The sequence below is a fragment of the Mycobacterium sp. 1245805.9 genome, assembly GCF_001672915.1.
GTDB lineage: Bacteria > Actinomycetota > Actinomycetes > Mycobacteriales > Mycobacteriaceae > Mycobacterium.
The window spans coordinates 1-48,518 of the sequence record NZ_LZKR01000025.1 but is presented as its reverse complement, the minus strand read 5'-3'; the positions used below and the strand labels follow the sequence as shown (position 1 = coordinate 48,518).

38 protein-coding genes, 1 pseudogene and 2 riboswitches are annotated in these 48,518 nt (G+C 69.3%); of the genes and pseudogenes, 28 read left to right on the top strand and 11 right to left on the bottom strand.

The genetic code is table 11. The features are described from left to right. The first annotated feature begins 16 nt into the window (after positions 1 to 16). The 10 genes from A9X00_RS03830 (at position 17) to A9X00_RS03785 (ending at position 14,098) form a co-directional block, all read left to right on the top strand. Positions 17 to 661: a bifunctional 4-hydroxy-2-oxoglutarate aldolase/2-dehydro-3-deoxy-phosphogluconate aldolase gene (locus tag A9X00_RS03830; RefSeq protein WP_067149386.1), complete on the top strand. Its 645-nt coding sequence runs from the start codon at positions 17 to 19 to the stop codon at positions 659 to 661. After that, positions 556 to 2,433 (top strand): type VII secretion-associated serine protease mycosin, encoded by a 1,878-nt coding sequence (locus A9X00_RS03825; protein ID WP_082974672.1) that lies wholly within the window; start codon positions 556 to 558, stop codon positions 2,431 to 2,433. Before A9X00_RS03830 ends, A9X00_RS03825 begins: the two co-directional genes overlap by 106 nt. A 19-nt stretch (positions 2,434 to 2,452) precedes the next feature. After that, positions 2,453 to 3,658: a type VII secretion protein EccE gene (gene eccE / locus A9X00_RS03820; RefSeq protein WP_067149384.1), complete on the top strand. Its 1,206-nt coding sequence runs from the start codon at positions 2,453 to 2,455 to the stop codon at positions 3,656 to 3,658. Further along, positions 3,655 to 5,484 carry a type VII secretion AAA-ATPase EccA gene (gene eccA / locus A9X00_RS03815; RefSeq protein ID WP_067149382.1) on the top strand — a complete coding sequence of 610 codons (1,830 nt, stop codon included), beginning with the start codon at positions 3,655 to 3,657 and terminating at the stop codon, positions 5,482 to 5,484. The genes eccE and eccA overlap by 4 nt, the downstream gene beginning before the upstream one ends. 617 nt (positions 5,485 to 6,101) lie before the next feature. After that, positions 6,102 to 7,367, top strand: a complete 1,266-nt coding sequence (locus A9X00_RS03810) for a PPE family protein (protein WP_067149380.1) — start codon at positions 6,102 to 6,104, stop codon at positions 7,365 to 7,367. Between the two features lie 71 nt (positions 7,368 to 7,438). Beyond that, positions 7,439 to 7,614: riboswitch (M-box (ykoK) riboswitch) on the top strand. Between the two features lie 395 nt (positions 7,615 to 8,009). Next, a complete protein-coding gene (locus A9X00_RS03805; protein WP_067149378.1) occupies positions 8,010 to 9,212 on the top strand; it encodes a PPE family protein in 1,203 nt (400 codons plus the stop codon). A gap of 936 nt (positions 9,213 to 10,148) precedes the next feature. Then, on the top strand, positions 10,149 to 11,462 hold the full coding sequence (locus A9X00_RS03800) for a PPE family protein (protein ID WP_067149376.1): 1,314 nt from the start codon (positions 10,149 to 10,151) through the stop codon (positions 11,460 to 11,462). A 35-nt stretch (positions 11,463 to 11,497) separates the two neighbouring features. Next, positions 11,498 to 12,904, top strand: a complete 1,407-nt coding sequence (locus A9X00_RS03795; protein ID WP_067149374.1) for a PPE family protein — start codon at positions 11,498 to 11,500, stop codon at positions 12,902 to 12,904. Between the two features lie 36 nt (positions 12,905 to 12,940). Then, on the top strand, positions 12,941 to 13,267 hold the full coding sequence (locus tag A9X00_RS03790) for a DUF732 domain-containing protein (RefSeq protein WP_067149372.1): 327 nt from the start codon (positions 12,941 to 12,943) through the stop codon (positions 13,265 to 13,267). 123 nt (positions 13,268 to 13,390) lie between these two features. Then, positions 13,391 to 14,098, top strand: a complete 708-nt coding sequence (locus A9X00_RS03785; RefSeq protein ID WP_067149370.1) for an MgtC/SapB family protein — start codon at positions 13,391 to 13,393, stop codon at positions 14,096 to 14,098. 15 nt (positions 14,099 to 14,113) lie between these two features. On the opposite strand, the gene A9X00_RS03780 is transcribed toward A9X00_RS03785, so the two are convergent. Continuing rightward, entirely contained in the window at positions 14,114 to 15,313 is a 1,200-nt protein-coding gene (locus tag A9X00_RS03780) for an NAD(P)/FAD-dependent oxidoreductase (protein ID WP_067149368.1), read from the bottom strand. Positions 15,314 to 15,376: 63 nt separating this feature from the next. Here A9X00_RS03780 and A9X00_RS03775 point away from each other — a divergent pair, with 63 nt between their 5' ends. After that, on the top strand, positions 15,377 to 16,309 hold the full coding sequence (locus A9X00_RS03775; protein WP_067149366.1) for a sterol desaturase family protein: 933 nt from the start codon (positions 15,377 to 15,379) through the stop codon (positions 16,307 to 16,309). Between the two features lie 98 nt (positions 16,310 to 16,407). Further along, entirely contained in the window at positions 16,408 to 17,082 is a 675-nt protein-coding gene (locus A9X00_RS03770; protein ID WP_067149364.1) for a hypothetical protein, read from the top strand. Here the strand turns inward: A9X00_RS03770 and A9X00_RS03765 are convergent, their stop codons facing one another. Beyond that, positions 17,083 to 17,529, bottom strand: a complete 447-nt coding sequence (locus A9X00_RS03765) for a nitroreductase family deazaflavin-dependent oxidoreductase (RefSeq protein ID WP_067149362.1) — start codon at positions 17,527 to 17,529, stop codon at positions 17,083 to 17,085. 111 nt (positions 17,530 to 17,640) lie between these two features. Here A9X00_RS03765 and A9X00_RS03760 point away from each other — a divergent pair, with 111 nt between their 5' ends. From A9X00_RS03760 to A9X00_RS03750, 3 genes are all read left to right on the top strand, one after another. After that, the gene (locus A9X00_RS03760; RefSeq protein ID WP_197515044.1) at positions 17,641 to 18,324 is read left to right on the top strand and encodes a TetR/AcrR family transcriptional regulator; all 684 of its coding nucleotides are present in this window, start codon (positions 17,641 to 17,643) and stop codon (positions 18,322 to 18,324) included. Positions 18,325 to 18,437: 113 nt separating this feature from the next. Further along, on the top strand, positions 18,438 to 18,938 hold the full coding sequence (locus A9X00_RS03755; protein ID WP_067149358.1) for a VOC family protein: 501 nt from the start codon (positions 18,438 to 18,440) through the stop codon (positions 18,936 to 18,938). Then, complete coding sequence (locus tag A9X00_RS03750; protein WP_067149356.1) at positions 18,935 to 20,407, top strand: FAD-binding protein; 1,473 nt, start codon at positions 18,935 to 18,937, stop codon at positions 20,405 to 20,407. Before A9X00_RS03755 ends, A9X00_RS03750 begins: the two co-directional genes overlap by 4 nt. A 106-nt stretch (positions 20,408 to 20,513) precedes the next feature. Here A9X00_RS03750 and A9X00_RS03745 read toward each other — a convergent pair whose 3' ends face one another. Then, positions 20,514 to 22,433, bottom strand: coding sequence for an ABC transporter ATP-binding protein/permease (locus A9X00_RS03745; protein WP_067149355.1), 1,920 nt, complete (start codon positions 22,431 to 22,433; stop codon positions 20,514 to 20,516). An 81-nt stretch (positions 22,434 to 22,514) separates the two neighbouring features. Here A9X00_RS03745 and A9X00_RS03740 point away from each other — a divergent pair, with 81 nt between their 5' ends. From A9X00_RS03740 to gcvP, 12 genes are all read left to right on the top strand, one after another. Next, the gene (locus A9X00_RS03740; RefSeq protein ID WP_067149352.1) at positions 22,515 to 24,158 is read left to right on the top strand and encodes an acetolactate synthase; all 1,644 of its coding nucleotides are present in this window, start codon (positions 22,515 to 22,517) and stop codon (positions 24,156 to 24,158) included. 102 nt (positions 24,159 to 24,260) lie between these two features. Further along, the gene (secA2, locus tag A9X00_RS03735) at positions 24,261 to 26,585 is read left to right on the top strand and encodes an accessory Sec system translocase SecA2 (RefSeq protein ID WP_067149350.1); all 2,325 of its coding nucleotides are present in this window, start codon (positions 24,261 to 24,263) and stop codon (positions 26,583 to 26,585) included. An 89-nt stretch (positions 26,586 to 26,674) separates the two neighbouring features. After that, on the top strand, positions 26,675 to 27,304 hold the full coding sequence (locus tag A9X00_RS03730; protein WP_067149348.1) for a CDP-alcohol phosphatidyltransferase family protein: 630 nt from the start codon (positions 26,675 to 26,677) through the stop codon (positions 27,302 to 27,304). Beyond that, positions 27,297 to 28,223 carry a DUF881 domain-containing protein gene (locus A9X00_RS03725; RefSeq protein ID WP_067149388.1) on the top strand — a complete coding sequence of 309 codons (927 nt, stop codon included), beginning with the start codon at positions 27,297 to 27,299 and terminating at the stop codon, positions 28,221 to 28,223. Before A9X00_RS03730 ends, A9X00_RS03725 begins: the two co-directional genes overlap by 8 nt. 25 nt (positions 28,224 to 28,248) lie before the next feature. Continuing rightward, a complete protein-coding gene (locus tag A9X00_RS03720; protein ID WP_066933079.1) occupies positions 28,249 to 28,581 on the top strand; it encodes a small basic family protein in 333 nt (110 codons plus the stop codon). Between the two features lie 114 nt (positions 28,582 to 28,695). Beyond that, positions 28,696 to 29,460, top strand: a complete 765-nt coding sequence (locus tag A9X00_RS03715) for a DUF881 domain-containing protein (protein WP_232006663.1) — start codon at positions 28,696 to 28,698, stop codon at positions 29,458 to 29,460. 37 nt (positions 29,461 to 29,497) lie between these two features. Continuing rightward, complete coding sequence (gcvH, locus tag A9X00_RS03710) at positions 29,498 to 29,896, top strand: glycine cleavage system protein GcvH (protein WP_067149344.1); 399 nt, start codon at positions 29,498 to 29,500, stop codon at positions 29,894 to 29,896. Positions 29,897 to 30,170: 274 nt separating this feature from the next. Continuing rightward, on the top strand, positions 30,171 to 30,632 hold the full coding sequence (gene garA, locus A9X00_RS03705; protein ID WP_369830708.1) for a glycogen accumulation regulator GarA: 462 nt from the start codon (positions 30,171 to 30,173) through the stop codon (positions 30,630 to 30,632). Between the two features lie 12 nt (positions 30,633 to 30,644). Next, the gene (locus A9X00_RS03700) at positions 30,645 to 31,403 is read left to right on the top strand and encodes a MerR family transcriptional regulator (protein WP_067149339.1); all 759 of its coding nucleotides are present in this window, start codon (positions 30,645 to 30,647) and stop codon (positions 31,401 to 31,403) included. 64 nt (positions 31,404 to 31,467) lie between these two features. Then, positions 31,468 to 31,962: a bifunctional nuclease family protein gene (locus A9X00_RS03695; protein WP_066933175.1), complete on the top strand. Its 495-nt coding sequence runs from the start codon at positions 31,468 to 31,470 to the stop codon at positions 31,960 to 31,962. A 259-nt stretch (positions 31,963 to 32,221) separates the two neighbouring features. Continuing rightward, entirely contained in the window at positions 32,222 to 32,851 is a 630-nt protein-coding gene (locus A9X00_RS03690) for a MerR family transcriptional regulator (RefSeq protein WP_067149337.1), read from the top strand. A gap of 115 nt (positions 32,852 to 32,966) precedes the next feature. Further along, positions 32,967 to 33,064: riboswitch (glycine riboswitch) on the top strand. A 158-nt stretch (positions 33,065 to 33,222) separates the two neighbouring features. Next, positions 33,223 to 36,048, top strand: a complete 2,826-nt coding sequence (gcvP, locus tag A9X00_RS03685) for an aminomethyl-transferring glycine dehydrogenase (RefSeq protein WP_067149335.1) — start codon at positions 33,223 to 33,225, stop codon at positions 36,046 to 36,048. On the opposite strand, the gene A9X00_RS03680 is transcribed toward gcvP, so the two are convergent. Further along, positions 36,045 to 36,905 (bottom strand): haloalkane dehalogenase, encoded by an 861-nt coding sequence (locus A9X00_RS03680; protein WP_067149333.1) that lies wholly within the window; start codon positions 36,903 to 36,905, stop codon positions 36,045 to 36,047. The two genes, gcvP and A9X00_RS03680, sit on opposite strands and share 4 nt — an antisense overlap. Positions 36,906 to 37,081: 176 nt before the next feature. Here A9X00_RS03680 and A9X00_RS03675 point away from each other — a divergent pair, with 176 nt between their 5' ends. Continuing rightward, a complete protein-coding gene (locus A9X00_RS03675; protein ID WP_067149331.1) occupies positions 37,082 to 37,891 on the top strand; it encodes an MBL fold metallo-hydrolase in 810 nt (269 codons plus the stop codon). A 13-nt stretch (positions 37,892 to 37,904) separates the two neighbouring features. Here the strand turns inward: A9X00_RS03675 and A9X00_RS03670 are convergent, their stop codons facing one another. The 7 genes and pseudogenes from A9X00_RS03670 to A9X00_RS03640 all read right to left on the bottom strand — a co-directional run. Further along, on the bottom strand, positions 37,905 to 39,995 hold the full coding sequence (locus A9X00_RS03670) for a substrate-binding domain-containing protein (RefSeq protein ID WP_067149329.1): 2,091 nt from the start codon (positions 39,993 to 39,995) through the stop codon (positions 37,905 to 37,907). Between the two features lie 100 nt (positions 39,996 to 40,095). After that, the gene (locus A9X00_RS03665; RefSeq protein ID WP_067149327.1) at positions 40,096 to 42,285 is read right to left on the bottom strand and encodes a malate synthase G; all 2,190 of its coding nucleotides are present in this window, start codon (positions 42,283 to 42,285) and stop codon (positions 40,096 to 40,098) included. A 216-nt stretch (positions 42,286 to 42,501) separates the two neighbouring features. After that, positions 42,502 to 43,551 carry a hemolysin family protein gene (locus A9X00_RS03660; RefSeq protein WP_067149325.1) on the bottom strand — a complete coding sequence of 350 codons (1,050 nt, stop codon included), beginning with the start codon at positions 43,549 to 43,551 and terminating at the stop codon, positions 42,502 to 42,504. Then, positions 43,548 to 44,918, bottom strand: a complete 1,371-nt coding sequence (locus tag A9X00_RS03655) for a hemolysin family protein (protein ID WP_067149323.1) — start codon at positions 44,916 to 44,918, stop codon at positions 43,548 to 43,550. The genes A9X00_RS03660 and A9X00_RS03655 overlap by 4 nt, the downstream gene beginning before the upstream one ends. Before the next feature lie 159 nt (positions 44,919 to 45,077). After that, positions 45,078 to 46,514 (bottom strand): GuaB1 family IMP dehydrogenase-related protein, encoded by a 1,437-nt coding sequence (locus A9X00_RS03650; RefSeq protein ID WP_067149321.1) that lies wholly within the window; start codon positions 46,512 to 46,514, stop codon positions 45,078 to 45,080. A gap of 43 nt (positions 46,515 to 46,557) precedes the next feature. Continuing rightward, positions 46,558 to 48,024, bottom strand: a complete 1,467-nt coding sequence (gene gndA / locus A9X00_RS03645; RefSeq protein ID WP_067149318.1) for an NADP-dependent phosphogluconate dehydrogenase — start codon at positions 48,022 to 48,024, stop codon at positions 46,558 to 46,560. 87 nt (positions 48,025 to 48,111) lie between these two features. Continuing rightward, positions 48,112 to 48,518: pseudogene (locus A9X00_RS03640) on the bottom strand (M56 family peptidase); the annotation flags it as partial.

Below are 48,518 nucleotides of genomic sequence, written 5' to 3'. Positions count from 1 at the left end.
GATCTAGGAGAACGTTGTGGGTATCGATTCCGTCGTCAAGGCCGGCCCGGTCATCCCGTTGCTGCAGTTCCAATCTGTCGATGAAGGCGTCAAGGTGTGCCGCGCGCTGTACGAGGGCGGTATCCGCACGTTCGAGATCACGATGCGCACGCCGGTAGCGCTGGACGTGATCCGGGCCGTTGTGAAGGACCTGGGCAGCGACGCCATCGTCGGTGCCGGTACGCTCACGCGGCCGGAGCATTTCCGGCAGGCGAAGGATGCCGGTGCGGTGTTCGCGGTGTCGCCGGGCATTACGCCCATGCTGGCCGCGGCACAGGGGAAGACTGAACTGGACTGGCTGCCCGGCATCGCCACGCCGTCCGAGCTGATCCTGGCGCTGGAGTTCGGCCTGACGACGCTCAAGTTCTTCCCGGCCGAAGCGGCTGGCGGCATCCCGATGCTCAAGTCGATCTACGGGCCGTTCGGCGATGTGCGTTTCTGCCCGACCGGCGGCATCACGCCGCAAAGCGCGCCCGACTACCTCGCGCTGCCCAACGTGGTGTGTGTGGGCGGCTCATGGATGGTGCCCAAGGACAAGGTCGCTGCCGGCGACTGGGCAGGCATCACGGCGCTCGCCGCCGCGGCCGCGCATCCCGCGCGACCGTCGCCGCACTCCTGCTGACCTCAGGTGCATTAGCCGGTCTGCCTCCCGCCTACGCGATCTCGCCTCCGACGGTCGATCCCGGGGCGGTGCCGCCGGACGGCCCGCCCGGGCCGCCGGCGCCGATGAAGCAGAACTCCTACTGCACCGAGGTCGGCGTGCTGCCCGGAACCGACTTCCGGCTGCAGCCGAAGTACATGGACATGCTGAACCTGCAGGAGGCGTGGCAATTCGGCCGCGGCGCGGGCCAGAAGGTCGCCGTCATCGACACCGGGGTGACGCCGCACCCCCGGTTTCCGCACCTGATCCCCGGCGGCGACTACATCATGTCGGGCGACGGGCTGTCGGACTGCGACGCGCACGGCACCATCGTGGCGTCGATGATCGGCGCGGCCCCGGCCAGCGGCGCGGCGACGCCGCCGGCGGCACCGCGCAAGCCGGTGACGATCCCGACCACCGAACCGCCGCCGAAAGCGCCACCGCCCCAGACGGTGACCTTGTCGCCGTTGCCGCAGACCGTGACGATGGTCCCCGCGCCGCCCCCGTCGGAATCACCGGCGCCCGGGCCGTTCGGCGCGCCGCCCGCGCCGGCCGCACCCGCCGGACCGCCGGCCGGTCCGGGCGTACCGCCCGGGGGACCCCAAGCCGGGCCCGGTCAGGCACCGTCGGCCAACCGCGGCGGGGGAACGGTGACGATTCCCAGCTATTCCGGCGGCGGGCACGTGGTCGGTGTCGACAACCCCGTCAACCCGCGTCCGCTGGACCCGCCCAAGCCGCCGCCGCCCCCACCGCCTGCGCCGTCCTCGGCACCTGACGCGTACAGCGGCATCGCCCCGGACGTCGACATCATCGCGATCCGCCAGTCCAGCCAGGCCTTCGGCCTCAAGGACGCCTACACCGGCGACGAGGACCCGCAGACGCGGGCGAAGATCGACGACGTCGAAACCATGGCGCGGGCGATCGTGCACGCCGCGAACCTGGGCGCCACGGTCATCAACATCTCCGACGTGACCTGCATGAGCTCGCGCAACATCATCGATCAGCGCTCGCTGGGCGCCGCAGTTCGCTACGCGGCGGTCGACAAGAACGTCGTCATCGTGGCGGCGGCGGGCGACACCAGCAAAAAGGACTGCAAGCAGAACCCGGCCTTCGACCCCATGCAGCCCAAGGATCCGCGGGACTGGAGCGGTGTGGGCACGGTGGTGACGCCGTCCTGGTACAGCGACTACGTGCTGACGGTGGGCGCGGTCGACAACGACGGCCGACCGCTCACCCAGGGCGGCCAGGGCCAGGGGACGACGAGCGTCGCGGGGCCGTGGGTGGGAATCGCCGCGCCCGGGACCGACGTCATCGGCCTCTCACCCCGCGACGACGGGTTGATCAACGCCATCGACGGCCCGGACAACACGCTGCTGGTTCCGGCCGGCACCAGTTTCTCGACCGCGATCGTGTCCGGGGTGGCCGCCCTCGTGCGCGCCAAATACCCGCAGCTATCGGCGTATCAGGTCATCAACAGGTTGGAGCGCACGGCCCGGGCGCCGGCGCGCGGGGTGGACAACCAGGTCGGCTACGGCGTCATCGATCCGGTGGCGGCCTTGACGTGGGATGTACCGGAAGGTCCAGCAAAGCCGCCGCAGCAACTGTCGGCACCGCTGAATATTCCTAAGGCGGCCCCGCACCGGGATATGGTGCCAGTATGGGTGGCAGCCGGAGGGTTGACCGCAGCGTTACTGATCGGCGGCGCCGTGTTCGGTATAGCAGTGTTCATGAAGCGGACACGGAAGCAGCAATGAGGTCGGAGCAGCAATAGCAATGAAGGCTCAGCGAAGTTTTGGATTGTCTTTGTCGTGGCCGCGGGTCACCGCGGTGTTTGTGGTCGACATCCTGATCCTGTTGGTGGCCAGCCACTGCCCGGCATCCTGGCAGGGCGAGCACCACATCGCGTTCTGGGTCGGGGTCGGCCTGGCGGCGGTGGTCACGCTGCTGTCCCTGGTCACCCACCACGGCCTCACGGTGACCTCCGGCCTGGCCACCTGGCTGTGGGACTGGTCCGCCGACCCGGGCACCGCGCTGACGGCGGGCTGCACGCCGGCGATCGACCACCAGCGCCGGTTCGGGCGCGACAAGGTCGGCGTGCGCCAGTACGACGGCCACCTGGTGAGCGTGATCGCGGTGGACGGCGGCGAGGACGACGCGTCCGGCCGCCACCGGCACCGCAACACGGCCGCCATCCTGCCCGTGCACGCCGTCGCCGAGGGCCTGCGCCAGTTCGACATCCACCTCGACGGCATCGACATCGTCACGATGAAGGTTCGCCGCGGCGGCCCCGAGTCCAGGGCGGCCGAGAAGTCCAAGCTGGACGACTGGGGACCCGAGGAATGGGGCGTGGTGAGCGACGAGCCCACCTCCTACGTGCGCCGCACCTGGCTGGTGCTGCGGATGAACCCGCAGCGCAACGTCGCCGCCGTGGCGGCCCGCGACTCGCTCGCGTCGACCCTGGTCGCGGCCACCGAGCGGCTCGCCCAAGACCTCGATGGGCAAAATTGCGTGGCGCGGCCGCTGACCGCCGACGAGCTCGCCGAGGTCGACAGCGCGGTGCTGGCCGATCTCGAGCCGACGTGGAGTCGCCCGGGATGGCGACACCTCAAGCACTTCAACGGGTTCGCCGCGAGCTTCTGGTTGACGCCGTCGGACATCACCACCGAGACGCTGGAAGACCTGTTGCTGCCTGACGTCGGCGCCGCGGTCGTCACGATCCGCCTGCTCACCAGCTCGGGCCGCCCGCAGCTGTCGGCCTGGGTGCGCTACCACAGCGAGCGTCGCCTCCCCAGGAGCGTGTGGTCGGGGCTCAATCGGCTCACCGGCCGCCAATTGGCGGCGGTTCGTGCCAGCCTGCCCGCCCCGGCGGCCCGCCCCCTCTTAATCGTCCCCAGCCGTCCGTTGCTCGACGACGACGATCTGGTGCTGTCGGTCGGTCAGGAGCGGGAGAGCGCAGCGAGCGTGTCTGCGGCGCAATGACGCGCTCGCAATCCACCGCCGAAGACGCCCGTAACGCAATGGTCGCCGGACTATTGGCGTCCGGTATTTCGGTCAACGGGCTGCAGCCCAGCCACAACCCGCAGGTGGCTGCGCAGATGTTCAACACGGCCACCACGCTCGACCCGGGGATGTGCGACGCCTGGCTGGCGCGGATGCTGGCCGGTGAGCAGGGCCTCGAGGTGCTCGCCGGCGCATGGGCGGCCGTGCGGACGTTCGGTTGGGAGACGCGCCGCCTCGGGGTCACCGACCTGCAGTTCCGGCCCGAGGTCTCCGACGGATTGTTCCTGCGGCTGGCCGTCACCAGCGTGGAGTCGCTGGCCTGCGCGTATGCGGCGGTGCTCGCCGAGGCGAAACGCTACGAGGAAGCCGCGAAGCTGCTCGACGGCGTCGAGCCCCGGCATCCTTTCGACGAGGAAGTCGTCAACTACGTGCGGGGCGTGCTGTACTTCCGCACCGGACGCTGGCCCGACGTGCTCGTCCAATTTCCCGAGGGCAAGACGTGGCGGCACCCCGAGCTGAAGGCCGCGGGCGCCGCGATGGCGACCACTGCGCTGGCCTCGCTGGGCGTGTTCGAGGAGGCCTTCCGGCGCGGCCAGGACGCCGTCGAGGGCGACCGGGTGCCGGGGGCTGCCAACATCGCGCTGTACACGCAGGGCATGTGCCTGCGACACGTCGGCCGCGAGGAGGAGGCCGTCGAGCTGTTGCGCCGGGTGTACTCGCGCGACCCGAAGTTCGCCCCGGCCCGAGAGGCCTTGGACAACCCCAACTATCGGCTGGTGCTGACCGATCCGGAGACGATCGAGGCGCGCACCGACCCCTGGGATCCGGACAGTGCGCCGACGCGCGCGCAGACGGAGGCCCTCCGCCACGCCCAGGAGGCCGCCAAATACCTGGCCGAAGGCGACGCCGAGCTCAACGCGATGCTGGGCATGGAACGGGCCAAGCGGGAAATCAAGCTCATCAAGTCGACCACCAAGGTCAACCTGGCCCGGGAGAAGATGGGCCTGCCGGTGCCGGTGACCTCGCGCCACACCCTCCTGCTTGGACCGCCCGGGACCGGCAAGACGTCGGTCGCGCGGGCCTTCACCAAGCAGCTGTGCGGGCTCACCGTACTGCGCAAGCCGCTGGTGGTGGAGACCAGCCGCACCAAGCTGTTGGGGCGGTACATGGCCGACGCCGAGAAGAACACCGAGGAGATGCTCGAGGGGGCGTTGGGCGGAGCGGTCTTCTTCGACGAGATGCACACGCTGCACGAGAGCGGCTACCACCAGGGTGACCCGTACGGCAACGCGATCATCAACACGCTGCTGCTGTACATGGAGAACCATCGCGACGAGCTGGTGGTGTTCGGCGCGGGCTATGCCAAGGCGATGGACAAGATGCTCGAGGTGAATCAGGGTCTGCGGCGGCGCTTTTCGACCGTGATCGAGTTCTTCAGCTACACCCCGGACGAGCTCGTTGCGCTGACCAAGCTGATGGGCCGGGAGAACGAGGACGTCATCACCGACGAGGCGGCCGAGGCGTTGTTGCCGTCGTACACCAAGTTCTACCTCGACGAGAGCTACTCCGAAGACGGGGATCTGATTCGGGGTATCGACACGCTCGGCAACGCCGGCTTCGTCCGCAACGTCGTGGAAAAGGCGCGCGATCACCGCAGTTTCCGGCTCGACGACGACGACCTCGACGCGGTGCTGACCAGCGGCGAGTTCAGCGAGGCTCAGCTGCTCCGGTTCCGGGAGTTGACGGCCGAGGATCTGCTCGAGGGCATCCGTACGGCCGTGGCCGAGAAGAAGCCGTCGTCCTAGAGCCGCGTGTGCGGTTCTGACTGGCTAACGGCCGCAATCGCTTTCGGCGGCCGCGGTGCAGATTTCGATTCCCACGGCGTCCGGGCCCGGCAGGCGAGTTCTATGAGCTTTCTATTAATTTTCGGTGGATAAGCGGTTCGCATTGCCGGGCGTTGGCGCCGGTGCCACCATGATCCTCAATGCTCATCGCCGAGCACAGTTTCCCCGCGGAAATGCGTCTTAAGAAGGGGATTTAGGTCTATCGTCGCAAGACGCCTAGAAATCAGGCGGCTTTTGCCCCACGCATGGTTTTCGCCGGGGTCTCGTCCCGATTCGGGCAACCATGGCGCACCCCGATGAGCGCCCCTGGCCAGGACGGGAGGTGGGCGCACTGGCCGATTGACAGTTAACGCATGACAACAACGACCGTTTCTTTCCGATCCGGTCGCGGTGCACTCGCCGCCGTTTGAATCGGCAATATCCGACTTCGCTCGGCGGCCCCTGCCCGTGGCTTGGTCGGACTATCCGCTTTTAAAGGAGAAGTCCGATGTATTTCTTTGTAACACAACGGAAATCACTGCGCAACGCAGCCATGATCCCCGTCAACGCTGCGACGGCCGGTTAAGGGGATGTCCGCAATGGATTTCGGAGCATTACCACCGGAAGTCAACTCGGCCCGCATGTACGCCGGGCCGGGTTCGGCACCGATGATGGCGGCCGCGACGGCCTGGGCCGCGCTGGGAGCGGAGCTGGGTTCCACGGCCGCCTCATACGACTCGGTCATCACCGGGCTGACGAGCGAGGAGTGGATGGGGCCGGCTTCCGCGTCGATGGGCGCCGCGGCGGCGCCCTATGTGCAGTGGATGACCAGCACTGGGGCGCTGGCCCAGCAGGCCTCCGCCCAGGCGGCGGCCGCGGCGGCGGCCTATGAGGCCGCGTTTGCCATGACGGTGCCGCCGGCGGAGGTGGCGGCCAACCGTGCCCTGCTCGCGGCACTGGTCGCGACCAACTTCCTGGGGCAGAACACGCCGGCGATCGCGGCCACCGAGGCGCAGTACGGCGAGATGTGGGCCCAGGACGCGGCCGCGATGTACGGCTATGCCGGGAGTTCGGCGGCGGCGTCCACGCTGACGCCGTTCGATCAACCGGCCCAGACCACCAATCCGGCCGGGCAGGCCGCCCAGGGCGCCGCGGTCACGCAGGCCACGAGCACCGCGGCGGGCACCGGCAGCCAGACGATGGACCAGCTGCTGTCCGCGATACCGACTGCGCTGCAAGGTCTTTCGTCACCGGTCTCGGCCGCCGCCAACCCCGCGGCCGCCATCCCGGGGGCGGGATTCCTCGACGCCATCCTGAATTTCCTGGATGGGGCGGACGGCAACGCAATCGGCACGTTCTTGAACTCCTCGTTCTTCAACGGATTCGTCTCGGCCGGATACGTGAGCCCCGCCGTCATCGAACCGGCGGTCACCGGTGGGATGGCCGACATCAACGCGGTCTCGGTTGCGGCGGCGCCGACGTCCACCGCGCTACCACCGATGGGCGCCGGTACCGGGAATCCCGGGTGGGTGCCCCTGCTGACGCCGGGGGCGGCCGGCGCGACGGGCGCGGACCTGAGCGGAGCCGTTTCGGTCGGCACCAACAAGGCTGCGTTGGTCGGTCGGTTGTCCGTGCCGCAGGCCTGGACGGCGGCCGCCCAGGTGGAGAACCACGCGGGCGCGACATTCGCCGGAGGCGGCTGGACCAACGCCGTCGGCCCGGGCGCCGGCGCGGTGCAGGCCGGCCCGGGGGCGATTCCCGGCATGCCGGGCATGCCCGCCGGCACGGCGGGGGGTGGCTACGGCCACGGCCCGCGCTACGGCTTCCGCGTGACCGTGATGCCGCGTCCCCCGGCCGCCGGATGACGATGGGATTGTTACGAGCCTGTGGCAGTTGGTTTGACTGATCCGCCGCCCGAGTGCCACCATGGCCTCTGCAAGCACCTCGCTAGGTGAGGCGTCTGCACGGATACAGGCCACTGACCTCGAACGTCGAAAGACGCCCAGGGTCAGGACAGCTCTTCCCGGATTAAGGGTTGAGCCCAAGTGGCTTCCGGCTCAGCTGAACCGGATACGCCGTGTGGTGCCAAAGCTCTGACGAGAGGGGTGCGGTCTCCGGGAGTTCCAGCCCGGACCCTTCTCCCCGGTGTGCGAGAGATAACGGCATCCCCGTGTGCCCAGGCTGTGAGGAGGTGAGAGCGAAATGAGTCTCGACGATAGTCCGTATTCCAAATCGACCATTTCGATTCGATCCGGCCCCGGCCCCTTTCTGACCGTCTGAACGGCTGACCCCGACAGACCTCGCACAGGCGCGCCCGCCCAGCGGACCGCGTCTGTCGAATTGCGCTGAAATCAGCCACAATTGCCGGTCGGCCCGGATCACCCTCTTTCCGTGAGGAGTAGTCCGATGTCGCTTGTCTTCGCATGCCCGGCGGATTTCGCCGTAGCCACAACACAATTCAGCACCCACGTCACACCATCACGGCCAGGCGGGGGAGGGGGGCGACGATGACCGCCGCACTCGATTTCGCGCTGCTCCCACCGGAAGTGAACTCCGGCCGGATGTACTCCGGGGCGGGCTCGGGGCCGATGCTGGCGGCCGCATCTGCCTGGCATGGCCTCGCCGCCGAATTACGTTCCACCGCAATGTCTTACGTAGCGGTGCTCACCGCACTGACCGGTGAAGAATGGCACGGTCCGGCGTCGGTGGCGATGGCTGCCGCCGCCGTGCCGTACGCGACGTGGCTGGGTACGACGGCCGAGCAGGCCGAGCAGACCGCCGCACAGGCCGAGGGCGCCGCGGCGGCCTACGAGGCCGCGTTCGGTCAGACGGTGCCGCCGCCCGTCATCGCGGCCAACCGCGCCCTGCTGACGGCGCTGATCGCCGCCAACATCCTCGGTCAGAACACGCCGGCGATCGCGGCCACCGAGGCCCAGTACGCCGAGATGTGGGCCCAAGACGCGGCCGCGATGTACGGCTACGCCGCCTCGTCGGCGGTCGCCGCCCAGCTGAGCCCGTTCACCGAGCCGCAGCAGACGACCAGCCTCAGTGGGCCGAGCGCGCAGGCGGCCGCGGTGGCCCAGGCCGTCGCCACTCCGGCCGGGACTCAGCAGGGCACGATGGCGCAGCTGATGTCCGCGCTGCCCTCCGCGCTGCAGGGGCTGGCGTCGCCGGCGTCGTCGCAGACCCCCACCTCCGAGCTCGTGGGCCTGCTGACCGGTTCCGGGTCGGGATCCGCCACGCTGGACAACCTTTGGGCGGAGTGGGGGCCCAACGCCAACATCTGGAACACCGCCTTCTCGTCCGGGTTCTATATGCCCAGCAACACGCTGGCCCCGTTCCTCGGCCTGCTGGGCCAGGGGGCGGCGGGCGACGCGGCCGAGGCGGCGGGCCAAGCGGTCGGCGACGCGATCGGTGAGGCGGCCGCGGGTCCTGCCGTCGGGGGCGTCGGCAATGCCGTCTCGGCGGGCCTCGGGCACGCGCCGATGATCGGCGCGCTGTCGGTGCCGCCGAGCTGGACCGCGCCCGCGCCGCTGGCCGGCCCGCTGGCCTCGTCGCTCGGCGGTACGCCCATGGTGGCACCCCCGGCCATGGCGGCCGGTATGCCCGGGATGCCGATCGGGGCCACGGGTGCGCAACCCTACGGGCGCGCCGTGCCGCAGTACGGCTTCCGTCCGACGTTCGTCCCGCGCCCCCCGGCCGCCGGCTAGGGCTCACCTCACGGCGGATACGCGCGCGCATTGAGCTTTCCGCAACCGTGCGGTCACGCATCCCGGGCGCCAGCCTGGCGCGATGAGCACCGCAAATCGGCCGCATGCGGCTCACAGCAAACTTCCAGCAGCAAATCAGCGTTCCGCCAGCGACGAATGCCTACGCTAGGTGAAATTCAGGGGAGCAACGGATGACGACAAACTATCCACTCGGTGACGGGCCGCCGAGGACGCCGTGACCACGGCGAACGCGCGCCGGCAACGGATGCGGGGGCCTGGGAGCAAACGGCGACCGCCGAACGCGCCGTGGGCCCCACCTGGGATTAATTGAATTTAACAAGAATCACGGCGAGCGCTCGAGCCAACCTACGCGATGCCGCTGGCGAACTCGAGAACCATCCGCGTTAAGACCGTTCGTACATGTCGGATATGTTAATGGCTTACCTGTGTTCAATAATGTTAAGCGCCTCCGTTAGCAACAATTAACGGCGGGCGCCACCGGTCGTCCGATCTATCGCGCCCGAACCGCAACAAACGTAAATCCCATTTCTGGACGATTGCTGAAAATCCGCTACTAACAACCTGGACAACGGATTTCGCATCTGGCTGTGTTAGCTGATCAGCAGCATTCTCACAGGCGTATTCGGGCGGTGACACCTGTCGTTTACTTTACTATTACATCCCGGGAACGCGCCACCAATACGTTTCGATCACGATGATCGCTACATTAGGCAGCGACGCCTGAACGCCAGGCGGGCCACCGCCTCTGACCCATTTCGATTAGGAGCGTGGAACCCTGTCGTCCTCATACACGTCCAATCAATGCATGAATTCAACAGCGGATTCCATGGATTCCATTAGAGCTGCCGCGCGGTTGCGGACGGGCCGGAAAGCCGCGCCTACCATGGCGGCCACTTAGGGGAGCGGAGCAAACAGATGTTGGATTTCGGGGCGTTACCACCGGAGATCAACTCGGGGCGGATGTATGTCGGCGCGGGGTCGGGGCCCATGCTGGCAGCCGCGGCGGCCTGGGACGAGTTGGCCACGGAACTGCAGTCGACGGCCGCCTCGTACGGCGCGACGATCGAGAGCCTTGCCACCGGTCCGTGGACGGGGCCTTCCTCGATCGCGATGGCGTCCGCGGCGGCGCCGTATGTGGCGTGGATGAGCGCGACCGGCGCGCAGGCCGAGGAGGCCGCCAGCCAGGCCAAGATCGCCGCGGGCGCATACGAAACCGCCTTCGCGGCGACGGTGCCGCCGCCGGTGATCGCGGCCAACCGCGCCCTGCTGATGACGCTGATCGCCACCAACTTCCTGGGCCAGAACACCCCGGCCATCGCGGCCACCGAGGCCCAATACGCCGAGATGTGGGCCCAGGACGCCGCCGCCATGTACGCCTACGCCGCCTCGTCGGCCACCGCGTCCCAGCTCACCCCGTTCACCGAGCCGCCGCAGACCACGAACGCCGCGGCGGCGCCGGCGCAGGCGGCCGCGGTCTCCCAGGCCAGCGGCGCGAGCGGCTTGAACATCGGCACGCAGCTGTCCCAGCTGATCAACTCCCTGCCGACCGCCCTGCAAAGCCTGGGCAGCGGCCTGCTGAATTCGCCGACGACGGGGTCGACGAACCTGTTGTCGGGGCTCGCCCTGCCGCAGCTGGTCAACCTGCCGCCCACGTCGTCCTGGCCGGCCGGGCTGGGAACCGACCTGGCGAACTGGAACACCATCTGGTCGACCCTCACCGGGCCGTATTCCCTGCAGGGATGGACAGCCATACCCGGCGGCCCGTTCCTGTCGTTCGGGCAGGCCTACGCCTGGGGTCAGAACGGGCAGGGGGCCGCCGCCTACCTGGCCGGCCCGAAAGCGATCAGCGGGGCACTGGCCCCGCTCACGCAAGGCGCCAGCGCGGTGAAGCCGATGCTGAGCTCCGCCATCGGCGCACAGGGCGCCATGGGCAAAGCGGCCCTGGTCAGCGGCTTGTCGGTGCCACAGGGCTGGACCGAGGCCGCGCCCGCCATCAAGACGCTCGCCCAGGTGCTGCCCGCCAACGCGGCGGCCGCGCCGGCAGCGCTCGCGAGCGAGGAGGGCGTCTTCAGCCAGATGGCCCTGTCCAGCCTGGCCGGCCGCGCAATCGGCGCGGCCGCCTTCCAGTCCGGCGGCACCGGCGGCGCCGCCGCGGCCTCATTGGGCGGTGTCGTCGCGGCCGACCCGGCCGCGGCCACCATCATCGTCATCCCCGCCCTCGAGGACTGACGGCCATGACAGACACCAGGCAAGGGGAATAGCCGATGTTCTACGCAGCATTTCCGCCCGAGTTCAACTCGGGGAGGATCTACGCCGGCCCCGGATCGGGCTCACTGCGTCAGGCCGCTGCCGCCTGGGAGGGGCTGGCCAGCGAACTGCAGTCCACCGTCTCCTCCTATACGTCGGTGATCGACAGCCTGACCAGCGGCGCCTGGGTGGGCCCGTCCTCGGTCAGCATGGCCGCCGCGGTGACGCCGTATCTGGCCTGGATGCAGGGCACCGCCGCGCAGGCCGCCGAGGCCGCCGCCCAGGCCACCGCGGCGGCCAGCGCGTACGATACGGCCTTCGCCGCCCACGTGCCCCCGGCCGAGATCGCGGCCAACCGCAGCCAACTGGCCCAGCTGGTGGCGACCAACATCTTCGGGCAGAACACCCCGGCGATCGCAGCGACCGAGATCCTATACGCCGAGATGTGGGCCCAGGACGCGGTGGCCATGGACAGCTACGCGAGCTCCTCGGCCGCCGCCTCCGACGTCACGCCGTTCACCGAGGCTCCCCAGATCACCAACGCCGGCGGGGTGGCCGGCCAGGCGGCGGCGCTCACCCAGGCCGCCGGCACCTCGGCCGGCAACGCGTCGTCGATCGTCTCGTCCCTGTCGTCGTCGCTGACGACCGCGGGTGGCCCACTCTCCTGGCTGCTCCAGACCGGCGCCAACCTGAGCACCTCGTACACCACGACCGTCACCGGCCTGCTGAACGGTCTCTTCGGACCGACCGGGGCCACGACAATGATGGCCCTGTACAACGCGGTGAAGGTCCCGCTGGGCTTCACCACCCAGTTCAACGACATCGGGCTGCTGATCAACTTCCCGGTCTCGCAGTGGCTCAAGTTCGCCCCCCCGGCTGCGTACGCCGCGCTGCCCAAGGACGCGCTGGGCGCCGGGCTGGGAGCGTTGGGCTTCGGCCGGGGCACGCTGTACAACGCGGTTTCGGCGGGCATGGGCAACGCCGGCACGCTGGTCGGACACTTGTCGGTGCCGCCGAGCTGGGCCACGTCCACGCCGGCCATCAGGACGGTGGCCGCCGCGCTGTCGGCCGCGGGGCCGGATGCGGTCCCGGCCGCCGCGCTCGGCGAGGGCGGTTTGCTCAGCGCGATGTCGGTGGCCGGGATGCTGGGCAGCGCGTTCGGCGCCGGGGCGCCCAGCGCGCTGAGCGGCACCGGCGTGCGCGGCCGGATCAAACCGCTCAAGGACCTCAAAGACGCCCACTCGCCGGAAAACCTCAAGCGGCTGGTCGCGCAGATATCCGAGAAACCGGAAAGCGTGCAGCACCACAACGTCGATCAAGAAGGGCTCGACGCCCTGCTCGAGCAGCTGGCCAAGAAGCCCGGCATTCACGCCGTGCACCTCAGAAAGGGCGACAAGCCACAGGTCGTACCGTCCGATGCGTAATTGGGTTAGGGCGCAACCGAATTGGGAGAGTGATCAATGAAAAGACTGCTAACGCTCGCCGGCGCCGCGACCATGATGATCGGCCTGGCCGTGCCCGCGCACGCCGATCCGCCCCCGCCGCCCCAAGGCGACGACGCGGGCTTCCTCGCGGCGCTGCACCAGGTGGGCATCAGCTACTCCAGCCCGGATGCCGCCGTCGCGTCCGGCAAAGCGGTGTGCACGTGCCTGAACAACGGCGAGACGGGCCTGGAGCTGGTGCACGACGTGAAGACGCACAACCCCGGCATGGACATGGAGAACGCATCCAATTTCGCGATGATCGCCGCGAAATTCTATTGCCCCCACCAGCTTTCCAAGGCCTAGCGCCGGGTTGCCCGCCGGTTTCCGCGGCGTGACCACAAGGCGACCTGATCGGGTGCGGTCCACTTGCTGTTCACCTAGGCGTGCTTAGCTGCCGCCGACCGTGGGGGAAGGAGGTGCGGCCGCATGCAGACGTTGAGCGTCGCCGAATTTGCCCTCCGACTCGGCGTCGGGGTGGGCTGTGGCGCCTTGATCGGGCTGGAGCGCCAGTGGCGGGCCCGGATGGCCGGGTTGCGCACCAACGCGCTGGTCGCCGGCGGCGCGACCCTGTTCGTCCTTTATGCCGTCGTCACCGAGGACAGCAGCCCCACCCGAGTCGCGTCCTACGTGGTGTCCGGGATCGGGTTCCTGGGCGGGGGAGTGATCCTGCGCGACGGGTTCAACGTCCGCGGCCTCAACACCGCCGCGACGCTGTGGTGTTCGGCCGCGGTGGGGGTGCTGGCCGCGTCCGGACACCTGGTGTTCACCGCGATCGCCACCGGCACCGTGGTCGCCATCCACCTGTTCGGGCGCCCGCTCGGGCGGCTGATCGACCGCGACGACGCCGTCGAGGAGGACGAGGGCGTGCAGCCGTACCTGGTGCAGGTGGTGTGCCGCCCGAAATCCGAGAAGTACGCCCGCGCCCACATCGTCCAGCACGCCGCGGGCAACGACGTCACGCTGCGCGGCATCCACACCGGGCACGCCGCCGACGACGAGATCACCCTTACCGCGCACCTGCTGATGGACGGCCACACACCGGCCAAGCTCGAGCGGTTGGTCGCCGAGCTCTCCCTGCAGCCGGGGGTTCGGGCGGTGCAGTGGTACGCCGGGGAAAAGGCGCAGGCGGACTGAGCCGACCGGCAGCGGTCAGGGGCGGGCCTGCAGCTCCGGCGCGGCGGCGGCCAGCAGGTCGGCGCGGCTGCGGGTCAGCGGGGGATAGATCCGCCGGGTGTTGATGGTCCGCTTGGTCGCCTTGGCCGCGGTCCCGGTCGACGCCACCGCCCGGTCCCACCCTTCGGTGTAGACCGCTCCCGCGGGTCCGAGGTCGAGAACCGTGACGTACCAAGGGATTCGAAGGGCGAGCATCGGCTCGTCGAACAGGTCGCTGATGACGTTGTAGCCGGCGTAGCGGCCCATCGGGCGCCCGTGCTGACACGACATCACCGACAGGTGCTCGTCGTCCATGCGGGCGGCGGCCACGTCGCCCGCGGCGAAGACCCCGGGGACGCCGGGTACCCGCAGGTAGTCGTCGACCTGCACCCGGCCCAGCCGGTCGAGGGGCACCCCGAGTTGCTCGGTCAGCGGACTCGCCCGCATGCCCGCGCACCACACCACGGTGGCCGCCGGCAGCCGCTCACCCGAGGACAGCGTCACCTCCCGCTCGGTCACCTCGGCGACCCCGGCGGCCGTTCTGATCTCGATGCCGTTGTCCGACAGGGCCCGTTCGATCACCGGACGCGCCGACGCCCCCATGTCGGAGCCCACCGTCGGGTTGCGATCGACCAGAATCACCCGGGGGACGACGCCCGGACGAGAGAACAAGGCGCGCAACCGCATTGGCAGCTCGCTGGCCGCCTCGATGCCGGTCAGGCCGGCACCGACCACGACGACGGTGGCCGCCGCGGGCGTCGGCGGTTCGTCGGCAAGCCCGCGCAGATGCCGCTGCAGCGCAAGGGCGCCGTCGTAGGTGTCGACGTCGAAACCGAACTCCCGCAGCCCGGGGATGTCCGGCTTGACCACGTGGCTGCCCGAAGCCAGCACCAGCCGGTCGTAGCCGTACGTGGCGCCGCTCGACGTGCTGATCGTGCGGGCGCCGGGGTCGATGGCGGTCACGTCGGCGGCGACGTGGGCAACGCCGACGGGGTCGAGCAGGTCGGCCAGCGGGATCCGGCACGGCTTGAGGTCGGCTTCGTAGTTGCGCACCCGGATGTCGTGGAAAGGCTGGGCGCTTACCACGGTGAGGTCGACGGTGGCGGCCGGGACGGCCAGCTCGCCGTGACGCCGCGCGGCGCCGAGCGCCGCCCATAGCCCCGCAAACCCGGCGCCGACTACCACCACTGCGGTCAAGTGCTCAACACCTCATTGGTACGCGCCGTTACCGGCGTTGGCCGATGGTCGTAATCTATCCGTGTGCACTCCGTCACCGGGTTCTGGTCGGCGCTGCCCCCGCAGCTGCGGGACCCGGTGCTGTTCGCCATCCCGTTCTTCCTGTTGCTGTTGACCATCGAATGGACCGCGGCCCGCAAGCTGCAACACGTCGAGGCAGAAGCGCGGCCGGGATCCGGCGCCTACCTCACCCGCGATTCCTGGGCGAGCATCTCGATGGGCCTGGTCTCGATAGCCACCAGCGCCGGCTGGAAGGCGCTGGCCCTGCTGGGTTACACCGCGATCTATGCGTACCTGGCGCCCTGGCACCTTTCGCCGGCCAAGTGGTACACCTGGGTCGTCGCGCTCGTCGGCGTCGACCTGCTGTACTACGGCTACCACCGGATGGCTCACCGGGTGCGGCTGGTGTGGGCGACCCACCAGGCCCACCATTCGAGCCAGTACTACAACCTCGCCACCGCGGTGCGCCAGAAGTGGAACAACAGCGGCGAGGTCTTGATGTGGGTTCCGTTGCCGCTGTTGGGACTTCCCCCCTGGATGGTGTACTTCAGCTGGTCGCTGAACCTGATCTACCAGTTCTGGATCCACACCGAGCGCATCGACAAGCTGCCGCGCCCGTTCGAATTCGTCTTCAACACCCCGTCGCACCACCGGGTGCACCACGGGATGGACCAGCTCTATCTGGACAAGAACTACGGCGGCATCCTCATCCTGTGGGACCGGATGTTCGGCAGCTTCCAGCCCGAACTGTTCCGCCCGCACTACGGCCTCACCAAGCAGGTCGACACCTTCAACATCTGGAAGCTGCAAACCCGCGAATATGTCGCCATCGCCCACGACTGGCGATCGGCAAAGCGCCTGCGGGACCGGCTGGGCTACGTCTTCGGCCCGCCCGGGTGGGCGCCGGCCGCCGCGGGGCGGACCGCCGACGCAGTGCCGCTGGTCACGCCCGGGTAACGCCGGCGCCCTCAAGTGCGAAAAGATGAGCGAGGGGTGAGATCAAGCCGTAACGTCACCCTTCGGGTCGGCATTTCACGGAGGGATCGGAGCTCAACATGCGCCGCCTGGCACTGCACGCATTCGCCGCCTCGGCATCCGTCGTGGCACTCGCATCGTGGCTGCCGCCCCTGCCCGCCAAAGCGGACCCCCCGGTGGTCTTTCCCGGCATGGAAATCCACCAGGACAATCGCCTGTGCACCCTCGCCTACGTCGACCCTGCGCTGAAAATCGCGTTCACCGCGGGGCATTGCCGCGGCAGCGGCGTCGTCTACGACCGCGAACACAACGTCATCGGCCGTCAGGCCACGTTCCGCGACAACACGCCCAGCGGCACCACGGTGGCCACCGACCAGACGATCAACGACTACGAGGCGATCGTGCTGGACAGCGGCGTCACGGCCAACAATGTCCTGCCGGGCGGGCGCCCGCTGGAATCCAACCCCTCCCTGGCGCTCCAACCGGGCCAGGCGGTCTGCCACTTCGGCGTCGTCACGGGTGAGACCTGCGGGACCGTGGAGAGCGTCAACAACGGGTGGTTCACCATGTCGCATGGCGTCCAGAGCCAGCGGGGCGATTCCGGCGGACCGGTGTACCTGGCGCCCAACGGAGGCCCGGGCGAGATCGTCGGGATCTTCAACAGCGTCTGGGGCGACCTGCCCGCGGCGGTGTCGTGGCGGGCCACCTCGGACCAGGTCCGCCAGGATCTCGGGGCGACACCCAACCCCCGATAATTAGCCGGCGTGCTCGAGCACGAACACCGGGATCGAGGGCGCCCCGGCGAGCAGCTGCTCATCGGTGGAATCGGGTGTCAACCCGCCGACGTAGTCTTTGACCTGCCAGTACCAGCGGGCCAGATAGCGCCGCAGGACTTCCGGCTTGGCCGCGTCGCCCAGCTCGCTGGCTACGGCGCGTCGCCGGCGCCAGCGCGGGCCCACCTCGACGACGCCCGCCGCCCGCACGTTGCGGGCCCACTGCGTGTTGCCGCGCGGTGAGACCAGGTAGTCCACGCCGTCGACCGTGAGCAGGTTGATCACCACCGCGCGCGGCTTTCCGCTCTTTCGGCCGCGGACGCGCAGCGCCCGGGTGCCGGCGATGCTGATGCCCAGCTCGGCGAGCCAGCGGATCACCGCGTTGGCGGCGCGGGCCACCCGATTTGGTTCTTCGTAGCGCGTGGCCATGGTGCGTCCTCTCCAACGGGATCCGAGAGCGGTGCTCTCACTGCCGGACACGCTGCCACAGGCCCAGTCAAAAAGCAAGAGCGGTGTTCTCGGTTGTGTCAGACTGGCCGCGTGGGCAAACGCCAGGAGTCGCGGGAGCAGATCGAGGCGCGAATCATCGAACTCGGCCGCCGCCAGCTGGTGGAGGGCGGGGCCGCCGCGCTATCGGTGCGCGCGATCGCCCGCGACCTGGGCATGGTGTCCTCGGCCGTGTACCGGTACGTGTCCAGCCGCGACGAGCTGCTGACCCTGCTGCTGGTGGACGCCTATTCGGACCTGGCCGACACCGTGGATCGGGCCCGCGAAACCGCGGGCGAGGCGTGGAGCGACGACGTCATCGCGATCGCGCGGGCGGCGCGGGAGTGGGCCGTGGCCGATCCCGCCCGCTGGGCCCTGCTGTACGGCAGCCCCGTCCCCGGCTATCACGCGCCCGCCGAGCGCACGGTCCCGGCCGGCACCCGCGTGGTGGGCGCGATCTTCGACGCGGTCGCCGCCGGGATTACGACCGGCGACATCCGGCTGACGAATGACCTTGCGCCGCAACCGATGTCGTCGGACTTCGACCGCATTCGCCACGAGTTCGGGTTTCCCGGCGACGACCTGGTGATCGCCAAGTGCTTCCTGCTGTGGGCGGGCGTGCTGGGTGCGATCAGCCTGGAGGTCTTCGGCCAGTACGGCACCGACACCCTGACCGACCCCGCGGCGGTGTTCGACACCCAGCTGCGGCTGCTGGTCGACGTGCTGACCCAGCACTGACCCGCCGAATTAGAACGTGTTCATCGCGCGTTTCGGCGGTCGACGGCGCGGCTCGCGGCAAAGTCTTACCGGCCCCTTCTGGCGGCCAGCCGGCTGAGCTATCCTGCGAGACGATGACCCTGCCCACTCAATCGCCGACGCAGATCGCCTGGGTCACCCCCGACCTGGATGCCACAGAAACCGCCCTCACCGGCCTGTTAGGCGCTCGGAAGTGGGTGCGGATACCCGAGGTGCACTTTGCCCCGGACAGCTGCAGCTACCTTGGCCGGCCCGCCGATTTCGTCGCCAGCATCTCGCTGAGCTATCTCGGAGACATGCAGCTGGAGCTGATCTCACCGGTCCGCGGGGAGAACATCTATAGTGACTTTCTGCGCGAATCGGGCGCCGGTCTGCACCACATCTGCACGGAGGTGTCGAGCCCCGAGGGATTCGACGCCTTCCTGGCGGAGGCGGCGGCAAAGGGGGCCCCGGTCGTGCAGCAGGGTGTGATGCCCGGCGGCATCCAGTTCGCCTACGTGTCGGCGCCGCAGGCGGGGGTGCCGTATCTCGAAATCGCCTACGTCTCACCCGAGATGAGGGCGTTCTACGACTACATCAAACGGGAGCAGCAGTGAGCACCCAGATTCCAGAAACAGTCCATGCCGACACGGTGGCCTCCTGGTCCGATGAGGTCGACGTGGTGGTGATCGGTTTCGGCATCGGCGGCGGATGCGCGGCGGTCAGCGCGGCGGCCGCGGGCGCCAAGGTGCTGGTGCTCGAGCGCGCGGCCGCGGCGGGTGGCACGACTTCCCTTGCGGGAGGCCACTTTTACCTCGGCGGCGGCACCGCCGTGCAGGAGGCGACCGGCCACCCCGACTCGCCCGAGGAGATGTACAAGTACCTCGTCGCGGTGTCGAGGCAGCCCGACCACGCCAAGATTCGTGCGTACTGCGAGGGCAGCGTCGAGCATTTCAATTGGTTGGAGGACTTGGGTTTTCAGTTCGAGCGCAGCTACTTCCCGGGCAAGGCCGTCATCCAACCCAACACCGAGGGCCTGATGTTCACCGGCAACGAGAAGGTGTGGCCCTTCCTGGAAAAGGCGGTCCCGGCGCCGCGCGGTCACAAGGTGCCCGTGCCCGGCGACACCGGCGGCGCCAGCATGGTGATCGACCTGCTGCTCAAGCGGGCCGCCAGCCTCGGCGTGCAAATCCGATACGAGACCGGCGCCACCCAGCTCGTCGTCGACGACGCCGGCGCGGTGACCGGCGTGCTGTGGAAGCAATTCTCCGAAACCGGTGCGGTCAAGGCAAAGTCGGTGATCATCGCTGCCGGGGGATTCGTGATGAACCCGGAGATGGTAGCCAAGTACACCCCGAAGCTCGGCGAGAAGCCGTTCGTGCTCGGCAACACCTACGACGACGGCCTGGGCATCCGGATGGGCGTCTCCGCGGGGGGCGCCACCCAGCACATGGATCAGATCTTCATCACGGCGCCGCCCTACCCGCCGTCGATCCTGCTCACCGGGATCATCGTGAACAAGCTGGGGCAGCGGTTCGTCGCCGAAGACTCCTACCACTCGCGCACGGCGGGTTTCATCATGGATCAGCCGGACAGCGCCGCATTCCTGATCGTCGACGAGGCGCACCTGGAGCATCCCACGATGCCGCTGGTGCCGCTGATCGACGGCTGGGAGACCGTGCCCGAGATGGAAGCCGCGCTGGGCATCCCGCAGGGCAACCTGGTCGCGACACTGGACCGCTACAACACCTACGCTGCCCGCGGCGAGGATCCCGATTTTCACAAGCAGCCGGAATTCCTTGCGGCGCAAGACAAAGGGCCGTGGGGCGCATTCGACATGTCGCTGGGCAAGGCGATGTACGCCGGATTCACCGTGGGCGGGCTGGCCGTGTCGGTGGACGGGCAGGTGCTGCGCGAGGACGGCACCGTGGTGCCCGGCCTGTACGCGGTGGGCGCGTGCGCGTCCAACATCGCCCAGGACGGCAAGGGGTATGCCAGCGGGACGCAGCTGGGGGAGGGCTCGTTCTTCGGGCGCCGCGCCGGAGCGCACGCGGCCCGGGAGGCCGCGGGCGCGCAGGCGCGTTAGACACAGCGCGGGAGCGCACGCGGCGTCGTCGAGGCTGCAATTTCGCAGCGAAAGTTCGAGTAAACCCCTGCGGATTTGCAGGCTCGGCGCGCGTTGGCGGAAACGCCTAGACCCCGGCGGGCTCCTTCTCGACCGGGCCGAGCCGCCACTCGCCACCGCCCAGCAGGTGTAGCTGCTGCGCATGGTGCTGCTCGACGGTGGGCCGGTGGCTGACGCTGACCAGCACGGTGTCCGGCAACTCGGTCCGCACCAGCTGATAGAGCGCGAACTCCAGCCCCTCGTCGAGAGCGGAGGTGGCCTCGTCGAGGAACACCGCCTTCGGCTTGGTGAGCAGGATGCGCGCGAACGCGACGCGCTGCTGCTCACCGGGGGAGAGCACCTTGGCCCAGTCCTGCTCTTCGTCGAGGCGGCCGATCAGCGGCGCCAGGGCCACTTTCGTCAGCACGTCCTGCAGTTCGGCGTCGGAGACGTTCTCCGGCGCATTCGGGTAGCAGACCACGCCGCGCAGGCTGCCCAGCGGCACGTACGGCAACTGCGACAGGAACATCGTCGCGTTGTCGCCGTCGGGGCGGCACAGCGTCCCGGATGCGTACGGCCACAATTCGGCCAGGCTGCGCAGCAAGGTGGTCTTGCCGGCACCCGATCGTCCGGTGATCACCAGGGAGTCGCCGTCGTCGAGCGCCACATCGAGCGGGTCGATCAACTGGTCTCCGGCCGGCGTGCGCACCTCGACCCCGCGAAGCTCGACCGTCGCCTCGTCGCTCGGCTTGACCAGGATGGTCGGCAGCGCGCGGCCCTGGCTGTTCGCGTCGACGAGCCCGTGCAACCGGATGATCGCCGCCCGAAACGCGGCAAATGCGTCGTAGTTGTTGCGGAAGAACGACAGCGAATCCTGAATGTTGCCAAAGGCCGTCGCGCTCTGCCCGACATCGCCGAAGTCGATCCGGCCGGCGAACAGCCGCGGCGCCTGGATCACCCACGGCAGCGGGACGATGATCTGCGACATCGACCAGTTCCACCCGTTGAAGATGATGGTCCGGCGCACGAACTTGCGGTAGTTGGCGATGATCGGGGTGAAGCGCCGCCACAGTTGCGCCCGCTCGACGCGTTCGCCGCGGTAGAAGCCCACCGCCTCGGCGGCGTCGCGCAAGCGCACCAGCGCGTAACGGAATGCGGCGTTGAGCTTTTCGTTGTTGAAGCTCAGCCAAATCAGGGGATGACCCAGCCAGACGGCGACGACGGTCGCGACCAGAACGTAGACCAGGACGGTGACGAACATCGCGCGCGGCAACTCGAAGCCGAAGAGCTCCAGATTCCCGGAGAGCTGCCACAGGATCGCGGCGAAGGAGATCACCGACGCCACCGCGTTGACGGCCCCGAACAGCAGGGTGCTGCCCGTCCCGTTGGACGGGATGTTCGGGGTGCCCCCGGCGTTGGCGGTGAAGATGTCGATGTCCTGCTGGATGCGCTGGTCCGGGTTGTCGATGGTGTTGTCGATGAACAGGTCCCGGTAGTAGGCCTTGCCCTCCAGCCAGTCATCGGTGAGGTGGGCGGTCAGCCAGACGCGCCAGGCGATGATGAATCGCTGGGTCAGATAGATGTCGATCATGAACCGGATGACGTACAGCGTCGCCAGGATGCTGAAGATCCCGATCGACATCCAAAAGCCATGAATCCCAGACTGTTTGACGTTGGCGTCGTCGGCCGCGATGCCCTGCACGGCCTTCTGCACCGCCGTGTACAGGTCGTTGCCCTGATAGCTGAGCAGCACGGTGAGACGCACCGCGCAGAGCACGGACAGCAACAGCACGCCGAGCATCGCCCACACCTTGATGCTCGCCGTGCCGACGAAGTAGCCGCGGGTGATCCGCCAGAACTGCCGACCCCACGGCGTCAGGTACCGGAAGGCCACCAGGGTGGCGAGAAGACACACCGCCCCGATCGCCCAGGCGATGGCGATCCAGCGCAGGGAATCCATGGGGGCCGCCGACCAGTTGATCGACGGCGTAAACGGCTTCGGGCCCATGGTCGATGTCTCCTTAAGGTCGAGGCCTGACACAAAATCCTTCGGCGAAGGTACCCGAGTGATAGCCGATAGGCTGCCTGGATGAGCATCGACGCTCCGTCCAGCCAGACCGTGCATGCCGGCCGACTCATCGCACGCCGGCTCAAAGCCAGCGGCATCGACACCGTGTTCACCTTATCGGGCGGCCACCTGTTCTCCATCTACGACGGGTGCCGTGACGAGGGGATCCGGCTCATCGACACCCGCCACGAACAGACGGCGACCTTCGCCGCGGAGGGCTGGTCGAAGGTGACGAGGCTGCCTGGCGTGGCCGCGCTGACCGCGGGGCCGGGCGTCACCAACGGGATGAGCGCGATGGCCGCGGCGCAACAGAACCAGTCGCCGTTGGTGGTGCTGGGCGGCCGGGCTCCCGCGGGGCGCTGGGGCATGGGCTCGCTGCAGGAGATCGACCATGTGCCGTTCGTGGCGCCGCTGGCCCGCTTCGCCGCCACCGCGCAGTCGGCCGACGACGTCGGCCGCCTGGTGGACGAGGCGTTGCGGGCGGCCGTCGGCGCCCCGTCCGGCGTCGGATTCGTCGACTTTCCGATGGACCACGCCTTTTCGATGTCCGAGGATGACGGCCGGCCCGGCGCCTTGACCGCGGTGCCGACCGGCCCGGCCCCGGACGCCGACGCCCTGGACCGCGCCGCCCGCCGGCTGGCGGCGGCGCCACGGCCGGTGATCATGGCGGGCACCAACGTCTGGTGGGGACGCGGCGAGGCGGCCCTGCTGCGCCTCGCGGAGGAACTTCGGATTCCCGTGCTGATGAACGGGATGGCTCGCGGCGCGGTGCCCGCCGACCACCCGATGGCCTTCTCGCGGGTGCGCGGCAAGGCCCTGGGCGGGGCCGATGTGGCGCTGATCGTCGGCGTGCCAATGGATTTCAGGTTGGGCTTCGGCAAGGTGTTCGGGCCGGAAACCCAGCTGATCGTGGCCGACCGCGGCCAACCCGTCCGCGAGCATCCGCGCCCCGTCGCCGCCGGCCTGTACGGCGACCTCACCTCGATCCTGTCGGCCCTCGCCGCCACGCGCGGCAGCGCGCACCCGGATTGGGTCGCCGGGCTGCGAACCGCCGAAACCGCGGCGCGCGAGCAGGAGAAGGCCGAGCTGGCCGACGACCGGATCCCGCTGCATCCGATGCGGGTGTACGCGGAGCTGGCGCCGATGCTGGACCGCGACGCCATCGTCGTCATCGACGCCGGCGACTTCGGGTCCTACGCGGGCCGGGTGATCGACAGCTACCTGCCGGGCTGCTGGCTGGACAGCGGCCCGTTCGGCTGCCTCGGGTCGGGCCCCGGCTACGCGTTGGCCGCCAAGCTCGCCCGCCCTGACCGCCAGGTCGTGCTGCTGCAGGGCGACGGCGCCTTCGGCTTCAGCGGGATGGAGTGGGACACCCTGGTCCGCCACGGCGTGCCGGTGGTGTCGGTGATCGGCAACAACGGGATCTGGGCGCTGGAAAAGCATCCGATGGAGGCGCTGTACGGCTACTCGGTGGTGGCGGAGTTGCGCCCGGGCACCCGCTACGACGAGGTGGCGCGCGCCCTGGGCGCGCACGGCGAGCTGGTCGCCGCGCCTGCCGAGTTGCGGCCCGCGTTGGAGCGCGCCTTCGCCAGTGGCCTGCCCGCCGTCGTCAACGTGCTCACCGACCCGGCCGTCGCCTACCCGCGCCGATCCAACCTCGCCTGAATTCCTTCCCGGCGCGAGCGTGCGCAGTTGCACGCGTACGCCCGGCGTGTCGCGGGCAAACACGCACGCTCGCGGTTATTAGGGCTCGCGTACCGTTGACCTGTGCCAAAGACCACCCGGACCCAACCCGGCCGCCTGAGTAGCCGCTTCTGGCGACTGCTGGGCGCCAGCACCGAAAAGAACCGCAGCCGCTCCCTCGCGGACGTCGACGCCTCGTCGGAATTCGACAAGGAGGCCGCCGATCTCAGCGACGAGAAGCTGCGCAAGGCGACCGGGCTGCTCAAGCTGGACGACCTCGCGGAGTCCGCCGACATCCCACAGTTCCTCGCGATCGCCCGGGAAGCGGCGGAACGGACGACGGGGTTGCGGCCGTTCGATGTCCAGCTGCTGGGCGCGTTGCGCATGCTCGCCGGCGACGTGATCGAGATGGCCACCGGCGAGGGCAAAACCCTGGCGGGCGCGATCGCGGCGGCCGGATACGCGCTGGGCGGGCGACACGTGCACGTGGTGACCATCAACGACTACCTGGCGCGTCGCGACGCGGAATGGATGGGCCCGCTGCTGGAGGCCCTCGGGCTGACGGTCGGTTGGATCACCGCGGAGTCGTCGAGCGAGGAGCGCCGTGCCGCCTACGGCTGCGACGTCACCTATGCCTCGGTCAACGAGATCGGCTTCGACGTGCTGCGCGACCAGCTGGCGACCGACGTCGAGGACCTGGTGTCACCGAACCCCGACGTGGCCCTCATCGACGAGGCCGACTCGGTGCTGGTCGACGAGGCGTTGGTGCCGTTGGTGCTGGCCGGCACCACGCACCGGGAGACGCCGCGGCTGGAGATCATCAAGCTGGTCGGCAAGCTGGACCCGGCCACCGACTACGAGACCGACGCCGACAGCCGCAACGTGCACCTGACCGACGTCGGCGCGCGCAAGGTCGAAAAGGCGCTGGGCGGCATCGACCTGTACTCCGAGGAGCACGTCGGCACCACGCTCACCGAGGTCAACGTGGCGCTGCACGCGCACGTGCTGCTGCAGCGCGACGTGCACTACATCGTGCGCGACGACGCGGTGCACCTGATCAACTCCTCGCGCGGCCGCATCGCGCAGCTGCAGCGCTGGCCCGACGGCCTGCAGGCCGCCGTCGAGGCGAAGGAGGGCATCGAGACCACCGAGACGGGCGAGGTGCTCGACACCATCACCGTGCAGGCGCTGATCAACCGCTACGCCACCGTCTGCGGCATGACCGGCACCGCGCTGGCCGCCGGCGAGCAGCTGCGCCAGTTCTACAAGCTCGGTGTCTCACCAATCCCGCCGAATACCCCCAACATTCGCGAGGACGAGGCCGACCGGGTCTACATCACCGCGGCCGCCAAGAACGACGCGATCGTCGCGCACATCGCCGAGGTGCACGAGACCGGGCAGCCGGTGCTGGTCGGCACCCGCGACGTGGCCGAGTCCGAGGAGCTGCACGAGCGGCTGCTGCGCCGCGGCGTGCCAGCGGTGGTGCTCAACGCGAAGAACGACGCCGAGGAGGCGAAGGTGATCGCCGAGGCCGGCGAGTACGGCACGGTGACCGTGTCGACCCAGATGGCCGGGCGCGGCACCGACATCCGTCTCGGCGGCTCCGACGAGGCCGACCACGACCGCGTCGCCGAACTGGGCGGGCTGCACGTCGTCGGCACCGGCCGGCACCACACCGAGCGCCTCGACAACCAGCTACGCGGCCGCGCCGGACGCCAGGGCGACCCGGGGTCGTCGGTGTTCTTTTCGAGTTGGGAGGACGACGTCGTCGCGGCCAACCTCGACCACAACAAGCTGCCGATGCAAACCGACGAGGACGGCCGGATCGTCAGCCCCAAAGCGGCCGGGATGCTCGACCACGCCCAGCGGGTCGCCGAGGGCCGGATGCTCGACGTGCACGCCAACACGTGGCGTTACAACCAGCTGATCGCGCAGCAGCGCGCGATCATCGTCGATCGGCGAAACACGTTGCTGCGCACCGCAACCGCGCGCGAGGAACTCGCCGAGCTGGCGCCGGACCGTTACGAGGAACTGTCCGAAGAGATCTCCGAGGACCGCCTGGAGAAGATCTGCCGGCTCATCATGCTGTATCACCTCGACCGGGGCTGGGCCGACCATCTGGCCTACCTCGCCGACATCCGCGAAAGCATCCACCTGCGTGCGCTGGGCCGGCAGAATCCGCTGGACGAGTTCCACCGGATGGCGGTCGACGCGTTCGCGTCGCTGGCCGCCGACGCCATCGAGGCGGCGCAGCAGACGTTCGAAACGGCGAACGTGCTCGAAGAGGAGCCGGGGCTGGACCTGTCCAAGCTGGCGCGCCCGACGTCGACGTGGACCTACATGGTCAACGACAACCCGCTGTCCGACGACACGCTGTCGACCCTGAGCCTGCCCGGGGTGTTCCGCTGAGCTGAGCCGACGAGCGTGCGGCCAGCCGCGCACTCGAGCTCGAGTGTGCGGCCAGCCGCACACTCGGCATTCGGCTAATGTCACGGCTCATGGAGCCCGCGCTTCCGCCCGACCGGGTGCTGACGGTGCCCAACGCGCTGAGCGCCATCCGGCTGCTGCTCATCCCGGTGTTCGTCTACGTCCTGCTGTTCGCCCACGCCAACGGCTGGGCGGTGGCGATCCTGATGTTCAGCGGGGCTTCCGACTGGGCCGACGGCAAGATCGCCCGCACGCTCAACCAGTCCTCGCGGCTGGGCGTGCTGCTGGACCCGGCGGTGGACCGGCTCTACATGGTGACCGTCCCGATCGTCCTGGCCATCGACCACATCGTGCCGTGGTGGTTCGTCATCACGCTGCTGGTGCGCGACGGGCTGCTGGCCGCCACGCTCCCCGTGCTGCGCAGCCGCGGGCTGTCGGCGCTGCCGGTGACCTACGTCGGAAAGGGCGCCACCTTCGCGTTGATGGCCGGATTTCCCCTGGTGCTGCTGGGCACGGGCGGCGCGGAGTGGAGCCGCGTGCTGAGGGCCTGCGGCTGGGGCTTTTTGGGCTGGGGCCTGTACACATACCTGTGGGCGTTCGTGCTGTATGCGGTGCAGATGACGTTGGTGGTGCGCCAGATGCCCAAGCTGAAACAGCCCGACCGCCAGCCGATCTCCCGCAAGGCGGGTGGTCATGACTGACGCGGACCGCCTGCTCGGCGGCTATGACCCCAACGCCGGCCGCAGCGCCCACGAGGCGGCGCGGCCCCAGCTGATCCCGGTGCCCTCGCTGCTGCGCGCCCTGCTGTCGGAGCACCTGGATCCCGGCTATGCCGCGGCCGCGGCCAAACGCGGCGGTGACGGCGCGGCGCCGCGCGGGCGGGAGCGCGCGTTCGGCTGGCTTTGGCAGGCCCTGGCCGCGCTGCTGATCGCCACGGTGTTCGCCGCCGCGGTCGCGCAGGCGCGCTCGGTGGCGCCCGGCGTGCGCACCGCGCAGCAGCTGCTGTTGGAGAGCGTGCGCTCCTCGGAGGCCGCCGCGGCCAAGTTGGGCCAACAACGCAGCGCGCTCTCGACCCGAGTCGACGACGTGCAGCGCCACGCGCTGGCCGAAAACGCCCAGGGGCAGCGGCTGCTGGCCAGCCTCGACGCCCTGGGCCTGGCGGCGGCGAGCACGGCGGTCATCGGCCCCGGCCTCACGGTCACCGTCACGGATCCCGGTGCCGGCCCGAACCTTTCCGACGTGTCCAAGCAGCGCATCAACGGCAGCCGGCAGATCATCCTGGACCGCGACCTGCAGCTGGTGGTCAACTCGCTGTGGGCCAGTGGCGCCGAAGCCATCTCCGTCGGCGGCGTCCGGATCGGGCCGAACGTCACCATCCGGCAGGCCGGCGGCGCGATCCTCGTCGACAACAACCCCACCAGCAGCCCCTACAAGATCCTGGCGGTGGGGGCGCCGCACGCGATGCAGGACGTCTTCGACAACAGCCCCGGCCTGCAGCGGCTCAGGCTGCTTGAGGCCTCCTACGGTGTCGTCGTCACCGTGAACGTCGCCGACGGCCTGTCACTGCCCGCCGGACCGATGCGGGATGTCAAGTTCGCCAAACAGATTGGGACCCGGTGAGAGACACGCCGACAGGAAACCGAGCATGATCGGCATCGCGGCGCTCGCGGTCGGCATCGTGCTGGGCTTGGTCTTCCACCCCGCCGTGCCCGAGGTCGTCCAGCCCTATCTGCCGATCGCGGTGGTGGCCGCCCTCGACGCGGTGTTCGGCGGACTGCGCGCCTACCTCGAACGGATCTTTGACCCCAAGGTCTTCGTGATTTCGTTCGTGTTCAACGTCTTTGTGGCCGCGCTCATCGTCTACGTCGGCGACCAGCTGGGCGTCGGCACCCAGTTGTCCACCGCGATCATCGTCGTGCTGGGCATCCGCATCTTCGGCAACGCCGCCGCGCTGCGGCGCCGGCTGTTCGGGGCATAACCCGATGAGGTCACCGTGAGCCAGGACCCGCCCGACCGCCCCGAAGACGGGGAAAGTCGCGGCGCGCCAGCCGAGCCCACCGCGGGCGAGGGTGCGCATCGCGGGCGGCACGAACTGCCGGCGCACCGCCCGCGCCCCGAGATCGGCCCGGTGCACCGCACGGGGTTGTCCGCGCTGGCGCGGGCCGGTCGCTCGCGGCTGGCCTTCGGGGCGCTGGCGGTCGTGCTGTGCCTCGTCCTGGGGATCGCCATCGTCACCCAGGTCCGCCAGACCAAGTCGGGCGACTCGCTGGACACCGCCCGCCCCGCCGACCTGCTGGTGCTGCTGGACTCGCTGCGGCAGCGCGAGGCCACACTGAACACCGAAGTCGCCGAGCTGCAAAACACGCTGAATTCGTTGCAGGCGTCCGGCAACAACGATCAGGCCGCCATCCAGAGCGCCCAGGCCCGGCTCGCCGCGCTGTCGATCTTGGTCGGCGCCGTGGGAGCCACCGGCCCCGGCGTCACGATCACCATCGACGACCCGGGACCCGGGGTCTCACCGGAGGCGATGCTCGACGTGATCAACGAGTTGCGCGCCGCCGGCGCCGAGGCGATCGAGATCAACGACGCGCACCAGTCCGTGCGGGTGGGCGTCGATACCTGGATCGTGGGTACGCCCGGCGCGTTGACGGTCGACAGCAAGAACCTGTCCTCCCCGTATTCGATTCTGGCGATTGGCGATCCGCCCACGCTGGCGGCAGCGATGAACATCCCGGGCGGGGCCGAGGACAGCATCAAGCGCGTCGGCGCCCGGATGTCGGTCCAGCAGGCCGAGCGCGTCGACGTAACCACCTTGCGACAACCAAAACCGCACCAATACGCTCAGCCCGTCAAGTGAACGTGCCTCATCGGCAGCGACCAGAACAGGACCACCCGTGAGCGATATCCCGTCCGATCTGCACTACACCGCCGAACATGAGTGGGTTCGACGCAGCGGGGAGGACACCGTGCGGGTCGGCATCACCGACTTCGCGCAGTCGGCGCTCGGCGACGTCGTCTTCGTCCAGCTGCCGGACGTGGGCAGCCAGGTGAGCGCGGGCGAGTCCTTCGGCGAGGTGGAATCGACGAAGTCGGTGTCGGACCTGTTCGCGCCGGTGTCGGGCACGGTCTTGGCGGTCAACGCCGACCTGGAGGGCAGCCCGCAGCTGGTCAACTCCGACCCCTATGGATCGGGCTGGCTGGTCGACGTCCAGGTCTCTGACGCCGCCGAGCTGGAGTCGGCGATCTCCGCGCTGCTCGACCCGGAGGCCTACCGCGGGACGCTGACCGAATGACGATTGCTAATGTGCCTGCCAGCCCCGCTCGGTGCTGCGGGCGGCGCACGCGGTTTACCTCGGTCGGGCTTCCGATCGTCCGGTGGGGGGCACATTGCGAACCGGTGCGCGGTACGGTCGACAGATCGACACTTGATAGACACGAGACGGTCAAGTAATCAGCAGTGCGGGGCTACAGAAACTCAGGAAACCTCGAGAAACCTAGAGGGAGCCGGGCGAGCGGCCCGGTTCGGAGAACGCCACAGCGGCCAGTGAGGAGCAGCGCGTGACGGACATGGATAAGGACCAGACCTCTGACGAAGTCACGGTGGAGACGACTTCGGTCTTTCGCGCCGACTTCCTCAACGAACTCGACGCCCCCGCCCAGGCGGGGACCGAGAGCGCGGTGTCGGGCGTCGAAGGACTCCCGGCCGGCTCGGCGTTGCTGGTCGTCAAACGCGGACCGAACGCCGGGTCGCGCTTCCTGCTCGACCAGGCCATCACGTCGGCCGGGCGGCACCCCGACAGCGACATCTTCCTCGACGACGTCACCGTCAGCCGTCGCCACGCCGAATTCCGGTTGGAAAATAACGAGTTTCACGTCGTCGATGTCGGTAGCCTGAATGGCACGTACGTCAACCGCGAGCCCGTCGATTCGGCGGTGCTGGCAAACGGTGACGAAGTGCAGATCGGAAAGTTCCGGTTGGTGTTCTTGACCGGACCCAAGCAGGGCGACGACGGAGATTCCGGAGGGTAGTTAAGGAGGGTAGTGAGCGCACCCGATAGCCCGGCACTGGCCGGGATGTCGATTGGGGCTGTCCTCGACCTGTTGAGGCCGGATTTCCCCGATGTCACGATCTCCAAGATTCGATTCTTGGAGGCCGAGGGACTGGTGACGCCCCAGCGCGCCGCGTCGGGATATCGCAGGTTCACCGCGTACGACTGCGCGCGGCTGCGCTTCATCCTCACCGCGCAGCGCGACCACTACCTGCCGCTGAAGGTGATCCGGGCGCAGCTGGACGCGCTGCCCGACGGCGAGCTGCCCCCGATCGGATCGCCTTACGGGGTACCGCGATTGGTGTCGGTGCCGAACGGCGCGGAAGCCGACACGGTCGCCGAGGCCGCCAGGCCCGACGCGGCGGCGGTCGCCCCGCCGCGGGTCCGGCTCAGCCGGGAGGATCTCCTGGAACGGTCGGGGGTGGACGACGAACTGCTGACGGCGTTGCTCCGGGCGGGTGTGATCACCACCGGCCCGGGCCGGTTCTTCGACGAACACGCCGTCGTCATCCTCCAATGCGCGCGGGCGTTGGCCGAATACGGCGTCGAGCCGAGGCATCTGCGCGCCTTCCGCTCCGCGGCCGACCGGCAGTCCGATTTGATCGCCCAGATCGCGGGGCCGCTCGTGAAGGCGGGCAAGGCCGGCGCCCGGGACCGCGCCGACGACCTGGCGCGTGAGGTGGCCGCGCTCGCGATCACATTGCACACCTCGCTGATCAAGTCTGCCGTTCGCGACGTTCTGCATCGCTGAGGATTAGACTTCGTTGGACAGCTTGGTGTTCGGCGGGCTGAAGAGTTGCGGAGGGCAGACACAGATGGGTGAAGTTCGTGTTGTCGGCATTCGCGTCGAGCAACCGCAGAACCAGCCGGTGCTGTTGCTGCGCGAGGCCAACGGTGACCGCTACCTGCCAATCTGGATCGGTCAGTCCGAAGCAGCAGCCATCGCGCTCGAACAGCAGGGCGTCGAACCGCCCCGGCCGCTGACGCACGACCTGATCCGGGATCTCATTGCCGCGCTTGGGCATTCGCTGAAAGAGGTGCGGATCGTCGACCTGCAGGAGGGCACCTTCTACGCCGACCTGGTCTTCGACCGCAACATCACGGTCTCGGCGCGTCCATCGGACTCGGTGGCGATCGCCCTTCGGGTCGGTGTTCCCATCTATGTCGAGGAGGCCGTGCTCGCCCAGGCCGGTCTGCTCATCCCGGACGAGAGCGACGAAGAGGCCAACACCGCCGTGCGCGAGGACGAGGTCGAGAAGTTCAAGGAGTTCCTCGACAGCGTGTCGCCCGACGATTTCAAGGCCACCTAGTCGCGCGGCGAGGGCCAGCCCGCGGGTACTAGGCTGGACGCCGACATCACGGATCCATCTCATCTGGCGCCGCGATCTCGACACGCTGGCCGATAGTGCTGCCAGTTGGGCCTCCGGCCGCCATACTTTGATCACGACTTAAGGCGCGGCGGCTATCGAAAAGCGTAAGCTCACTAGCACTCGGGCCTGAGCAAACGTGGCTGCGGTGCAGCCAGAGACGCAGCTAACGATGACAGCGCGATCGGCGAGAGGAACCCCCGTGAGCGACCAGCCACGTCAAGAGCAGCTGGACCTAGCTGACCAAGCGAACGCCGCGAGCAGCGACCAACCCGCCTCCGCGCCGAGCGCGCCCGTGCAGCCCGGGCTGTTCCCCGACGATTCCGTGCCCGACGAGCTGGTGGGCTACCGCGGGCCGAGCGCGTGCCAGATCGCGGGCATCACCTACCGGCAACTGGACTACTGGGCGCGCACGTCGCTGGTGGTCCCGTCGATCCGCAGCGCGGCCGGGTCCGGCAGCCAGCGGCTCTACTCGTTCAAGGACATCCTGGTCCTCAAGATCGTCAAGCGACTGCTCGACACCGGCATCTCGCTGCACAACATCCGGGTCGCGGTCGACCACCTGCGCCAGCGCGGCGTCCAGGACCTGGCCAACATCACCCTGTTCTCCGACGGCACCACCGTCTACGAGTGCACGTCGGCCGAAGAGGTCGTCGACCTGCTGCAGGGCGGGCAGGGCGTGTTCGGCATCGCGGTGTCGGGCGCCATGCGCGAGCTGACCGGCGTGATCGCCGACTTCCACGGCGAGCGCGCCGATGGCGGCGAATCGATCGCGGCCCCGGAGGACGAGCTGGCGTCGCGGCGCAAGCACCGCGACCGCAAGATCGGCTGACCGCCCCTTCGCTTTTGCGCGAGCGTGCGCAGTTGTACGCGTTATGCGGCGTGTCGTCGTACTGACACGCACCGTCGCGGCGAACTTGGGACACCGAGTAAACTGGACGACGCGTCGCACTCGGGCGGGAGAGTCTCGTGGCTGCCAGTCACGGGCGCCGAAGGAGCAACACCTCTCCGTCAACCTCTCAGGCACCCGGACCGCGCGGGTTAACGACGCCTCTGGAAAGCGGTGCGGACCGGTAGCGGTTCCCACCCGCCGATGGGGAAAGGCGCCCGGGCAGCAGCCCGCCGCCGAATCTCTCAGGCGCCCGGCGAACGGGTGAAGACAGAGGGAGGGGGCCGTTAGTCCCTCGACCTCAGGAGTTCGCCGTGGCCGATCAATCAACCTTCGCAGCGCGGCACATCGGGCCGGACGGCCCGGCCATCGCCGCCATGCTCGACGTCATCGGGGTCGATTCGTTAGACGAGCTGGCCTCGAAGGCGGTTCCGAGCGGCATCCTCGACACGCGCCCCGACGGCGGCGCCGCGCCGGGCCTGGACCAGCTGCCGCCCCCCGCCAGCGAGGCCGAGACGCTGGCCGAGTTGCGCGCCCTGGCCGACGCCAACACCGTGGCCGTGTCGATGATCGGGCAGGGCTACTACGACACGCTCACGCCGCCGGTGTTGCTGCGCAACATCATGGAGAACCCGGCCTGGTACACCGCCTACACGCCCTATCAGCCGGAGATCAGCCAGGGCCGGCTGGAGGCGCTGCTGAACTTCCAGACGATGGTGGCCGACCTGACCGGGCTGGAGGTCGCCAACGCGTCGATGCTTGACGAGGGCACCGCGGCGGCGGAGGCCATGACCCTGATGCACCGGGCCGCCCGCGGTGCGGCGAACCGGCTCGTCGTCGACGTCGACGTCTTCGCCCAGACCGCCGCCGTGCTCGCCACCCGCGCCCGGCCGTTGGGCATCGAGATCGTCACCGCCGACCTGCGGGACGGCCTGCCCGACGGTGACTTCTTCGGCGTCGTCACCCAGCTGCCGGGCGCCAGCGGCCGGATCACCGACTGGGCGGGCCTGGTCGAACAGGCGCACGAACGGGGCGCGCTGGTCGCCGTCGGCGCCGACCTGCTAGCCCTTACGCTGATCACCCCGCCCGGCGAGATCGGCGCCGATGTCGCGTTCGGCACCACCCAAAGGTTCGGTGTCCCAATGGGATTCGGCGGGCCGCACGCCGGCTATTTGGCCGTGCACGCCAAGCACGCGCGCCAGCTGCCGGGGCGGCTGGTCGGCGTGTCCGTGGACACTGATGGCGCGCCGGCGTTTCGTTTGGCGCTGCAGACCCGCGAGCAGCACATCCGCCGCGACAAGGCGACCAGCAACATCTGCACCGCGCAGGTGCTGCTGGCGGTGATGGCCGCGATGTACACCAGCTACCACGGCGCCGACGGGCTGACCGCGATCGCCCGCCGCGTGCACGCTCACGCTGACACCATCGCCGCCGCGCTGGGCGACGCACTGGTGCACGACGCGTACTTCGACACCGTGCTGGCCCGGGTGCCCGGACGCGCCGACGAGGTGCTCGCGGCGGCCAAGGCCAAGGGCGTCAACCTCTGGCGCGTCGACGACGACCACGTCTCGGTGGCCTGCGACGAGGCCACCACCGACGCGCACGTCGCCGCGGTTATCGACGCGTTCGGCGTGCCGGCCGCCGACCCGGCGCCAGTCGAGATCGCGACCCGCACCTCGGAGTTCCTGACGCACCCCGCCTTCACGCAATACCGCACCGAGACGGCGATGATGCGCTACCTGCGCACGCTGGCGGACAAGGATATCGCCTTGGACCGCAGCATGATTCCGCTCGGCTCGTGCACGATGAAACTCAACGCCGCGGCCGAGATGGAACCGGTCACCTGGCCCGAATTCGCGCGCCTGCACCCGTTCGCGCCGGCCTCCGACACCGAGGGGATCCGCCGGTTGATCGCCGACCTGGAGACCTGGCTGGTGCAGATCACCGGCTACGACGCCGTCTCGCTGCAGCCCAACGCCGGCTCGCAGGGCGAGTACGCCGGCCTGCTGGCCATCCACGGCTACCACGCCAGCCGCGGCGAACCGCACCGCGACATCTGCCTCATCCCGTCCAGCGCACACGGCACCAACGCCGCGTCCGCCGCGCTGGCCGGGCTGCGGGTGGCCGTGGTCGCGTGCCGCGACAACGGCGACGTCGACCTCGACGACCTGCGGGCCAAGGTGACCGAGCACGCCGACCGGCTGGCGGCGCTAATGATCACCTACCCCTCCACCCACGGCGTGTACGAACACGACATCGCCGAGATCTGCGCCGCCGTGCACGACGCCGGCGGCCAGGTCTACATCGACGGCGCCAACCTCAACGCGCTGGTCGGGCTGGCCCGCCCGGGCAGGTTCGGCGGCGACGTCAGCCACCTGAACCTGCACAAGACGTTCTGCATCCCGCACGGCGGCGGCGGGCCGGGCGTCGGGCCGGTGGCGGTGCGCTCACACCTGGCGCCGTTCCTGCCCGGCCACCCGCACGCGCCCGAACTGCCCGGCGGCCACCCGGTGTCGTCGGCGCCCTACGGGTCGGCCTCGATCCTGCCGATCACGTGGGCCTACATCCGGATGATGGGCGCCGACGGGCTGCGGGCCGCGTCGCTCACCGCGATCGCGTCGGCCAACTACATCGCGCGGCGCCTCGACGAGTACTTCCCGGTGCTGTACGCCGGCGAGAACGGCATGGTCGCGCACGAGTGCATCCTGGACCTGCGCGGCATCACCAAGACCACCGGGGTGACCGTCGACGACGTCGCAAAGCGGTTGGCGGACTACGGCTTTCACGCACCCACCATGAGCTTCCCGGTCGCCGGCACGCTGATGGTGGAGCCGACCGAAAGCGAGAGCCTGACCGAGGTCGACGACTTCTGCGAGGCCATGATCGCCATCCGCGGCGAGATCGACCGCGTCGGCACGGGGGAGTGGTCCGTGGACGACAACCCGCTGCGGGGGGCGCCGCACACCGCCGAGTGCCTGCTGGTCGCCGACTGGGATCACCCGTACACGCGGGAGGAGGCGGCCTACCCGCTGGGCAAGGGGTTCCGGCCGAAGGTGTGGCCGCCGGTGCGGCGCATCGACGGCGCCTACGGCGACCGCAACCTGGTCTGCTCGTGCCCGCCGGTGGAGGCGTTCGCCTAGCCGAAGCGCTCAATGATCGCCGCGGCGATCTCCTCGGGCGCGTCCTCCTGGATGAAGTGTTTGGCGTCGGGCAGCTCGACGACGACGTGATCGGGGAAGCTCGCCCGCATCCGCGGCAGGGTGGGGCCGGGCCGGAACGCGAAGTCCTTCATCCCCCAGACGAACAGCGCGGGTTTGGCGCCCAGCTTGGCGGGCACCTCCCGTCCGAGCCGCGACAGCAAGGGCTCGGCCGCCAGGATCTGTTTGGGCATTTCGGCCACGCCCTTGCGCGCGTCGGCGCTGGGCTGCACCGCGCGGTAGTGTTCCATCACCGCCGCGCTCGGGCGGTGCTGGGTCCCCGCCGGAATCAGTTGCTCGACAAAGAAATTGCGCTGCAAGATCGCCCACTGCATCGGCGGACTGCCCATCACGCGGCTGAAGATCTTCGTCGTCAGCTCGTCCGTCTTCCAGAACCAGGTGTTGCCCAGCACGACGCCGCGGACTCGGGCGGCGCGCTCCACCGCGACGGCCATGCTGATGGGCCCGCCCCAGTCCTGGCCCATCGTCACGTAGCCGTCCAGGCTGAGGTGGTCGACGAACTCGCCGACCACCCGGGCGTGCTCGTCGATCTTGTATCCGAACCCGGCGGGCCGCTCGGATAGCCCGAAGCCGAGGTAATCCGGTGCGATGCAACGGAATTGGTCGCGCAGCGCGAGGATGATGTTCCGGTACAGGAAGCTCCACGTCGGGTTCCCGTGGCACAGCAGGATCGGCGGGCCATCACCCTCGTCGACGTAGTGCATCCGCCCGCGCGAGGAGTCGAACCAACGCGACTCGAACGGATACAGGTGGGGATCCGGGTTGAAATCGATGCGCATTGCCCCTCCTCCGATGGCGCTCCCGATCGTATGCCCGAACAGCGACATGTCCGAGTTTTTGAGACCGGCGCGACGGTGGCCGGCGGCGGCGACTGGGTACACCCAACGCTATACGGGCGTGGCGAGGTCGGCCCGCCGGCACGAGACCGCCTCGCGCGGCAGAGAAGGAGTCACGAGTGAAAATCTGCAGGACATGCGCAGTGGAGCACGACGACACCGCCGCCGCCTGCCGGATCTGTTCGGATGAGCGGCAATGGGTGCCGGCCGAGGGGCAGCTGTGGACAACGCTCGAGGAGTTGAACGACGCGGGATATCGGGTGCGGATGCGCGAGCTGGAACCGGACCTGTACGGATTGGCGGTCGACCCAAAACTCGGTATCGGCCAGGAATCGCATCTAGTCCGTACGACCCGCGGCAACCTGCTGTGGGATGTAACCGGCTATGTCGACGCCGACGCGGTGGCCCAGGTGCGCTACCGCGGTGAGGTGGCTGCGATCGTCGCGAGCCACCCGCACCACTACGGGGTACAGGTCGAATGGAGCCGGGCGCTGGGATCGGTGCCGGTGTACGTCGCCGAAGCGGACATGGAGTGGGTTGCGAGGCCGGACCCCGTGGTTCGCCCCTGGTCGGGCAAATTAGATGTGCTGCCCGGCATTACGTTGCTGCAAGTCGGCGGACACTTCCCCGGTAGTGCCGTCGCGCACTGGGCGGCCGGGGGGGGCGGAGGCGGGGTGTTGCTTAGCGCCGACACCATTCAGGCGAATCCTGACCGCACCTCGGTGACGTTCATGCGCAGCTATCCGAACCGCATTCCGCTGTCGGCCGCGGTGGTGGACCGCGTCGCCCGCGCGGTGGAGCCCCTTGCATTCGACCGCCTCTACGACAACTTCGGCAAAACCATCGATTCCGACGCCGGCGCGGTCATTCGCCGCTCGGCGGAGCGCTACGTGGGCTGGGTCCGCGGCGATTTCGATCACCTCACCTGACCGAGGCCGGCGATTACCCGAGGAACTGGTTGATTGCGGCGGTGAGATCGGGGGACGCCGACGTGGGGAGGTTCTGGTACCCGCCGCCGCTGAGCTGGGCGACGGCCTCCCAGGTGGCCTTGTCGGGGTCGGCGCCGAAGTCGATGACATTGATGGCGATCGGCTTGGCCGGGTCGGCGCTCTTGCGGATGAAGTCCTGCAGCCCGGCCCCGTCCAAGGTCTGGTCGGTGTGCGGCCCCGACGTGATCACCAGTATCGAATTCGGTTGGCCCGCAACATATTTACTCTGAATCTCTTGGTAGAGCATGCGCAGCGTGGTGAACGACACGGCGCCGCCGGCCGACGAATACTGCTTGTCCAGCGCGGCCGTCAGCGTCGCCGAGCGCGGCTGGCCACTGGTGGGACTGACCGGGTCGCCCAGCGGCCCGCTCGTCACCTCCGAGCGTCCCTCGTGGCCGTCGAAGGTCCACAGCCCCACGGCGGCGGTGGGCGGCAACGACTTGATCTTGTCCTGCAGCGCCCCGACCACGTTGGCCAGCCGCGACTTTCCGCCTTCCTCGGCGGGCATCGACTGGTCGAGCATGATCGTCGCGGCCAGCCCGCTGGACGGCGCGGCCATCGCTTCGGCCAGCGTGGCGCGCATCGCGTCGTCACCCACCGACAGGGTGGACGGCAGCGCCGCGAAGCTGGTGACCGGGCTGCTCGGCGGCTTGACGCCGCTGACCCGGAAGCCGGCCTTGGCCAGCTTCCCCAGTTGCTCGGGCTTCTGCAGGAAGCGGGCGAACCCGTTGGCCGCGGAGGCCTGCTCCTGGTTCACCCAGGAGCCGTTGAGCAGCACCGCGGGATAGTCGGCGACGGGCGCCGCGCCGGGCGGCAGCCAGGAGGCCAGCGTGCTCTTGGCGTCCGACAGCGACTGGCCGCGCAGGTACAGCTGCTGCTCGGTGGTGACCACGGCGTGCACCGGCGCGGTCGCCGGGTCGCCGGGCTTGAGCAACGTGTTCAGCGCCTCGGTCAGGGAGTTGTCCGCGAGCTTGGGCTGGGCGCCCAGCAGCGTGCGCACGGCGCCGACGCCCTGCGTCGGCGGCGCACCCGCGGGCGCCGCACCGGCCGCCACGGCCTCGCCGGCCAGCAGTGAGGCGTCGGCGTTGCCGGTCGTCGGCAGCGCCAGCCGCAGCGACCCCCACGCGGGCAGGTTCAGCCCCGCCAGCGAATTCGGGTTGGTTTGCAGGCCGGGCAGCGCCGCCCAACCCTGATTGCCCAGGGCCTGGCCGAGTTCGGGTCGCACCGCGAGCATGACCGGCGAGGTGACCAGGGAATGGCTCTCGGTGATCTTCTGACCCGACGCGGCGAGCCGGGCGACCGAGATCGAGCTGCCCGGGATCCACAACGCCGGCTGGCCGCCCAGGTCGGCCGGCCACTTGCCGGTGAAACCGTTGAGGACGGCGTCGGAGCCGGCGGGTTTGACGCTCACCACCATGCAGTGGTCGCCGACCGGGCCGGCCGTGGCGTTGTAGCTCTCGGCGAGCTGCTGCACGGGGTCGGCGATCGACGGGTCGGCGATGACGGCGACGGTCTCCTTGCCTCCTACGCACCGCGCGGCGGCCGTGTGCGATCGGTGGGACAGCGCGTCGCCGAAGAAAGTCCACAGGATCACCGTGCCGACCACGACGACGACGGCGACGAGCGCGACGATCACCCCGATGCTGACGCCGCGGCGCCCGCCGTCGCTGCGGTGGCCGCCGAGCCGCTCGCCGAGCCCGCGGTGGCCGCCGAAACGGGACGGCGGGGCTGCCGGTGGCGGCGCGCTCGCCGGGCTCGCCGCGAATTCCGGATACGCGTCGTCGGTGCCGGACGCGAACGTGTCGTCGGCGGGGTAGGGGTCCTCGTCCGAGTAGTCCGAATAGTCCGAGTAGCCCGAGTAGTCCGAGGCGCCGTAGTCGTCCGCGCGCGGATAGTCGTAGTCGACCGGCGCCCCGGTGTCCGGGGGTCCGGGCTCGCGGTGGTGATGCCCCGTGTCGTCGTCCGGGTACGCGTCGTCGCCGATGTATTCGTCGGCGGGCTCGTCGACGGAGTCCTCGGGGTCGGGCATGCTGTGCCTACCCATACCGGTGCCCGCCGCCTTTCCGTCGACTCGTCGCGTGACTTGTGAACTCGGCGCAGATTCTAGTCATCGGACCGCATTACCTACCGCATGTCGGGCCGTTTCACGCACCCGCGGCGCGGGCTTTGAACTCGCGCCTGCGCCGGTGCAGGATCGGCTCGGTGTAGCCGTTGGGCTGCTGCGTCCCCGACAGAATCAGCTCCTGAGCCGCCAGGAAGGCGATGCTGTCGTCGAAGTTGGGCGCCATCGGCCGGTAGACCGGGTCCCCTTCGTTCTGCCGGTCCACCAACGGCGCCATGCGCTCCAGGCTGGCGCGAACGTCCTCGCTGGTGATCACGCCGTGGCGCAGCCAGTTGGCCAGCAGCTGGCTGGAGATCCGCAGGGTGGCCCGGTCCTCCATGAGCGCCGTGTTGTGGATGTCGGGCACCTTCGAGCAGCCGACGCCCTGCTCCACCCAGCGCACCACGTAGCCGAGGATGGACTGGCAGTTGTTGTCCAGCTCCTCGCGGATTTCCTCTGGCGCCCAGGCCAATTCCTTGGCCAGCGGAATGGTCAGCAGCTCGTCGATGGTGGTGCGCTTCTTGCCCGCGAGCTCCTCCTGCACGGCGCCCACGTCCACGTAGTGGTAGTGCATCGCGTGCAGGGTGGCCGCCGTCGGCGACGGCACCCACGCGGTGGTGGCGCCGGCCTTGGGCTGGCCGATCTTCTGCTCGACCATGTCGGCCATCAGCTCGGTCATCGCCCACATGCCCTTGCCGATCTGGGCCTTGCCCTTGAACCCGGCGGCAAGCCCGATATCGACGTTGGCGTCCTCGTACGCCTTGATCCAGGTGCTGTTCTTCATCGCACCCTTGCGGATCATCGGGCCCGCCTCCATCGAGGTGTGGATCTCGTCGCCGGTGCGGTCGAGGAAGCCGGTGTTGATGAACACCACCCGGTCGGCGGCGGCTTTGATGCACGCCTTGAGGTTGACCGTGGTGCGGCGTTCCTCGTCCATGATGCCGACCTTGAGGGTGCCCTGCGGCAGGCCCAGCACGTCCTCGACGCGGCTGAACAGTTCGCAGGTGAACGCGACCTCGGCGGGGCCGTGCATCTTGGGCTTGACGATGTAGATGGAACCGGTGCGGCTGTTGGTCAGCGGGCCGTTGGCGTCACCGGTGCGCAGCCCGTGGATCGCGGTCAGGCCGGTGAACAGCCCGTCCATGATGCCCTCGAACACCTCTTTTCCATCCGCGTCAACAATCGCGTCGTTGGTCATCAGGTGCCCCACGTTGCGGACGAACAGCAGGCTGCGGCCGGGCAGGGTGAGCTCGCCGCCGTCGGGCGTGCTGTAGGTGCGGTCGGCGTTGAGGGCCCGGGTGAAGGTCTTGCCGCCCTTGCTGACCTCCTCGACCAGGTCGCCCCTGTTCAGCCCCAGCCAGTTGCGGTAGCCCAGCACCTTGTCGTCGGCGTCGACGGCGGTGACCGAGTCCTCGAAGTCCATGATCGTGGTGACCGCCGACTCCAGGACCACGTCCTTGACGCCGGCGAGGGCGGTGGCGCCGACGGGGGACTCGGGGTCGATCAGGATCTCGATGTGCAGGCCGTGGTTGACCAGCAGCACCGACCAGCTGGGGGAGCCGAGCTCGCCGCTGTATCCGACGAACTTCTCGGGCTGAGCCAGGCCGGTGGAATCCGTACCGAGGGTGATCTGCAGCTGGCCGTCGGCGATGCTGATCCCGGTCGCGTCGGCCCACGAGCCCGACGCCAGGGGGACGGCCTGGTCGAGGAACCCGCGCGCATAGGCGATCACCTTGTCGCCGCGCACCCGGTTGTAGCTCGTTCCCTTTTCGGCGCCGTCGGTCTCGGGGATGACGTCGGTGCCGTACAGGGCGTCGTAGAGCGATCCCCAGCGAGCGTTCGCCGCGTTCAGCGCGAACCGCGCGTTGAGGACCGGCACCACCAGCTGCGGGCCGGCGGTCGTCGTGATCTCGTCGTCCACACCCGAGGTGGTGATGGTGAAGTCGTCGGGTTCGGGCTGCAGATAACCGATTTCGACGAGGAACTCGCGGTAGGCCTCGGCATCGATCGGCTCGATGACGCGGTGCCGGTGCCACTTGTCGATCTGGGCCTGCAGCTCGTCGCGGCGGTTCAGCAAATCCTGGTTCTGCGGAGTCAGGTCGGCGACGACCTTGTCGACGCCGGCCCAGAAGGTGTCCGGGTCGATGTCGGTGCCGGGCAGGGCCTCGTTGTTCACGAAGTCGTAGAGCACTCGGGCGACGCGCAGGTTCCCCACCGACACGCGATCAGTCATTTTTCTCCTCCATAGTGGGCCACATAACACCTCACTGACCCTCAACACGCATTGCCTTCAGCGTACCGACGGCGGCCTGCCGGACGTTATCCGCCCGACCTTCAGCAGCAGGTCAGGCGCGCGCTAAGAGCTCCAACGGTGGCGCCGCGGCGAACCTACCCGGCCCGGCAGCCTTGGAGATCATACGGGCTGCGGCCCCATCCGCGGGCAGCGGCACTACACGTCGCGCATGGTGCCGACCAGGTCCTCGACCAGATCTTCCATCGCCACCATCGCGACGACCGTGCCGCCGGCCCCGACACCGTCGGTCACGAGAGCCAGGTGGCTGTTGCTGCGGCGCATCCGCGACAGGGCGTCGGCCAGCGGCAACGACTTGGGGACCTGCGGCAGCGGTCGCACCCAGGCCCGGTCGATCACGGTGTTCGGGTCGTCGTCGAGCGTCAGCACGTCCTTGATGTGCAGGTAGCCGATGAACTTCCCGTCCGGGTCGGCGACAGGAAACCGCGAATAACCGCTCTGGGCCAGGGCCTCTTCGACCGCGCCCACGGTCGGCCCGGAGCCCGCCGCGGCCACCGGCACCGCCCGGATCTCGGCGAGCGGCCGCGCGACGTCGCCCACCCGGCGGTAGCGCAGCTGCAGCGCCCGGGTCAGCCGCCCGTGCTCCTCGGCGTCCAGCAGCCCCTCGGACACCGATTCGGTGATCATCACCCGCAGCTCCCGAGTGGAAACCGCCACGTCGAGCTGCGACTTGGGCTCGACCCGCAGCGCGCGCAGCACCACGTTGGCGCATTTGTCGTAGAACGCGATCAACGGCCGCGCCGCGCGCACGTACGCCAGGTAGGGCGGCACCAGCAGCATCGCGGCGCGCTCCGGGCCGGCCAGCGCAATGTTCTTCGGCACCATCTCGCCCAGCAGCACGTGCAGGGTCACGACGATCGCCAGCGCGATGGCCAGCGACAGCGTGTGCAGCAGCGCCGGGGGCCAACCGGTGAGCCCCAACGCCGAGCGCAGCAGGTTGGCGACCGCCGCCTCACCGATGCGGCCGAGCAGCAGCGAGGCGACCGTCACCCCCAGCTGCACCCCGGCCAGCATGGACGAGAGTTGCTCGGCGGCGCGGATCACCACGACGGCCCTCGGCTTGCCCTGCTCGGCCAGCGCCTCGAGGCGGTCGCGGCGCGCCGAGATCAGCGAGAACTCCGCGCCGACGAAAAACGCGTTGACGCCGATCAGCAGGATCGCCAGCAGAACTCCGAGTGCGTCGTTCACGACGGGCCCCGTCCCGCGGGTGTTTCGGCGTGACTGTCCAGCTCCTGCAGCTCGAGCACGTCGATGCGGCGGCCGTCCATCCGGACCACCGTCGCCTGCCAGCGCATCGACGTGTCCAGCAGCCCGTCGGGGTCCAGCGCGGTCAGCTCCACGGTTTCCCCGGCCACCGGAATGTGGCCGAGTTCGCGCAGCACCAGCCCGCCGATCGTTTCGTAGGGCCCTTCCGGGGCCCGGAATCCGGTGGCGGCGGCCACCTCGTCGATGCGCAGCAGCCCGTTCACCCGCCAGCCGGCGCCGGCGGCCACCACATCCGGGGTGGCGTCGTCGTGCTCATCGCGGACGTCTCCCACGATCTCCTCGATCAGGTCCTCGACGGTCACCATGCCGGCGGTGCCGCCGTACTCGTCGACGACCATCGCGGTCTGCAGGCTGTTGGCGCGGATCTCGGCCATCACGGCGTCGCCGTCCAGCGTCGACGGGACCACCGGCACGTGCTGCGCGAGCGTGGTCAGCAGGGTGGTCGCGCGCTCGGCCGCCGGCACCGCGAACACCTGCTTGACGTGCACGATGCCGACGGTCTCGTCGAGGTCGCCGTCGACGATGGGGAAGCGGGAGAAGCCGGACTCGGCGGCCGCGGCGATCAGGTCGGCGACCGTCTCGTCGGTTTCCAGCGCCACGATCTTCGACCTCGGCGTCATCAGTTCCTCGGCGGTCAGCTCGCCGAACTGCAGCGACCGCCGCACCAGCGCGGCGGTGGCGACGTCCATAGTGCCGCTGCGGGCAGAGTTGCGCACCAGGGACGCCAGCTCCTGCGGCGAGCGGGCCGAGCGCAGCTCCTCGGCCGGCTCGATGCCCAGCTCGCGCACGATCCAGTTGGCCGCGCCGTTCGTCAGCCGGATGGCCGGGGTGAAGATCAGCGAGAACAGCAACTGGACCCCCGCGACGGCGCGGGCGGTCGGCAGCGGGCGCGCCACGGCGAGATACTTCGGGACCAGCTCGCCGAACACCATCGACACCGACGTCACGATCACCAGCGCCAGGAACGCGAGAATCGCGTCGGCCAGCCGGTTCGGTATGCCGATCGCGCTCAGCGCGGGATGCGGCAGGTCGGCCACCAACGGCTCGGTCAGATACCCGGTCGCCAGCGTGGCGATCGAGATGCCCAGTTGGGCGCCCGAGAGCTGAAACGACAGCCGCTGCTGGGCGCGCTGGATGAAGCGGTCGCGCCGGCCACCGAGGCGGGCGTTGGAGTCCACCACGCTGCGGTCCAGGGCGGTCAGCGAGAATTCGGCCGCGACGAACACCCCGTTGGCGAAGATCAGCAGCGCGATGGCCACGAGGCTGGCCAGGGTGACGGCGACGTTCATGACCCAGACCCCGGGGACGCTGCCCGGATCAATATGCGGGCCTCGACGCGTGCCTGCGGCACGTCATGCCTTTCGCTCGATGCGGCGCAGCGCTTTGCTGCGAGCCGAAATTCAGATGAATTCACATGGTAGCCAACGCGTGCGACCGCGGCGGCGCGCTCACCAGCCCAGCGGCAGCGGATGGCCCTCGGCGAACCCCGCGGCCGACTGCACGCCGACGACGGCCCGCTCGTGCAGCTCTTCCAGGGTCGAGGCGCCGACGTAGGTGCAGGTGCTGCGGACCCCGGCGGTGATGTGGTCGATCAGGTCCTCGACGCCGCCGCGGTCGGGGTCCAGCCCCATCCGGGCCGTCGAGATGCCCTCCTCGAACAGCGCCTTGCGGGCGCGGTCGAACGCGGTCTCGGCGCCGCTGCGGGCGACGACGGCCCGCTTGGAGGCCATGCCGTAGCTCTCCTTGTAGGGCTGGTCGTCGCGGTCGCGCATCAGGTCTCCGGGCGATTCGTAGGTGCCGGCGAACCACGACCCGATCATGACGTTCGACGCCCCCGCGGCCAGCGCCAGCGCCACGTCCCGCGGGTGCCGGATGCCCCCGTCGGCCCACACGTGTCCACCGAGTTTCCTTGCGGCGGAAGCGCATTCGAGCACGGCGGAGAACTGGGGGCGCCCGACGCCGGTCATCATCCGGGTGGTGCACATGGCGCCGGGCCCGACGCCGACCTTGACGATGGTGGCCCCGGCGCCCAGCAGGTCCCGGGTGCCCTCCGCCGACACCACGTTGCCCGCCGCCAGCGGCAGGCCCAGGTCCAGCTCGGCGACAACCCTGATCGCTTCCAGCGTCTTGACCTGATGCCCGTGGGCGGTGTCGATGACGAGCACGTCCACCCCGACTTCGGCCAACGACCGCGCCTTGGCGCCGACGTCGCCGCTGATGCCGACCGCCGCGCCGACGCGCAGCCGCCCGCGGGCGTCGGTGGCCGGCGTGTACAGCCCGGCGCGGACCGCCCCGGTGCGGGTGAGCACGCCCGCCAGCGTGCCGTCCGCGCCGGTCACCACCGCGACACCGATCGGGGCGTGCTCGAGCAGGTCGAAGATCTTGCGCGGCTCGGCGCCGACGGGGGCCGTCACGAAGTCGGTCACGGCCACGTCGCGAACCCGGGTGAAGCGGTCGACGCCCAGGCACGACGCCTCGGTGACCAGGCCGATCGGGCGGCCCTCGAAGAGCACGACGGCGACGCCGTGGGCGCGCTTGTGGATCAGCGCGATCGCGTCGGACACCGAGTCGTCGGGCTCGAGCACCACCGGGGTGTCGAGGACCATGTCGCGGCTCTTGACGAAATCCACGGTCTGCTGCACCGCCGGGATCGGCAGGTCCTGGGGCAGGATCACCAGGCCGCCGCGCCGCGCGACCGTCTCGGCCATGCGCCGCCCGGCCACCGCGGTCATGTTGGCGACGACGACCGGGATGGTGGTGCCGGAGCCGTCGGTGGTGGACAGGTCGACGTCGAAGCGCGACGCGACGTCGGAGCGGTTCGGCACGATGAAGACGTCGTTGTACGTCAGGTCGTACCCGGGTCGGTGCCCGTCCAGAAACCTCATGCGATTCGGCTTGCCCCCTTTAGGCCCTTCTACACGCAGAAGGCTACGCGGGCACTTCGCTGCGGTCACCGCTCCACAGGGTGTGGAAGCGCTTGTCCGGATCGGCGTCGGTGCGGCCGTAGGTGTGCGCGCCGAAGAAGTCCCGCAGCCCCTGGGTGAGCGCCGCGGGCAGGCGTTCGGTGCGCAGCGCGTCGTAGTAGGACAGCGCCGAGGAGAAGCCCGGGATCGGGATGCCCAGCTCGGTGGCGGTGACCACGACGCGGCGCCAGCCGTCGATCGCGGCCTCGATCGCGGCGCGGAAGTACGGGGCGACGATCAGCGTCGGCAGGTCGGCGTCCTCGTCGAACGCCTCCTTGATGCGGTTGAGGAACTTCGCCCGGATGATGCAGCCGCCGCGCCAGATGGTGGCCAGGTCGCCCGGCGTGATGCTCCAGTCGTATTCGGCGCTGCCGGCCTGAATCTGGTTGAACCCCTGGGCGTACGCGATGATCTTCGACGCGTACAGGGCCTGACGCACGTCCTCGACGAATTGCGTTGCGTCGGTTGGCTTTTGACCGAGCTGCCCGGATGCCAGCCCGGTGGTGGCCTTGCGCTGGGTGACCGAGCCGGACAGCGCGCGGGCGAACACCGCCTCGGCGATGCCGGTGACGGGCACGCCGAGGTCCAGCGCCGACTTCACCGTCCAGCGCCCGGTGCCCTTCTGCTCGGCCTCGTCGAGGATCACGTCGACGAGCGGCTTGCCGGTCTTGGCGTCCGTCTGGCGCAGGACCTTGGCGGTGATCTCGACGAGGAAGCTGTCCAGGTCGCCCTTGTTCCACTCGTCGAACACGTCGGCGATCTCGTCGGCGGTCTTGCCCAGCCCGTCGCGCAGCAGCTGGTAGGCCTCGCCGATCAGCTGCATGTCGGAGTACTCGATGCCGTTGTGCACCATCTTGACGAAGTGGCCGGCGCCGTCGGGGCCGATGTGGGTGCAGCACGGGACGCCGTCGACGTGCGCGGAGATCTCCTCGAGCAGCGGGCCCAGCGACGTGTAGGACTCGGCCGGGCCGCCCGGCATGATCGACGGCCCGTTGAGCGCCCCCTCCTCGCCGCCGGAGATGCCGGCGCCGACGAAGTGCAGGCCCCGCTCGCGCATGGCCTTCTCCCGGCGGATGGTGTCGGTGTAGAGGGCGTTGCCGCCGTCGATGATGATGTCGCCTTCCTCCATGGCGTCGGCGAGCTCGTTGATGACGGCGTCGGTCGGGTCGCCGGCCTTGACCATGATCAGCACCCGCCGCGGCTTCTCCAGCGCGTCGAGGAATTCCGCGATGGTCTCCGAGCGCACGAACTTGCCCTCGTCGCCGTGCTCTTTGAGCAGCGCGTCCGTCTTGGCGACGGACCGGTTGTGCAGCGCGACCGTGTAGCCGTGATGCGCGAAATTGCGGGCGATGTTGGAACCCATCACGGCGAGGCCGGTGACGCCGATCTGCGCGGTACCAGTCTGGGAATTCTTGGAATTCGGGGCACTCATGGCTTGGCCTCTCAGGTCGCAGAACTTTTCCGACAAGCTGTCGGATCACACTGTGGCACAGCCGACTCCGAGGGGCATCCCAGGGTGCTAGACGTTGAACAGCCGTCGCAGCTCGATCAGCCACGGCACCACCAGCGCGACGGTGGGCACCACGAACACCGCGGCCGCCGCCAGGTACGCGGTGGCCGACAGCATCAGGCTGTTACCGCGGCCCGACAGCCGCCGCACCCGCACCACCGTGCTGGTACCCCCCACCGCCAGCGCGCCCGACGGCGCCCGACCGGAGGCGCACGCGACCAACGCCCGGGCCAGGGGAGTGCGCCCGGTGGCGCGCACCGCGGCGTCGTCCGCCAGCAGCTCGACGAGCAGCTGCACCGCGCGCAACGCGTTGGCGCTGCGAACGAACCGCGGGAAGGCCGCGTGCGCCGCGGTGAACGCCTCCAGAACCAGATCGTGGCGGGCGCGCAGGTGGGCCCGCTCGTGGGTGAGGATGG

What these genes read in the sequence shown, in the direction of transcription:
- A9X00_RS03825 (WP_082974672.1), top strand. Translation starts at nt 556, where the DNA reads ATGGATGGTGCCCAAGGACAAGGTCGCTGCCGGCGACTGGGCAGGCAT.
- eccE (WP_067149384.1), top strand. Translation starts at nt 2,453, where the DNA reads ATGAAGGCTCAGCGAAGTTTTGGATTGTCTTTGTCGTGGCCGCGGGTC.
- eccA (WP_067149382.1), top strand. Translation starts at nt 3,655, where the DNA reads ATGACGCGCTCGCAATCCACCGCCGAAGACGCCCGTAACGCAATGGTC.
- A9X00_RS03810 (WP_067149380.1), top strand. Translation starts at nt 6,102, where the DNA reads ATGGATTTCGGAGCATTACCACCGGAAGTCAACTCGGCCCGCATGTAC.
- A9X00_RS03805 (WP_067149378.1), top strand. Translation starts at nt 8,010, where the DNA reads ATGACCGCCGCACTCGATTTCGCGCTGCTCCCACCGGAAGTGAACTCC.
- A9X00_RS03800 (WP_067149376.1), top strand. Translation starts at nt 10,149, where the DNA reads ATGTTGGATTTCGGGGCGTTACCACCGGAGATCAACTCGGGGCGGATG.
- A9X00_RS03795 (WP_067149374.1), top strand. Translation starts at nt 11,498, where the DNA reads ATGTTCTACGCAGCATTTCCGCCCGAGTTCAACTCGGGGAGGATCTAC.
- A9X00_RS03790 (WP_067149372.1), top strand. Translation starts at nt 12,941, where the DNA reads ATGAAAAGACTGCTAACGCTCGCCGGCGCCGCGACCATGATGATCGGC.
- A9X00_RS03785 (WP_067149370.1), top strand. Translation starts at nt 13,391, where the DNA reads ATGCAGACGTTGAGCGTCGCCGAATTTGCCCTCCGACTCGGCGTCGGG.
- A9X00_RS03770 (WP_067149364.1), top strand. Translation starts at nt 16,408, where the DNA reads ATGCGCCGCCTGGCACTGCACGCATTCGCCGCCTCGGCATCCGTCGTG.
- A9X00_RS03765 (WP_067149362.1), bottom strand. Translation starts at nt 17,529, where the DNA reads ATGGCCACGCGCTACGAAGAACCAAATCGGGTGGCCCGCGCCGCCAAC.
- A9X00_RS03755 (WP_067149358.1), top strand. Translation starts at nt 18,438, where the DNA reads ATGACCCTGCCCACTCAATCGCCGACGCAGATCGCCTGGGTCACCCCC.
- A9X00_RS03745 (WP_067149355.1), bottom strand. Translation starts at nt 22,433, where the DNA reads ATGGGCCCGAAGCCGTTTACGCCGTCGATCAACTGGTCGGCGGCCCCC.
- A9X00_RS03740 (WP_067149352.1), top strand. Translation starts at nt 22,515, where the DNA reads ATGAGCATCGACGCTCCGTCCAGCCAGACCGTGCATGCCGGCCGACTC.
- A9X00_RS03730 (WP_067149348.1), top strand. Translation starts at nt 26,675, where the DNA reads ATGGAGCCCGCGCTTCCGCCCGACCGGGTGCTGACGGTGCCCAACGCG.
- A9X00_RS03725 (WP_067149388.1), top strand. Translation starts at nt 27,297, where the DNA reads ATGACTGACGCGGACCGCCTGCTCGGCGGCTATGACCCCAACGCCGGC.
- A9X00_RS03720 (WP_066933079.1), top strand. Translation starts at nt 28,249, where the DNA reads ATGATCGGCATCGCGGCGCTCGCGGTCGGCATCGTGCTGGGCTTGGTC.
- garA (WP_369830708.1), top strand. Translation starts at nt 30,171, where the DNA reads ATGGATAAGGACCAGACCTCTGACGAAGTCACGGTGGAGACGACTTCG.
- A9X00_RS03695 (WP_066933175.1), top strand. Translation starts at nt 31,468, where the DNA reads ATGGGTGAAGTTCGTGTTGTCGGCATTCGCGTCGAGCAACCGCAGAAC.
- A9X00_RS03680 (WP_067149333.1), bottom strand. Translation starts at nt 36,905, where the DNA reads ATGCGCATCGATTTCAACCCGGATCCCCACCTGTATCCGTTCGAGTCG.
- A9X00_RS03670 (WP_067149329.1), bottom strand. Translation starts at nt 39,995, where the DNA reads ATGGGTAGGCACAGCATGCCCGACCCCGAGGACTCCGTCGACGAGCCC.
- A9X00_RS03665 (WP_067149327.1), bottom strand. Translation starts at nt 42,285, where the DNA reads ATGACTGATCGCGTGTCGGTGGGGAACCTGCGCGTCGCCCGAGTGCTC.
- A9X00_RS03655 (WP_067149323.1), bottom strand. Translation starts at nt 44,918, where the DNA reads ATGAACGTCGCCGTCACCCTGGCCAGCCTCGTGGCCATCGCGCTGCTG.
- A9X00_RS03650 (WP_067149321.1), bottom strand. Translation starts at nt 46,514, where the DNA reads ATGAGGTTTCTGGACGGGCACCGACCCGGGTACGACCTGACGTACAAC.
- gndA (WP_067149318.1), bottom strand. Translation starts at nt 48,024, where the DNA reads ATGAGTGCCCCGAATTCCAAGAATTCCCAGACTGGTACCGCGCAGATC.